Below are 56,300 nucleotides of genomic sequence, written 5' to 3'. Positions count from 1 at the left end.
CCCGGCGCCGGCCACAACGTCATGTTCGACAACCCCGACGCCTTCGCGGCGGCTGTCGTGGGACAGACATGATCGCCGCTGCTCCTCCCGCCGCGGGCGTCGTCGAGCGGTCCCGAGCCGTCACGCCGCCCGTTCCCGTACGGCCAGCGCCAGGAAGCGGTCGTCCTCGTCGACGTACGACGTCATGCGCCACCCGGAACCGGCCAGCAGCGGGCGAAGGTTGGGCTCGGCACGCAGGTCCTCGGGCGTGATCTGCCGCCCCTGGCGTGCCGCGAGCGCCGCCCTGCCGATCGGGTGGAAGAGCGCGAGCGTGCCGCCGGGACGCACGACGCGGGCCAGTTCGCGCAGGTTCTCGGCAGGGCTCGGCAGATGCGCGATGAGGCCGGCCGCGAACACGGCGTCGAGTGACTCCGACCGGACCGGCAGGGCGGATACGTCGGCGAGCAGCAACTGTCCGTCCACCCCGCGACCGGCCCGTACGGCGGCTTCCAGCATGGCCGGTGTCAGATCGGCCCCAAGGACCACTCCCGAGGGCCCCACGGCGTCCCGCAGCGGCGGCAGGGCGCGCCCGGTGCCGCAGCCCGCGTCGAGCACGCGGGCTCCCTCGCGCAGCCTCAGCTCGGCGACCGCGGCCGCGTAGGCGGGCCCGTCGTCGGGGAACCGGCTGTCCCAGTCGGCGGCGCGGGCGGAGAAGAACTCCTGCACATGTGTGTGGTCGTCGCTCATGCTCCGCATGATCCCTCACCGGCACGGATGACGCTGCTGTGCACACGTTCGAGCGTGACGCGGTCGTTCCGTTGCATCTCCACGTCATATTCCAACAGCTTTCGAAATGCGCCCCCTTCGTGCGCCCTTGCTCCGGCTAGCGTCCCGGGGCCATGGGACACCTGGACCATGCCGCCCTCGGCTGGCTGACCCCCGCGCTGTCGTACGTGATGGCCTGCGCCGGTGCCGCGCTCGGGCTGCGCTGCACCGTCCGCGCGCTGGGCGCCTCCGGCCGCTCGCGCCGCAACTGGCTCGTCACCGCCGCGTCGGCGATCGGCACCGGCATCTGGACCATGCACTTCGTGGCCATGCTGGGCTTCAGCGTCAGCGGCACCGACATCCGCTACGACGTGCCACTCACCGTCCTGAGCCTGCTCGTCGCCATGCTCGTCGTCTGCGTCGGCGTGTTCGCCGTCGGGTACAGCCGCGACCGCACCCGCGCGCTCTTCCTGGGCGGGCTCACCACCGGCCTCGGCGTCGCGAGCATGCACTACCTGGGCATGGCGGCCGTACGACTCCACGGCGAAGTCCGTTACGACCCGCTGCTCGTCGGGCTCTCCGTGCTGATCGCCGTGGTGGCGGCGACGGCGGCTCTGTGGGCCGCGCTCAACATCAAGTCGCCCGTCGCCGTCACCATCGCCTCGTTGATCATGGGCGCCGCGGTCAGCAGCATGCACTACACCGGCATGTTCGCGGTCGGCGTCGACGTCACACCGTCCGACGAGGTCCTGCCCGGGGCCACGGCGATGCAGTTCATCTTCCCCCTCGCCGTCGGCCTCGGGTCCTACCTCTTCCTGACGTCCGCCTTCGTCGCGCTCTCACCCGCGGCAGGGGAGCGCGAGGCGTCCGCGGCGGCGGAGCGGCCGGCCGAGAGCGTCGTGGGTTGACGCCGGATCCACACCGGCGAGGGCCCGGGAAGCACGCCCCCGATCCACTCCAGAGCGAGGAGGCCATGCGCACACCCCGTAGGACCACCGCAGCCGGCGCCGAGACGCCGTCCACGCCGCCCGTGCGCGGCCGCCGCGCCCACGCAGGTCCGCCGGCCGACGAAGGGCCGGAACAGGCCCCGGGCGGACCGCAGGACGAACCGTCCGAGGCCTCCCCGCGCCCCCAGGGCTGGCGAATAAGGCCGCGCACCGTCCGAGCCAAGATCATCTGCCTGCTGATGGTGCCCGTCGTCTCGTTGCTGGCCCTGTGGGCCTACGCCACCGTCACCACCGCGCAGGACGTGGCCAGGCTGCGCCAGTTGCAGCTGGTCGACTCCGAGATCAGGGCGCCCGTCACCACCGCCGTGACCGCCCTCCAGGCCGAACGCGCGGCCGCCGTGCGCTACGCGACCGACCCGTCCGCCGGACGCGGCGAAGAGCTGAAGAAGCGCGCGCAGGACACGGACAAGGCCGTGACTCGGCTCAGGCTCGGCGACCGCGACACCGTCGCCGACAGTGGGGAGTTCCCCGCCGGAGTGGCCGCGAGACTCGAGGTCTTCGTCGGCGGCGCGGAGCAGCTGAACGCCGTCCGGAGCGCCGCACTCGACCGCCGCGCGGGCTGGTACGAGGTCTACGGGCGGTACACCGGCACCATCGCGGCCGCGTTCTCGGTGGACGGCGCGCTCAGCGGAATCCAGGACGCCGAGCTCGGCTCGGACGCGCGCGTGCTGCTCGAATTCGCCCGCGCGGGAGAAGCCTTGGCCCGCGAGGACGTGGTGCTGGACAGCGCCCGCCTCGCCGGACGCCTCGACGGAGAGCGGCTGAGGCTGTTCACCGGCGCCGTCGACACCCGCCGTACCCTCACCGAGTCCGCCGTCGCCGATCTGCGTGGCCCCGAGAGCGCCGCCTGGCAGAGCCTGGCCGCCGGCGAGGACTACGCGGCTCTCGTGGCCGTCGAGGACGGGGTCCTCGCGGCGGGACCGGGCACGGGCGCGGTCGACGCGACGACGGACGCCGCCTGGAACAAGGCACACGCACGCGTGCAGGGCGCGATGCGCACCATCGAGCAGGACGCCGGACGCGATGTCGCCGAACGTGCCGACCCGTTCGCCCGCGGCCTGCTCACCCCGGCCGGGGCCGCCGTCCTGCTCGGTCTGGCCGCCGTCGCCGCCTCGCTCGTGATCTCCGTACGCATCGGCCGCGGCCTCGTCGTCGAGCTGGTGAGCCTGCGCAACAGTGCCCTGGAGATCGCCCGGCGCAAACTCCCCGACGCCATGCGCAAACTGCGCGCCGGCGAGGAGATCGACATCCGCGCCGAGGCACCGCCCGGGCGGCCCGCCGAGGACGAGGCCGGCCAGGTCGGCGAGGCCCTCGCCACCGTCCACCGAGCCGCCCTCAGAGCCGCCGTGGAGCGCGCCGAGCTCGCCAGCGGCATCTCCGGCGTCTTCGTCAACCTCGCCCGCCGCAGCCAGGTGCTCGTGCACCGTCAACTCAGCCTGCTGGACAGCATGGAACGCCGCTCCGACGACCCGAACGAACTGAGCGACCTGTTCCGCCTGGACCACCTCACCACCCGTATGCGGCGGCATGCCGAGAGCCTGATCATCCTCTCCGGGGCGGCACCCGGGCGGGCCTGGCGGATGCCGGTCTCGCTGACGGACGTGGTGCGTGCGGCCGTGTCCGAGGTCGAGGACTACGCGCGCGTGGAGGTACGTCAGCTCCCCGAGGCGTCCGTGGTCGGCACCGCCGTCGCCGACGTCACCCATCTGCTCGCCGAACTCGTCGAGAACGCCGCCCAGTTCTCGCCTCCCCACACGCGCGTGCGCATCATCGGTGAGCCCGTGGGCAACGGATACGCCGTCGAGGTCGAGGACCGCGGGCTCGGCATGGGCAAGGAGACCCTGGCGCAGGCCAACCGGCGCATCGAACAGTCCGAGGCCCTCGACCTGTTCGACAGCGACCGTCTCGGCCTGTTCGTGGTGAGCAGGCTCGCGGCCCGGCACGGCATCAAGGTGCACCTGCGGACCTCGCCCTACGGCGGAACGACGGCCGTGGTCCTGCTGCCCACCGTGCTGCTGCACCACGCATCGGCGGAACGTTCCCCCAGCGCGGCGGTGGAGGCGCAGCGGCCGATGGAACCCGAGCACGCGCGCGTGCCCGCACGCGAACGCCACCAGGAACCCGTCCACGCGGTCGCCGACCGGCCGGCGCTTGCGGCGTCCACGACGTCGGAGCCACCCGCGAAGGTCACGCCGGTTTCGACGGAGACCGGGAATCACACCGCATCCCCCGGAGTCACCACCTTGAGACTGCACCGGCCGCCCCACGACTCCGAAGCCTCCGGCGACCTCCCGCGCCGCGTACGCCAGGCCAGCCTCGCACCCCAACTGCGCGAGGGGCGCTCCGGGGAGCAGCCCGCAGCGACCGCCGTCGACGACGACCGGCGCACCCCCGAACTCGTCAGGGACCGCATGGTGGCCTACCGCGACGGCTGGGCACGCGGCGGCGGCAGACAGCCCGGTCGCGGCGGCGCACCCGATTCCGTACCGCGCGGCGACAGCAGCAGTGAAGGAGACCCCGCATGACCCAGGATCCGAGCATGAGAGCCGCCGTGGGGGTCTCCCCGCCCGAGCGAAGCCGAGAGTGGGGCAGGACCGGTGAACTCGACTGGCTGCTGGACGACTTGGTGCTGCGCGTGGGCGAGGTGCGGCACGCCGTGGTGCTGTCCAACGACGGGCTCGCCGTGGGTGCGTCCACCGATCTGCGCCGCGAGGACGCCGAGCACCTCGCCGCCGTCGCGTCCGGCTTCCACAGTCTGGCCAAGGGCGCGGGCCGGCACTTCGGCGCCGGCGGGGTCCGCCAGACCATGGTGGAGATGGACGACGCCTTCCTGTTCGTCGCCGCCGCGGGCGACGGGTCCTGCATCGCCGTGCTCAGCGCCGTGACCGCCGACATCGGACTGGTGGCGTACGAGATGGCACGCCTCGTCAAGCGGGTCGGAGAGCACCTCTACACGCCTACGCGGGCCTCCGCGCGACCGCCCGCCGCGCGATGAGCGGCAAGGGCGGTCCGGCGCGGATGACCGACGACACGACCGGCGGCCGGCACGAACAGGGCAGCCAGTGGTACGACGGCGAGGCCGGGCCACTGGTCCGCCCGTACGCGATGACGGGCGGGCGCACCAAACCGGGCCCCACAGGGGTGCGTTTCGACCTGATCGCCCTGGTCGCACTGGCCGCCGACGCGCGCGGCCCCGACGACGACGCCACGCTCGGCCCCGAGCACCGGGCGCTCGTCGAGCTGTGCCGACCGGAGACGCAGTCCGTCGCCGAACTCGCCGCGGGCGCCGATCTCCCTGTGGGCGTCGTCAGGGTGCTCCTCGGCGACCTGATCGAGCGGGGCCGCGTCACCGTCAGCCGTCCGGTACCGCCCGCGCAGCTGCCCGACGAGCGGATCCTGCGCGAGGTGATCGAAGGATTGCGAGCGCTGTAGACGAGATGGCCGGGCCCGATGACGGAGATATCCGAACGAGTCGTTCCCGTGTGACGTCACTCGTGCACCCGTACGGGCATCGAACGGGAAGCAGGCGGTCACATCGGGGAAAAAGCGGTCCAATCCTGCGAGAGGCGGGCCCAGTTGTCATGCTGCTGGCTTCGCACAGCGACACATCGACTCCGCACAGCCACGCCGACCCATGCCGGTACTCCCGAGAGAAGTGATCGATGGTCTCCGAGCACTCCGAGCACTACGCGCACTCCGACGCCTCCGACGGCGACTCGGCAGCCCTGGCGCTCAAGATACTCGTCGCCGGTGGATTCGGCGTGGGCAAGACCACCCTGGTGGGCGCGGTCAGCGAGATCAAGCCCCTGCGCACCGAGGAGATGCTCAGCGAGGCCGGCCAGCTGGTGGACGACACGGGCGGCGTGGACCGGAAGGTCACCACGACCGTCGCCATGGACTTCGGGCGCATCACCATTCGCTCGGGCCTGTCGCTGTACCTCTTCGGCACACCGGGGCAGGACCGCTTCTGGTTCCTGTGGGACGAGTTGGCGCAGGGAGCGCTGGGCGCGGTGGTCCTCGCGGACACCCGGCGCCTGGAGGACTGCTTCCCCGCCGTGGACTTCTTCGAGCACCGGCACATCCCGTTCGTGGTCGCCGTCAACTGCTTCACGGGCGCCAGGACGTACGGCGCGCACGACGTCTCACGCGCCCTCGATCTGGACCGGGGCACTCCGGTCGTGCTCTGCGACGCCCGGGACCGTGACTCGGGGAAGGAGGTGCTGATCCGACTCGTCGAGTACGCCGGGCGGATGCACACCGCCCGGCTGCTCAACTCCGTCAGCTGACCCGGCCGGATACGACCGTTCCCGCGGCGGGACCGACCGGTCCGCGGGCCGTGTTCAGTCGGCGACGTCCCGATCCGCCAGCACCTTGTCGATCGTGACGCGGACGAGGAGTTCCCCCGGAACGCCGTTGCGGGCCCCGAACTCCTCGGCGCGTTCCTCACCCATGTAGCGCGCCCCGATGCGGCTCGCCCAGAGCTTCAGCTCCTCGAGGTCCTCCGATACCCGGGCGCGGCCCTGGATCACCACGAAGGCAAACGGCGGCCGGTCGTCGTCCACGCACAGCGCCACCCGGCCGTCCCGGACCAGATTGCGGCCCTTCACACTCGAACCGCTGGTGTTGAACACCAGCTCGTCGCCGTCGAGCACGAACCAGATCGGGGTCACATGCGGACTCCCGTCGGCTCGCACGGTCGACAGTTTCGCGGTGCGTGTGCCGTGCGAGACGAACGTCCGCCATTCCTCATCGGTCATCTTCTTCGCCATGCCCCCATCCTCCTTGCCCGAGGGCCGGATCGTCGGGAAGGGTGGCGAAGAGATCCTCCGGTGCAGGGGGAGACATCTACACGGGGAGACCGGATCATGGCGCAGAACCAGGGCCTGGACTGGCTGCTGGACGACCTGACGAAACGTGTCGACCATGTGCGACACGCGCTGGTGCTCTCGAACGACGGTCTGGTGACCGGTGCGAGCACGGGCCTGCGACGCGAGGACGCCGAGCACCTCGCCGCCGTCTCGTCCGGGCTGCACAGCCTCGCCAAGGGGTCGGGACGGCACTTCGGCGCGGGCAGAGTGCGGCAGACGATGGTCGAGTTCGACGACGCGGTGCTGTTCGTGACCGCGGCGGGCACGGGCAGCTGCCTGTGCGTGCTCAGCGGTGCGGAGGCCGACATCGGCCAGATCGCCTACGAGATGACCCTGCTCGTCAACCGGGTCGGCGAGCACCTCGACGTCGAATCCCGCCAGCCCGAACGGGCGCCGCTGACAGACCTCTGACCTGCTGATTCGCCGACCTCCGTGGAGTTATCCACAGGCCCGCCACGAGATTCGGCGGACCCGCTACGGTTTTTGTCACGGCGAGCGCACGGAGCGTGAGCCACTGACTCCACGGGGGAGATCGACCATGTCGGGGAACACCGTCACGGACTTGCACCGCACCACGAACCCGCACCGCCCGGCCTGCACACCGAGTCGTGCTGCCCGGGACCTGGGTCTGAAGCGAGGGGAGTTGGAGCTCGCCGTGCAGCTCGGGCTCATCAGGACTGTGCCCGACGAGGGAGGCGGAGGCCGGCGCGTCCCACGGTCCGAGCTCGACCGGGTGAGTTCGGGGGAGGGCTTCCCCGATTCCCTGCTGGACCGTGTGAAGGTCATCGGCACGACGGAGGGCGCGGGAGTCATGGGCGTGTCTCCCGGCAGGTTCACGCGTCTCGCCCGTCTGGGACTGGTGGTCCCGGTGAAGTGGTATCTCAACCGGTACCGGGCCGTGGTCTGGCTCTATCTGGCCGAGGAGCTGCGGCGGTTCGCCGAGGACGAGAAGAACGCCTCACTGCTCAACGACCGGCGGATGCCCGAAGCGCTGCGCGGCATGCTCGACGCGGGCGTGGACCTGCGTCCGCGCAACTGGCGAGGACGACACCGCGGCTTCCTGCTGCGTCAGGCCGCCGACCCGTGGGAGAGCGCCGGTGCGCTGGCCGCCTTCCTCGATCCCGTCCAGATCGCGGAGGTCGTCCCGGACCCCTATGAACGCTCCCATGTGCACCGCTTCCGCCCGGGCCCACCGGCATCCGGCACCCCGGGCTCGCCGTCCTTCCTCATCGCCGAGCGGATCATGACCGCCGACGACCCGGACGAGATCGGCCTGCTGCGCGCCGACCTGACGGAGGTTCTGGCGCACGCACGGGCCATGCGGCCGGCACCTCGTCCCACGACCGAGCGGGCCTCGGCGCCGGCACATCCGGGACACATCGGGGCGCCGCGCCGGACCGAGAGGCCGGAGCCGTCACGCGGCCTGCTGAGCTGGCTCCGGCGCAGAACTCCTCGGACTACAACGCCCTGAACAGCCCTTCCTGGACGACGGACACCAACAGGCGGCCCTCCAGGTCGTAGATCCGCCCACGGGCGAGACCCCGGCCACCCGTCGCGATCGGCGACTCCTGGTCGTACAGGAACCACTCGTCCGCGCGGAAGGGCCGGTGGAACCACATGGCGTGGTCCAGCGACGCGATGTCGAAGCTCCGCGGGCCCCACAGAGGCTCGACGGGGATCCGGACGGCGTCCAGGAGGGTCATGTCACTGGCGTAGGTCAGCGCGCAGGTGTGCACGACCGGGTCGTCTCCCAGCGGCCCCACGGCACGCATCCACACCGCACTGCGCGGCTCGGCGTCCTTGACCTCCTCCGCGGTCCAGCGGAGCCGGTCGACATAGCGGATGTCGAAGGGCTGACGCCGGGCCATCCGCTCCAACTGCTCCGGCAGCGTGCCCAGATGCTGCCGGATCTCGTCGGTGACCGTCGGCAGCGACTCCGGGTCCGGGACCTTGCGGGCCGGCGGCAACTGGTGCTCGAAGCTCCCCTGCTCAGGCTTGTGGAAGGAGGCGGTGAGATTGAAGATCGTGCGGCCCTGCTGCACGGCGGTGACCCGGCGGGTCGTGAACGACCTGCCGTCCCGTACCCGTTCGACCTGGTACACGATCGGCACGCCCGGCCGCCCCGGCCGCAGGAAGTACGCGTGCAGCGAGTGCACGGGCCGGTCGCCCTCGGTCGTGCGTGCGGCGGCGACCAGCGCCTGGCCGGCCACCTGGCCGCCGAAGACGCGCTGCAGGGACTCCTGCGGGCTGCGGCCCCGGAATATGTTGACCTCGATCTGCTCCAGGTCGAGCAGGTCGACGAGCCTCTCGGCCGGGTTGGTCGTCATGTGTGCGATTCTCCGATGCTCACAGCTGGCCGACGTCGGTGACGCGGACCACGGCACGGCCCTCCGCGTCGGAGGCGGTGAGGTCGATCTCCGCGCTGATGCCCCAGTCGTGGTCGCCGTTGGGGTCGTCGAAGATCTGCCGGACCCGCCACAGGCGGTTCGCCGGCTCCTCCTCGATCACCAGGAGCTTCGGGCCGCGGGCGTCGGGACCGGTGCCGAGGTCCTCGTACTCGTCCCAGTACTTGTCCATCGCCTCGCCCCAGGCGTCGGCGTCCCAGCCGGCGTCGGCGTCCATCTCGCCCAGCTCCTCGACTTGGTCGAGAGCGGCGAGTTCGACGCGGCGGAACAGGGCGTTGCGGACGAGGACGCGGAAGGCGCGCGCGTTGGTCGTGACCGGCTTGACCTCGTCGGCCTTCTCCTGGGCCTCCTCGGCGGTCATCTCCTCCGGGTTGGCGAGCTGTTCCCACTCGTCCAGCAGGCTGGAGTCGACCTGGCGCACCATCTCGCCGAGCCACTCGATCAGGTCCTGGAGGTCCTCGGACTTCAGGTCGTCCGGGATGTTGTGGTCGAGGGTCTTGTAGGCGCTGGCGAGGTAACGCAGCACGATGCCCTCGGTGCGGGCCAGCTCGTAGACGGACACCAGTTCCGTGAAGGACAGCGCCCGCTCGTACATGTCCCGGATGACAGACTTGGGCGACAGCGGGTGGTCGCCGACCCAGGGGTGGCTCTTGCGGTACGTGTTGTACGCGTGGAAGAGCAGCTCCTCCAGGGGCTTCGGGTAGCTGATGTCCTGGAGGCGCTCCATGCGCTCCTCGTACTCGACGCCGTCCGCCTTCATCGCGGCGACGGCCTCGCCCTTCGCCTTGTTCAGCTGGGCGACGAGGATCTGCCGCGGGTCGTCCAGCGTGGACTCGACGACGGACACCATGTCGAGGGCGTACGACGGCGACTCCGGGTCCAGCAGCTCGAACGCGGCCAGCGCGAAGGTGGAGAGCGGCTGGTTGAGCGCGAAGTCCTGCTGGAGGTCGACGGTGAGACGGGCGATGCGGCCGGTGGCGTCGGGCTCGTCGAGCTTCTCGACGATCCCGCCGTCCAGGAGCGAGCGGTAGATCGCGATCGCGCGCCGGATGTGCCGCAGCTGCTGCTTGCGCGGCTCGTGGTTGTCCTCCAGCAGATGCCGCATCGCCTCGAACGCGTTGCCCGGCCGCGCGATCACCGACAGCAGCATCGTGTGCGTGACCCGGAAACGGGACGTCAGCGGTTCCGGCTCGGAGGCGATGAGCTTCTCGAAGGTGTTCTCCGTCCAGGCGACGAAACCCTCGGGTGCCTTCTTGCGGACGACCTTGCGGCGCTTCTTCGGGTCGTCGCCGGCCTTGGCGAGCGCCTTCTCGTTCTCGATGACGTGCTCGGGGGCCTGCGCCACCACGAAGCCCGCCGTGTCGAAGCCCGCCCGCCCAGCGCGGCCCGCGATCTGGTGGAACTCACGGGCGCGCAGGGTGCGGACGCGGTTGCCGTCGTACTTCGTCAGGGCCGTGAACAGCACCGTGCGGATGGGGACGTTGACACCCACCCCGAGGGTGTCCGTACCGCAGATCACCTTCAGCAGACCGGCCTGAGCGAGCTTCTCCACCAGTCGCCGGTACTTCGGCAGCATGCCGGCGTGATGCACTCCGATGCCGTGCCGGACGTAACGGGACAGGTTGCGGCCGAATTTGGTGGTGAAGCGGAAGTTGCCGATCAGCTCGGCGATCTGCTCCTTCTCCTCACGCGAGCACATGTTGATGCTCATCAGCGCCTGCGCCCGCTCCACGGCCTGCGCCTGCGTGAAGTGCACGATGTAGACCGGCGCCTGCTTGGTGTCCAGCAGCTCCGTCAGCGTCTCGGTGAGCGGGGTGAACCGGTACTCGTAGGAGAGCGGCACGGGACGGGTCGCCGAGCGGACCACCGACGTCGGGCGGCCTGTGCGGCGCGTGAGGTCCTGCTCGAACATCGAGACGTCGCCGAGCGTGGCCGACATCAGGATGAACTGCGCCTGCGGCAGCTCCAGGATCGGGATCTGCCAGGCCCAGCCCCGGTCGCCCTCGGCGTAGAAGTGGAACTCGTCCATGACGACCTGGCCGACGTCCGCCTGCTTGCCGTCGCGCAGCGCGATCGACGCGAGCACCTCGGCGGTGCAGCAGATGACCGGGGCGTCGGCGTTGACGGACGCGTCGCCGGTGAGCATGCCGACGTTCTCGGTGCCGAAGATCTTGCACAGCTCGAAGAACTTCTCCGACACCAGCGCCTTGATCGGAGCGGTGTAGAAGGTGACCTCGTCCCGGGCCAGCGCGGCGAAGTGAGCGCCCGCCGCGATCATGCTCTTGCCGGAGCCCGTGGGAGTCGAAACGATCACGTTCGCACCGGAAACCACCTCGATCAGCGCCTCCTCCTGGTGGGGATAGAGGGTGAGCCCGCGCTCCCCGGCCCACGACTCGAAGGCTTCGTAGAGGGCGTCGGGGTCGGCGGTCTGCGGCAGCTGATCGATGAGGGTCACCCACCCATCTTGCCTGCCCTCCTGCCTCATCGGGGAATCGGCTGCGAGGTTGAAGATCGCGAACGCTACGCTGTGTCGCCGACGACACGTCAGCGATCCCGGTCAACTGGACAGCGGCACACGAGGAATGGGGCGGGCAACGGCCATGATGGGACCAGCACACTCACTGTCGGGCGCTGCCGCCTGGCTCGGGGTCGGAGCGGCCGCCACCGCGGCCGGGCACGGAATGCCCTGGCCCGTGCTGCTCTCCGGCGCGCTGATCTGCGCCGGAGCCGCGCTCGCCCCGGACCTCGACCACAAGGCGGCCACGATCTCGCGGTCCTTCGGTCCGGTGTCACGCTGGCTGTGCGAGATCGTCGACAAACTCTCCTACGCCGTCTACAAGGCGACGAAGAAGCAGGGCGACCCGCGTCGCTCCGGTGGACATCGCACGCTCACCCACACCTGGCTGTGGGCGGTCATGATCGGCGGCGGCACCTCGGTCCTCGCGATCACCGGTGGCCGCTGGGCGGTGCTGGCGATCCTCTTCGTGCACATGGTGCTGGCCATCGAGGGTCTGCTGTGGCGGGCGGCCCGGGGCTCCAGCAGCGACGTCCTGGTGTGGCTGCTGGCGGCGACCAGCGCGTGGATCCTCGCGGGCGTCCTGGACAAGCCGGGCAACGGTTCGGACTGGCTGTTCACGGCGCCGGGCCAGGAGTATCTCTGGCTGGGGCTGCCCATCGTGCTGGGCGCCCTGGTGCACGACATCGGGGACGCGCTGACGGTGTCCGGCTGCCCGATCCTCTGGCCCATCCCGGTGGGCCGCAAGCGCTGGTACCCGCTGGGGCCGCCCAAGCCCATGCGGTTCCGGGCCGGCAGCTGGGTCGAGCTCAAGGTGCTGATGCCGGTGTTCATGCTGCTCGGCGGCGTGGGCTGCGCGGCCGCGCTCAACGTGATCTGAGAGGCCGGGGGAGCGGGCGGCACCATCGCGGGGTCGCGCCCGCCGGGCCCGGCGGCCGTACGCCGGTGACCTCGGGTGGGCTCACCCGCCTGAAAGCCGGATCAGCCGGCTTCTCCCGTGCCGCCGCCGTAGCGCCGTTCGAAGGCGGCGACGCGGCCCTCGGAGTCCACCGTTCTGGCCTTGCCGGTGTAGAAGGGGTGGCTCTCCGAGGAGATCTCCACGTCCACGACCGGGTAGGTCTCGCCGTCGTCCCAGTCGATGGTCTGGTCGCTGGTCGCGGTGGATCGGGTCAGGAAGGCGTAGCCGGCGGCGCGGTCACGGAAGACGACCTCGTGGTAGTCGGGGTGCTTGTCCTGCTGCATGCGAACTCCTCAGGTGGCGGCATCGGCGGGGCCGACGGCTCGGGGGCGGCGGATGAAGCCGGTGGCGTGGCCGCGGTGGTCGCGGGGATCGCGGGACAGAGCGAGCGGCGGACGTCGCGGGCACCGGCGCTACGGGTGCCCGGCTCGTCAGCCGGACAGGGAGTCCTCGTCGACGATGTGCATGGCGGCCTCCTCGGCGGACGCCGCCGCGCCGTCGATGCCCACGTCCGTCGCGACGAGCGCGCTCTCCTCGTCCTCGTGGACGCCCTCGTCGGGGGCCACGAGGCGGCCCGAGCGCAGGGCGCCGACCTCGTCGTCGAGGAGTTCCCCGTCGGTTCCGTCGGCGTCGCCCAGGCCGTCGCCGTCGGGCGTGACGAGGTCGGGCGTCTCCTCGGCCAGACGCTGGTCGAGGGTCTCGCCCTGGCGGCGCTCGGCGGCCGTGACACCGGAGTGCTCCACGGCCCATGGTCGGTCCGGAGGGGACCAGCCCCGGTCCAGGGGGTCGTCGACCCCGTCGTTCTCCAGGGTGTCCTCGCCGTCCAGCAGCCCCGTGTCCTCACGCTGATCGGAAGCGTCGGGCTGGTAGACGTCGTCACCCCATCCCTCGGCGCTGTTCACGGGTACCTCCAGGTGGTGCGGACGGGCCTGAACCCACCGCGGCGAGCGACGGGCCGTCGCGGCGCGGGGCACAAGCCGCACCCGGCGCGAACCGCTAGGTTCCCGGGTGCTCCCCGAACCGGTGCCGCTATCCAGCCTTCCACCCCTTTTCGCCCCGGCGCAACGGCACGGACGAGGGCGAGCGCTCCGGATGCATCCGGGCCGGTTCCCTGGGGTCACGCCGGGCGCAAGCAGCGCGGCCTGGTTCGGCCTGCCGGACACGGCCGCCCCGGCCTGGCCATGGCGGACGCCCGCCCCGGCCCCGTCGTCCGCCAGGACCCCGCCCCCGCCCCTGCCCGTGGTCTGCCAGGACCCCGCCCCGGCCCCGTCGTCTGCCAGGACCTCGTACCGGCCCGGTCGTCTGCCAGGACCCCACACCGGCCCGGTCGTCCGCCAGGACCCCGCCCCGGCGGTCACCCCCTCACCCGTGCCACGACCGCCAGAGCGCCGCGTACGCGCCGTCCGCCGCGACCAGTTCCTCGTGGCTGCCGAGTTCGCTGATCCGGCCGTTCTCCACGACGGCGATGACGTCCGCGTCGTGGGCCGTGTGGAGGCGGTGGGCGATGGCGACGACGGTGCGGCCGTCGAGGACGCGGGCCAGGGAGCGTTCCAGGTGGCGGGCGGCCCGTGGGTCGAGCAGGGACGTCGCCTCGTCCAGGACCAGTGTGTGCGGGTCGGCCAGTACCAGGCGGGCCAGGGCGATCTGCTGGGCCTGGGCAGGGGTGAGCGCGAAGCCGCCCGAGCCGGCCTCCGTGTCGAGCCCGTCGTCCAGCGCACGCGCCCACGCGTCGGCGTCGACCGCGCCCAGTGCCGCCCACAGCTCGGCGTCGGCGGCGTCGGTGCGGGCAAGGAGCAGGTTGTCGCGCAGGGAGCCCACGAACACGTGGTGCTCCTGGTTGACCAGGGCGACATGGGAGCGGACGCGCTCGGCGGTCATCCGGGACAGTTCGGCCCCGCCGAGGGTGATCCGGCCGTCGCGGGGCGCGTAGATGCCGGCGAGCAGCCTGCCCAGCGTGGACTTGCCGGCGCCCGAGGGGCCGACCAGGGCCAGTCGGGTGCCGGGCGCGACCTCCAGGGAGACCTTGCGCAGCACGTCCACGCCCTCCAGGTAGCCGAAGTGCACCCGGTCGGCGTGCACGTCCCGGCCGTCGGGCGCGAGCTCGGTGTCCCCGGCGTCCGGCTCGATGTCCCGGACACCGACCAGCCGGGCCAGCGACACCTGGGCGACCTGGAGCTCGTCGTACCAGCGCAGGATCAGGCCCACCGGGTCGACCAGCATCTGCGCGATCAGCGCACCGGTCGTCAGCTGACCGACGCCGATCCAGCCCTGGAGGACGAAGACGCCGCCGATCATGAGGACGGACGCGAGGACGGTCACATGGGTGACGTTGATGATGGGGAAGAGCACCGACCGCAGCCAGAGCGTGTACCGCTCCCACGCCGTCCACTGCTTGACCCGCAGGTCCGACAGTTCGACGCGGCGGGCGCCGAGGCGGTGGGCCTCGACGGTGTGCCCGGCGTCCACGGTCTCCGCGAGAGCGGCGGCCACGGCGGCGTACCCGGCGGCCTCCGAGCGGTAGGCGGCGGGCGCCCGCTTGAAGTACCAGCGGCAGCCGATCACCAGCAGCGGCACGGCGAGCAGCACGGCGGCCGCGAGCGGCGGCGCGGTGATGATCAGCCCGCCCAGCAGCAGGGCCGCCCACACGACACCGATCGCGAGCTGCGGCACGGCCTCGCGCATGGCGTTGGCCAGCCGGTCGATGTCCGTCGTGATCCGGGACAGCAGGTCGCCCGTCCCGGCGCGCTCCAGGACGCCGGGCGGCAGCCCGACCGACCGCACGAGGAAGTCCTCGCGCAGATCGGCCAGCATCCGCTCGCCGAGCATCGCCCCGCGCAGCCGCACCTGCCGTACGAACACGGCCTGCACGACGAGCGCGGCCACGAACAGGCCGACGGTGAGCTCCAGATGGAGCTCACGCTCGGTGGCTCCGTCCGAGACGCGCTCCACCAGCCCGCCCAGCAGCCAGGGTCCGGCCATCGAGGCGAGCACGGCGACCGTGTTGACGGTGACGAGCAGCAGGAAGGCACGGCGGTGCCGTTGGAACAGCTCCGCCACGTAGGCGCGTACCGTCGTGGGGGCGCCGACCGGCAGGGTGTTCGCCGTCGTCGGGGCCGCCGGGTCGTACTCCGGGGGCGCAACGCCGATCATGCCGACTCCTCGATCTCTTCCAGTTCCTTGAGTACTTCGTGGAGCGAGGGCGCCTTGACCGGTTGGTCCGCGCCCGGTCCGTCGCCACGGGCGGCCGGCTGCCCGGCCGGCTCCGACTCCGCCGCCTCTTCCTCCGTCTCCCGGGTCACCACGGCCCGGTACCGGGGATCGGCGTGCACCAGCTCGCGGTGGACGCCGACCGCCGCGACCTCGCCGTCGTGGACGAGAACCACCCGGTCGGCACAGTCCAGGAGCAGGGGAGAGGAGGTGAACACCACCGTCGTGCGCCCGGCCCGCAGGTTCCGCACGCCCTGCGCGATGCGGGCCTCCGTGTGCGAGTCGACGGCCGAGGTCGGTTCGTCCAGGACGAGCACACCCGGGTCGGTGATCAGCGACCGGGCGAGCGCGAGGCGCTGGCGCTGGCCGCCGGAGAGCGACCGGCCGCGCTCGGTGATCCGGGCGTCCATCGGGTTCTCGGCGTCGAGCGACCCCTGGACGAGCGCGGCCAGAACGTCCTCGCACTGCGCGGCCGCCAGCGCGTCCTCGGGGCGGACGTCGCCCGACCTGGGCACGTCGAGAAGTTCGCGCAGCGTGCCGGAGAGCAGTACCGGATCCTTGTCCTGCACGAGGACCGCGGTACGGGCGCTGTCGAGCGGCAACTCGTCCAGCGGGACGCCGCCGAGCAGGACCGGGGTGCTCTCCTCGGAGGGGTGTCCGCCCAGCCGTTCGGCGAGGCGTCCCGCCGCGTCCGGGTCGCCGCACACCACAGCGGTGAACCGGCCGGCGGGCGCGAGAAGTCCCGTGGCCGGGTCGTACAGATCCCCGGCCGGCACCTGCGTCCCGTCGCGCGAGCCGCCGGTGTCGGTGGCCCGTTCCAGCGACAGCACGCGTGCGGCGCGCCGGGCCGAGGGGCGCGAGAAGGAGTACGCCATGGCGATCTCCTCGAAGTGCCGCAGCGGATAGGTGAGGATCATGATCGAGCTGTAGACGGTGACCAGTTCGCCGATGCTGACCTGGCCCCGGCGGGCCAGGTGGACGCCGTACCAGACCACCGCGATCAGCAGCAGGCCCGGCAGCAGCACCTGGATCGCGGAGATCAGGGACCACATGCGGGCGCTGCGCACGGCCGCGTGGCGTACCTCCTGGGAGGCGCTGCGGTAGCGGTCGAGGAAGAGCTCCTCGCCGCCGATGCCGCGCAGGACGCGCAGACCGGCGACGGTGTCGGAGGCGAGTTCGGTGGCGCGGCCCGCCTTCTCGCGCTGGAGGTCGGCCCGCCGGGTCGCGCGCGGCAGCAGCGGCAGCACGGCGATCGCCAGTACGGGCAGGCCCACCGCGACGATCGTGCCGAGGGCGGGCTGGTAGACGACGAGGCCGACACAGACCAGCACGATGGTGACGGCCGCGGCGGTAAACCGTGACCAGGCCTCGACGAACCAGCCGATCTTCTCGACGTCACCCGTGGAGACGGCCACGACCTCACCGGCCGCGACGCGTCGGGTGAGGGCCGAGCCGAGTTGCGCGGTCTTGCGGGCCAGCACCTGCTGGACGCGCGCGGCGGCCGTGATCCAGTTGGTGACGGCGGTGCGGTGCAGGAAGGTCTCGCCGATCGCGTTGCCGGCACAGCACAGGGCCAGAAGGCCGCCCGCGAGGGCGAGCCGGGTTCCCGACCGGTCGACGACGGCCTGCACGGCGACACCGACGCAGAAGGGCAGCGCGGAGACGGACAGGAAGTGGAGCAGCCCCCAGGCCAGGGCCTTGAGCTGGCCGTCCAGCTGGTTCCTGAAGAGCCACCACAGGAATCGGGGACCTGAGCGGGCGTCCGGCACACCCGGATCGGGGTACGGAAGGTCTTGAATCTGCATGACGTCCCAGTGGCTCGTGTCAGCGGAGGGATGGATGGGGGGCGAATGACGGCCGAGGCGCGGAACGGGCAGCGCTCGGCGGCAGCAAACCGTGACAGGTTCGCGTCGCGGCGTGGGCGGACGCAAACGGTTTTCCGACCGGCCGTTCAGTTCCGGCCCCCGTGCCGGACGCGGTGCGACCATGGACCGATGCGTATCGGCGGAGCATGGCGTGCGGCGGTGGTGACGGCGGCCCTCGGTTCCCTGCTGGCGACCGCGACCCTGACGGCGTGCGGCGGCGCGCGGGACGGGGCGCGCGACAGCGCCGGCGCGGGCGTCGGGAAGCCGGCGCCCGGACGCTCGGCCGCCACCGATCCGACGCGTGTCCCGGGCGTCGGCGACCACTGGCAACGGCGCATCCCCGCCGGCTCACGCCAGGTCGTGGCGGTCTACGGCGAGGCGGCGGACTCCGCGGACTCGACCGTCGTGCTCTACACGAAGCACGGCAGGAACTGGGAGCGCGTCCGCGCATGGCCCGCGCACAACGGCAAGAAGGGCTGGACCACCGACCACCACGAGGGCGACAACCGCAGCCCCGTCGGCGTGTTCACGCTCAGCGACGCGGGCGGCGTCCTCAAGGATCCGGGGACCCGGCTGCCGTACACCAGATCGGCCGCCTTCGCGGCGCCGCACTGGTGGGCGAAGTCGTACTGGCACGACTTCGACTACGTCATCGCCATCGACTACAACCGCGTCAAGGGAACCCCGCCCAACGACCCCGCCCGCCCGCAGGGTGACGAGCGGGGCGGAAGCATCTGGCTGCACATGGACCACGGCAGTGGCACCTCGGCCTGTGTGAGTCTGTCCGAATCGGGGATGGAGCTTCTGCTGCGCACGCTCGATCCGGAACTGCGCCCCGTGGTGGTGATGGGGGACAAGGCCCGTCTGAAGGCCGCGCGTTGACGGACGAGGCGTCATTGCGGCGGGTGCCGACCTCCGCGTAGAACACCGCCCATGAAGAGACGGATCGTCATGTCCATGCTCGCGGGGGTCACCCTCCTGGCGAGCACCCTCCTCGGAGCGACCCCGGCCCCGGCAACCGAATCCCGTGAACCCGCGGCCGCAGCCACCTCGACGGGCCGACTCTCGGCCGTGTCCGCCGGGCTGCCCCGACCCGCAGACGTCCCCGCCGAGTTCGGCACCGACTGGCACGACCCCATCACCGCCGCACCGCCCGTCGCCAAGCCCTTCGGCAGGTCGTGCCAAGTCACCGTCGCCGAGGCACAGTTCCGCGACTTCACCCCGTACCGGGGCACCTACGCGCCGCCCGAGGGCTGCGGCGACCGCTGGAGCAAGGTCGTGCTGCGGATGGACGGCAAGGTGAAGGGCCGCCAGTACGACCGGCTCGGCCATCTGCGGATCGGCGGGGTCGAGATCTTCCGTACGTCGACTCCGGAGCCGTCACCCGACGGCATCGCGTGGTCCGTGGAGAAGGACGTCACGCGCTACAGCGACACCTTCCGCGGCGGCCAGGACGTCGAGATGCTCATCGGGAACGTCGTCGACGACACCTACACCGGCGTCATCGACGTCAAGGTCACGCTGACCTTCTACGCCGGCCGCCCGGCCGCGCACCCCGACCGTGTCCTCACCCTCCGGGACGGCACGCTGACCACCCCGCGCAACAGCGAACGCATCGTCGCCGAGGTGTACGCCACCGGCTCCGGCGGAGGTTGCGAGGAGTTCTGGTACCTGGCCGCTCCCGACCCGGCGCCCTACTCCTGCAAGGCCGCCGGGGGCCCGTACCGCGAGGTGCAGATCAAGGTGGACGGCCGACTCGCCGGCATCGCGGCCCCGTTCCCGCACGTGTGGACGGGCGGCTGGTCCAACCCCTTCCTCTGGTACGTGATTCCGGGACCGCGCGCCTTCGACGTCAAGCCGATCGAGTACGACCTCACGCCCTTCGCCGGCCTGCTCAACGACGGCCGAGCGCACCGCGTCGAGGTCTCCGTCGTCGGTGTGCCCGAGGGGCAGAGCGGTTGGAGCGCGCCCGTGAACGTCCTGGTCTGGCAGGACGCCGAACGTGCCCATGTGACCGGCAGGCTCACCGTGCACCGCTCCGGTGACCTCGCCGACTCCGCGACGTACACGCCCGGTTCGGAGCACCGCGTGGACACCGAGGGCGGACATCGGCTGACCGTCGCCGGATACGTCGACACCTCGCACGGCCGGGTGACGACCACCGTGCGCCGCGCCCTCACCAACGACTCCGTCCACCGCTGGACCGACGGCGAGAACCTGGACGCTCTCGACGCCACCTGGACGGACTCCCAGACGGTCACGGTCGACGGCCACGGTCCGGCCCGCACGACCCGTACCCACCGGACGTACACGATGGACGGCTCGATCAGCATCGGCGCGGGCGACCGGCTGCGGACCGTGCTGACCCTCGGCGACCGCGCCTCCGCCGTGACGACGGAGGGCGGACGGCGGACCGCGTGGTCGCGGCTCGACGACACCTACTCGGGCGACGCCGCCTGGACGTTGAACGTGCCGCGCGACCAGCGGCAGGCGGTCGGCACGACGAGCGAGCGCTATCGGGTGTACGGCTCGGACGGCTGCCACGACCGTTCGCTGACGAGCGTTCAGGGGGTGCTCACCGAGGACAGAAGCCGCTGCTGAGCCGGGGTGCGTGCGACGCGTCACGCGGGCCGTGATTTACGCGGATGCAACACGGCGGTCTTGTGCGGGACCAACATCACCCGCAGAGTGATCCGGACGGAATGCGCTTTCCGTATCGCAGAAGTCCCCGCCGTTCCAGGGGACTTCTGTGTGCCGCCGTCCCCAAGGAGTGCCCGTGCCGCCGTCCGTACCGTCCCTGCCGCGACGCGTCGCACGCATACTGCGTACCTCACTCTTCGCGCAGGTCGCCTGCGCGCTGGTGCTCGGCATCGCCGTCGGGAAGCTGTGGCCGGGCTTCGGCGCGGATCTCCAGCCGCTCGGCGACGGTTTCATCCGGCTCATCAAGACGATCATCTCGCCGCTGGTGTTCTGCGTGGTCGTCGTCGGCATCGCCAGGGCCGGTGACCTGAAGGCGTTCGGCCGGATCGGTCTGAAAGCCCTGATCTGGTTCGAGGTCGCGAGCACGCTCGCGCTGGTCATCGGCCTGCTCGCCGCCAACGTGGTCCAGCCGGGGGCGGGGATGAACGTCGACCCCGCCACGCTGGACACCTCGGCGGTCGACGCGAAGACGGGCGGCGGTCATCTGCCGTCGACGACGGAGTTCGTACTGGAGGCGATCCCCACCTCCTTCATCGGTGCCTTCGCCGAGAACTCCCTTCTCCAAGTCCTCGTCCTGGCCTGCCTGGTGGGCGCCGCGCTGTTGCATCTCGGCCACACCAAGGTGCCGCAGGTGCTGCCCGCCGTCGAACAGGCCCAGGAGATCATCTTCGCGATCGTCGGCTTCGTGATGCGGCTCGCCCCGATCGCGGTGTTCGGTGCGATGGCCGTCCTGATCGGCAACTACGGGCTCGGCGTCATCGAGACCTACGGCAAGCTGATCGTCCTGTGCTACGTCGCCGCCGCGCTGTTCGTCGCACTCCTCGCCCTCGCGCTGAAGGCGGTCACCGGCCTCAGCCTGTGGAAGTTCCTGCGCTACATCCGTGAGGAGATGCTGCTAGCCCTCGGCACCGCGTCCACCGAGTCGGTCCTGCCGCGGGTGATGCAGAAGCTGCGCAAGGCCGGCGCCCGCGACGACGCCGTGGGTCTGGTGCTCCCGACGGGCTACTCCTTCAACCTCGACGGCGCCTCGCTCTATCTGTCCATCGGCACCCTGTTCATCGCCCAGGCCGTCGGCGTGGACCTGAGCCTCGGTCAGCAGATCACCGTGGTCCTGGTGCTGATGCTGACCAGCAAGGGCATGGCGGGCATCCCCGGCTCGGCGTTCCTCGCCCTGTCCGCGACCGCCTCCTCGCTGGGCGCGATCCCGGCCGGCGCCGTCGCCCTGCTGCTCGGCGTGGACCGCGTCATGGACTCGATGCGCGTCGTCACCAACCTGCTCGGCAACTGCGTCGCCGTCTTCGCGGTCGCCCGGTGGGAGGGGGCGCTGGACAGGGAGCGGGCCAGGAAGGTCCTCGACGGCGAGATCGTGGTCGGCCTGGAGGACGAGGAGCCGGCCGAGGGCGGGGGCGGGCGGCCGGCGAAGGCGGAGCTGGAGAAGGAGAAGGAGCCGGCCGCCGAGACCGGCTGACGCCCTGCGGCCGGCCGCAGGAACAGCGACAGCGGCGGCCCCCTCCCGCAGCGCGGAGGGGGCCGCCGTTCTGCCGTGCGTGCTCAGCAGTGCTGCTTGCCGCCGTCGATCAACGTGTCCAGCAGCTCGCCCAGCACCGACCGCTGTTCCTCCGACAACGGTGCCAGGATCTCCTCCGCCGCCGACCGGCGCGCACCGTGCAGTTCGCGCAGGGCCTTGCGGCCGTCCTCGGTGAGTTCGATGCGGATCACCCGCCGGTTCGTCGGATCCGGCGCCCGGCGTACCTTTCCGCTCGCCTCCAGCCCGTCGACCAGCGTCGTCACCGCGCGCGGGACCACTTCCAGGCGCTCGGCGAGATCGGCCATCCGGGGCGGCGAGTCGTAGTGCGCGAGGGTGCGCAGCAGGCGGGACTGAGCCGGGGTGACGCCCAGGCCGCACTCGTGGAGGTGCCGTTTCTGGATCCGGTGCACCCGGCGGGTGAAACGCAGCAGCTGCTCGGCGAGCGGGCCGTCGGGATCGGAGGTGGTCATGCGGGAACAATATCAGGACCACGTTCATTGTGAGTATAGGTAACAATGAGCTAAGCTCCGTCAGCGGCCCACGCGGCCGTCCGTCCGTATCGTCACCCCTCCGTAGGAGCCCATGCATCCCGACAACGAACCCACCTGGAAACCACCCGCCGCGGAGCAGGAGCAGCCGCGGCAGGTGCGTCGCATCCTGAGACTCTTCCGTCCGTACCGCGGCCGCCTCGCGGTCGTCGGTCTGCTCGTCGGCGCCTCGTCGCTGGTCGGCGTGGCCACGCCGTTCCTGCTGAAGGCGATCCTCGACGTCGCGATCCCCGAAGGCCGCACCGGCCTGCTCAGCCTGCTCGCCCTCGGCATGATCCTCAGTGCCGTCCTGACCAGCGTCTTCGGTGTCCTGCAGACCCTGATCTCCACCACGGTCGGCCAGCGCGTCATGCACGACCTGCGCACCGCGGTCTACGGCCGCCTCCAGCGCATGTCGCTCGCCTTCTTCACCCGCACCCGCACCGGCGAGGTCCAGTCCCGCATCGCCAACGACATCGGCGGCATGCAGGCGACCGTGACCTCCACGGCGACGTCCCTGGTCTCCAACCTGACCAGCGTGGTCGCCACGATCGTCGCGATGATCGCCCTGGACTGGCGGCTGACCGTCGTCTCGCTGCTCCTGCTGCCGGTCTTCGTCTGGATCAGCCGCCGGGTCGGCAACGAACGCAAGAAGATCACCACCCAGCGCCAGAAGCAGATGGCCGCGATGGCCGCGACCGTCACCGAGTCGCTCTCCGTCAGCGGCATCCTGCTCGGCCGCACCATGGGCCGCTCCGACTCGTTGACCAAGGCCTTCGCCGACGAGTCCGAGCAGCTCGTCGACCTCGAGGTGCGGTCGAACATGGCCGGCCGCTGGCGCATGGCCGTCATCACCATGGTCATGGCCGCCATGCCCGCCTTCATCTACTGGACCGCCGGCATGGTCCTCCAGGTCGGCGGCCCGCAGGTCTCCATCGGCACGATCGTCGCCTTCGTCTCCCTCCAGCAGGGCCTGTTCCGCCCGGCGGTCAGCCTGCTGTCCACCGGCGTCCAGATCCAGACCTCGCTCGCGCTCTTCCAGCGCATCTTCGAGTACCTCGACCTGCCCATCGACATCACCGAGCGCGAGGACCCCGTCCATCTCGACCGCGTCAAGGGCGAGGTCCGCTTCGAGGACGTCGCGTTCGGCTACGACGGCAAGAGCGGCCCGATCCTCGACGGCATCGACGTCACCGTCCCCGCCGGCGGCAGTCTCGCGGTCGTCGGCCCGACCGGCGCCGGGAAGTCGACGCTCGGCCATCTCGTGCCACGCCTGTACGACGTGACGGGCGGCCGGGTCACCCTCGACGGCGTCGACGTGCGCGACCTCGACTTCGACACCCTGGCCCGCGCGGTCGGCGTCGTCTCGCAGGAGACGTACCTCTTCCACGCCACGGTCGCCGACAACCTGCGCTTCGCCAAGCCGGACGCGACCGACGAGGAGCTGTACGCGGCGGCGCGGGCGGCCCAGATCCACGACCACATCGCGTCCCTGCCCGACGGCTACGACACCGTCGTCGGCGAGCGCGGCCACCGCTTCTCCGGCGGTGAGAAGCAGCGCCTGGCCATCGCCCGCACCATCCTGCGCGATCCGCCGGTGCTCATCCTCGACGAGGCCACCAGCGCCCTGGACACCCGCACCGAGCGCGCCGTCCAGGACGCCATCGACGCCCTGTCCGCCAACCGCACCACGCTCACCATCGCGCACCGGCTGTCGACCATCCGGGGTGCCGACCAGATCGTGGTCCTCGACGCGGGGCAGGTGGCGGAACGCGGTACGCACGAGGAGCTGCTGGAGCGGGACGGGCGCTATGCGGCGCTGGTCAGGCGGGACGCCCAACTGGAGCCCACAGGGTGACGTTATGCCGGGTTTGTGACCATGTGCGGGATACCGTGCCCGCATGTACCTGAACACTCCGCCACGGAGCACGATTCGACTGACGCGCCGGGGACGTATGGCTCTCATCGCCGCCGGCGCCGTCGTGGCCGGCACCGCCGTGGCGGTGCCGCTGTTGGTCATGGGCGAGGAGGGGGCGGCCCGGCCCACCTCGCTGGTGATCCCGGAGGGCTGGCGTGCCGGCCAGGTCTATACCGCCGTCGACAAGGCCCTCGCCCTGCCGCCCGGCACCACGAGGAAGTCACTCGGCAAACTCGACCTGAAGCTCCCCAACGACGCCGAGGGCAACCCCGAGGGCTACCTGTTCCCGGCGACGTACCCGCTGGAGAAGAACGGGAAGAAGGCGACGCCGGACTCCCTGCTGTCCGCCATGGTGGACACCGCCAACCAGAAGTTCAGCGGCGCCCCCATCGCCGCCGGCGCGCAGCGCAACGCCATGAACGTCTATCAGGCGGTCACGATCGCGAGCATCGTCCAGGCCGAGGCCGCCACCAAGGCCGACATGGGGAAGGTGGCGCGAGTCATCTTCAACCGGCTCGAACGCGGGATGCCGTTGCAGATGGACTCCACCATCAACTACGCCCTGAAGCGCTCCACGCTCAGGACGACCGAGGCCGACACCCGGATCGAGAGCCCCTACAACTCGTACCAGCGCATGGGCCTGCCGCCCACGCCCATCAGCAGCCCGGGCGACGAGGCGATGCGCGCCGCCATCAACCCGGCCGCCGGCGACTGGCTGTACTTCGTCACGGTCAAGCCGGGCGACACCCGCTTCACCGCCGACTACACGGAACACCAGCGCAACGTCGCCGAGTTCAACGCCCAGCAGAAGCAGCAGAAGAAGGCGAGCGCGAAGCCGACCGGGTGACCCGGCGGGACGTCACACGGATCCCGGCCGGCCGCTGCCTCACGCGGCCACCGGCTCCTCGGCCAGCAGCCGCCGGATGTCCCGTACGGCCGCACGACCCGCCCGGTTGGCGCCGATCGTGCTGGCGGAGGGGCCGTAGCCGACCAGGTGGACACGAGGGTCGGCGACCGCGCGCGTCCCCTCCACCCGGATGCCGCCGCCCGGCTCGCGCAGGTGCAGCGGGGCGAGATGGTCGATGGCCGCGCGGAAGCCGGTCGCCCACAGGATGACGTCGGCCTCCACGTGCCGTCCGTCGCTCCACTCCACCCCGTCCGGGGTGATCCGGTCGAACATCGGACGGCGGTCCAGGACCCCGTCCGCCAGACCCTGCCGGACGGCGTCGTTCAGCGGCAGGCCCGTGACCGAGACCACGCTCTTCGGCGGCAGCCCCTGCCGGACCCGTTCCTCCACGAGCGCGACCGCGGCCCGCCCCACGTCCTCGGTGAAAGGACCCTCGCGGAACACGGGCGGACGCCGGGTGACCCAGGTCGTGGCCGCCGCGTACGGCGCGATCTCCAGCAGGTGCTGGGTGCCGGAGGCGCCGCCGCCCACGACCACGACCCGCTGCCCCGCGAACGCCTGAGGCCCCGGGTACCGCGCGGTGTGCAACTGCTGACCCCGGAAGCTCTCCTGCCCCGGGTAGCGCGGCAGGAAGGGCCGGTCCCAGGTGCCGGTCGCGTTGATCAGGGCCCGCGTCGCCCAGGTGCCCGCCGAGGTCTCCACCAGCAGCCGTCCGTCCGGGCCCTCGCGCACGGCACGTACGTCGACGGGCCGCCGCACCCGCAGGCCGAAGGTCCGCTCGTAGGTGTCGAAGTACTCCGCGATGACCTCGGAGGACGGCCGCCCGGGTTCGGCACCGGTCAGTTCCATGCCCGGGAGCGAGTGCATCCCGTGCACCTTGCCGTACGTCAGGGACGGCCACCGGAACTGCCAGGCGCCGCCCGGCCCGGGGGAGTGGTCGAGGACGACGAAGTCACGGCCCGGCTCGAAACCGGTGCGCCGCAGGTGGTAGGCGCTGGAGAGCCCCGCCTGACCAGCGCCGATGACGACCACGTCGACCGCTTCGACCGCCTCAGTGTTGTTCACGCTTCTACCAACCACCTCGGCGGCGCGGATCTTCCCCCGGCGGGCCCAGCCGCGGGCCCGCGAGGTCGACGGCGGCAGGTCGCCGTTGTACCGCGTGTCGGCGAAGGCGCCGAAGTCCACCGTGTCCGGGATCAGCTTCAGTTCGGTGGAGGTGTCGGCGATCTCCTGCTCGGAGGCGATGAGCGGCTTGTCCACAGCGACCGGTATCCGGGTGGCGTTGGTGCGCTTCACCGAGGCCGGCGCCACGTCGTGGCGCAGCCCCGTGTCCTTCGCCCGCACCTCGGCCCACTCCTCCTGGTGGTCGTGCGCCCACACCGTGGCACGCCGCAGCCGCTGCGACACGATGAGAGCCACGAACTCGCCTGGTCCCACGTCGAGTTGGAGCCGGTCGATGACGAGCCCCCACCGCCCGAGGGGCTCCCCGGCCTGGATCAACTGGGCTTCCACGCCCCGGATACCGGCATAGACGTTGAGGCAGAGCGGGAAGGTGACGCCGAGGGTGATGATGGCGACCTTGGGTGCCTCGCCGATGCCGAACCAGATGATGAACAGCGGGATCAGCCCGACGAAGGGCACGGTCCGCAGCATCTGTACGGGCGCGTCCACGAGGTCTTCGCCGATCCGGAACAGCCGCGAGACCAGGGCAAGTCCGGTTCGTATCACGCTCCGGCCGTCTCCTGGCGTGTGGAATCCGCGGCATGGGTGAGGATGGAAGACATGTCAGACGCCTTCACCACCCGAGTTCTGAACGTCGCCTCCGGCTCCTCGGAGCAGGTCGTGGATCTCACCCGCGACTGCGAGGCCTTTCTGCGGGAGGCGGCGGCGGGCCGCGACGGTCTGCTCAACGTCTTCGTGCCGCACGCGACGGCCGGTGTCGCGCTCATCGAGACGGGCGCCGGCAGCGACGACGACCTCCTGGCCGCCCTGCACGTCCTCCTGCCCGCCGACGACCGCTGGCAGCACCGCCACGGCAGCCCCGGCCACGGCCGCGACCACGTCCTGCCGGCCATCGTCCCGCCGCACGCGACGCTGCCCGTGGTGGACGGGCGGCTGGAGCTCGGCACCTGGCAGTCGGTGTGCCTCGTGGACACCAACAAGGACAACGCCCACCGCCAGGTCCGGCTGAGCTTCCTGGGCTGAGGAGCGGGGATCGCGCCGGACGGCGTCCTCGCCCGCGCTCAACCCCCGCCTGGGCCGACGCCGTTGCGCTGTGCGCGCGGCCCCGTCACGGTCGTGCGTGATCCCCCACCGCGCACTGACGCACCAGCGGGGTGTCCTCGACCGGCCGCTCGGCCGGAGTCGTATGGTCATGGGTCGCGGGCGCGCAGTGCCCTTGGAGGCGGGAGAGTTCCCCCGCGCAGCGCTGCAGGGCCACCTCCAGGACTTCCGGCATGTTGAGGGTGCCGGTGCCGTCCGGTGGGACGAGCCAGCGCAGGGCACCCCAGCGGCAGTGCGGGGCGGGAGCGGCGATCCACGTCCCGGCGCCCAGCAGGCGCACCCCGGTGCCGATCCACACCGTCTGCGGCTCCGGAGGCAGCAGGAAGCCCACATGGCGGCGCCGGGCGTCCAGCAGACAGGGCCCGGGTTCGAGCAGCGGCAGCTCCTCCAGCAGATCGGCCACCCGCAGCCCCAGCTGCTCCGGCACGACCAGCACGTCCCAGAACCGTCCGGCCTCCAGCAGCGCGACCCCGGTGCTGCCGTTCTGCCACTCCTGCTTGCAGGCACCCGGGTCCTCCGACGCCGCCGCCAGCCATTCCATCGAATTTGTCCACTGCCTGAGTGCCATGAGGAGCCTCTCTGTGGTGCGCCGACGCCCGGTTGATGCCCTAGTGCACCGGGTGGCGGGTGTCGCGGCCATACGGCGGGAGCTCAATTCCCCGTATGGGGCGAGCGCCCGCGCGCCAAACAGGCAGGTAGCAGGGCGTGCGCCCCCATGCCGTCGGTGTACGCCGGAGCCGGTCCAGCGCGCCGGGACCGCCCGGCGCCGCCCACTGCCACCGGGTCACCGCCCGTACGCTGTCCGTGCTCGCGTCCCGTGCGGCGAACGCCGCGCGGCACATGCCGGGGACCGGGCGGCCTGTGCGTTGCCAGTGAATGTTTGTCACCGTTTTAGGGTGTTTGGTGTGGTGCGCTGGTTCCAGTCGTTTCATAGACCGCCGAGGTTGGGGCCCGCCGCGTCCGGCGGCGTACCCGAGCAGGGTCTCGTCGTGCCGTCCCGGCTCGCCGCGCTGCGCACCGCGCTGGCCCGGATCGGCACCACCCTGGACGAGGGCGTGACCTGTGCGGAGCTGACCCGGGAGGCGGTCCGGCAGGCCGGCGGCGCGGCGGCCGTGCTGCGGGTCGGCGGAGAGGCCGTGGCGCGGTACGAGGGCGTCGCGGGCGACCCGTCGCTGCTGCCCGGCATCCCGTGGGCGCTGGCCGCGGCGCGCCAGACGAGTGCCCTGGAGGAGGCCGCGTCCCCCATCCCGTACGCCTCGGTGGGCCGAGCCCGAACGGCGCTCTGCGTTCCCCTGACGACCGACGGGCACCCCTACGGCGGGCTGGTCTGCGCCCGTGAGCGGGCACCGTACACCCCGGCGGAGGCCGAGCTCCTCGGCCTCCTCGCCGAACGCGCCGCCTCCCACATCCGGCACGCCCGTGAGCACGAGCGGGTCAGCGGCATCGTCGGCAACCTCCAGCGCGCCCTGCTCGCCGAGCCCGGCCGGCCGCACCCGAACCTCGACGTCGCCATCCGCTACATGCCCGTCGGACAGAGCGCGCTGGTCGGCGGCGACTGGTGCGAGACCGTCCGGCTGCACTTCGGGCGGACGCTGCTCGTCGTCGGCGACGTCATGGGACACGGCCTGGAGGCCGCCGTGGACATGACCGCGTACCGCTCCTCACTGCGCTACATCGCCTCCGCCGACCTGCCCCCGCACCGGGTGCTGCGCCAGCTCGACGACAGCGCCTCCGCCGAGCCCGACCGCCGGCCGGCCACGTGTCTGATCGCCCGCGTCGACCCCAACCGGGGCCAGGTCACCCTCGCCAGCGCCGGTCACCTGCCCCCGGCCGTGATCGACGGGAAGGGTCGCACGTCACTGCTGCCGGTGCCGGTGGGCCCGCCCCTGGGCACGGGCCTCGGCGGCTACGAGCCGGCCACCTACCAGCTCGACCCGACCCAGACGCTGGTGCTCTTCACCGACGGCCTCGTCGAGCACCGGGGCGAGGACATCGACCACTCCCTGGAACGGCTGGCCGGCGTCGCCTTCGAGGCCACCGCCGGCGTCGAGGCCGTCATCGACACGGTGCTCGCCCGCCTCGACGTCCGTAACGCCGAAGACGACGTGGCCGTACTCGCCGCCCAGCTGCACGAGCGTGTCCTGCGCGGTGACGGCGGGGGCACCTGAGAGGCACCGGCTCCGGCGCCGGCCCTCACCACTCGCCCCGCTCGAACTGCGCGCCCGAGACATACGGGTCGTGCCGCCGCCCCGGCGACTTGGACTCAGGTCCCGTCGGTGGCAGGCTCGCCTCCCGCAAGGCGTCGCACCACGGGCAGTCGACGGTGTCCTCGCTGTCGTTCCGCTCCAAGCCGGTCGCTCCTGTCGTGTTCGAAGGCGGGCGCTGGTCCTCGGGCACGGATGACTCCATCCGGGTCATGTCCTCACTCGACTGGGTGGTGGCGAAGGCGTACGGCGTACCACCGGCGCACGCCTCGGCGTTGCTCCGGCATGGACAGCACTGATTCGGCGCGGCGCGTCCTCGGCGGCGACGGCGCACCCATGTCGTACGCCGTGCCCGCCACCGGCGTCCGGGGCCAGCCGTCGATCTACGCGGCCCTGGTCGCGGAGTGGCGCGCCAAGGGCCGCACGGTTCCCGGGCGCCGAGACATGTCGTGGGAGCTTCTGGTGGCCGCGGCGGGCCGGGGACAGACCGGCACCTTCTGGGCCGTCGGCCCGTGCGCCGGCCTGTCCCCGACCCTGCCCGTCGGCCCGGCCGTGGCCGTCGTCCCGCGCGCGGGACTGCCCCCGACCCTGCCCGTCGGCCCGGCCGTGGCCGTCGTCCCGCGCACGGGACTGCCCCCCACTGTCGCCGTCGGCCCGGCCGTCGACCGGCCGGGCCGCGTGCCGGACGGTCCGGCCCGGGCGGACGGGCGCGACCTGGGGACGGACAAGCGCCACCTCGGGACGGACGAGCCGGCCGCCGTCGCCCCCGAGCGGGGAGCAGGCCAGGTCGAGCCGGGCGTCGGCGCGGTCGTGCGGAGCTCCGGTCCGGTCGCGCGGGACGCCGGTCCGGTCGGGCGGGACGCCGGTCCGGTCGGGCGGGACCGTGATGCGATCGGGGCGAGCGTCGGCGCGGTCGTGCAGGACTGCGATCCGGTCGGGCGGGACAGCGCACCGGTCGTGCAGGACAGCGGCGCGGTCGTCCAGGACAGCGGTACGGCAGAGTCGGACGCCCTCGCCGGCGAGCGTGAGGGGCCGGGGCCCGAGTGTGTCCCGGCGATCGTCGTTCCCCGCGGGCTGCCCGGGCCGTTGTTCGTGTGGGAGAGCAGGGGTGGCGCCGGGCGCGTGGGCGTGGCCGATCCGCTCACCGGCGACTGACGCCCGCCCGTGGGGCGAGCGCGCCACCGGCCTCGCGCAGCGCCAGCCGCACGACGTCCGGGTCGTACAGGGCACCGGTCCCGTCGGGCGGCAGCACCCACTCCATCCGCCAGCCGCCCGAGTGGTCGGGCGGCGGTACGGCGACCCACGAGCCCCGGCCGGCGTGGCGGAACCCGGACCCCGCCCACCCGGCGACGCCGGCGGGCGGGACGAAGAAGCCGACCCTGCGCGCCCCGCAGTTCATCAGGACCGGGCCGTCCGCCCGTGGCCGCATGCCGCGCAGGAGATCCAGGGCGCCCAGGCCGAGGCGTTCGGGGACGCTGAGCACGTCCCAGACCCGGCCGGCCTCCAGCAGCACCGCGTCCGCGCCCTGGTCCCACTGCCGCCTGCACGACCGAGGATCCGTCGCCGCCGCCGCGAGCCATTCGACGGCCCGATTCCCCATGGCGCGTTGCATGTCCCACTCCCCGTGCTCTCGGCTCCGCCGTCCTGGTCAGGGCCCCTCATGCTGGTGGATATCTCCATGCGCCGGAAGGGGTGGCGTGGCCTGGCGTTTGCAGGTGATCCGTGCGGACGTCGCAGGGCTGTTCGGCTGCGTTGCGTCATGCAACCGGTCCGGCGGGCGCGCGCGGCACACCGGCCGAGCGCGGTGTGCGGCAGCCGCCGCGATGGCCTACGGCGCCTGCGGGGCGGTGTGCGGCAGCCGCCGCGACGGCCTCCGGCGGCACGGGCCGGACGCGGTCGGTGAACCGGCTCGGCGAGCCCTCGATCCCGCGACCTCCGGCGTCTGCGTGTAGCTGACGGGCCAACCGATTCCGGCGTTTTACGGTTCTTTGATGCGACTTGTGCCTAGATGGACCTTGCTCTCGTCGGCATGCGCGCCGGTCGTACTGATCTGTGGGTGGCTGATCGCGGCGCGCCTGGAAGGCCCTGCCTACGACCCCGTCACCCAGACGATCAGCGTCCTCGCGGCCTACGGCGCTGCCGGATTCTGGGTGATGACCACAGCGCTGGCCGCCCTGGGCGCCTGCCACCTGATCACCGCCCTGGGGCTGCGGGCCGCCGCGCTCCCGGGACGGGTGGCCCTGGGTGCCGGGGGAGTGACGGCGTTCGTGGTGGCCGCGCTCCCGCCGCCGACCAGCGGAGGGTCCCTGCGCCACGGAGCGGTCGCCGGCGTCGGCTTCGCCTTCCTCGCCGTGTGGCCGGTCCTGGCCGCCGACCGCCGGGGCGCCGGACCCTGGGGGCTCAGGCTCGTGCCCTCCCTCGCGGCGACCCTGCTGATGCTCGTCAGCGCCGTCTGGTTCCTGGTCGAGATGAACAACGACGGTGCCGCCGGTGTCGCCGAACGCCTGGTGACCTCCCTCCAGTCGCTGTGGCCCTTCGTGGTCGTCGCCTCCTGCCTCCGGCACCGCTACGGCGACACCCGCCCGCGGTGACCGAGAAGGCGGACAAGGTCCGGGAACTCCCCGTCCCCCGGCCCCGACTCCTGTAGCGGTACGCACATCAGGAGGCCGGTGATGGAACAACCCCAGCAGTCCGCTCGCGGGGCGGGCGCGGTGCTGCGCGCCCTCGCGCCGCCGCCCGCCCTCTGCGGGTTTCTGCTGCTGCTCGCCCTGATCTTCACGACGTCGTACGCCGTGGGATCCGCCGCCGGGCCCGTCGCGCCCGGCATGCACGGACCCGGCACGAACGGCGGCGGCGACGGCCGGAACCCGGACGACGGCGGCGACATGGGAGACACGGGGAACATGGGCGACGCGGACATGCGGCACGGGAGCGGCAGCTGATGGCCACCGAACCGGCACCGCCGATGACCACCACGGACCTCACCGTCGGCGGCATGACCTGCGCGGCCTGCGTGCGGCGGGTGGAGAAGAAGCTCGCCAAGCTGGAAGGCGTGACGGCGACGGTCAATCTGGCGACCGGGCGGGCAAGGGTGAGCCATCCTCCGGAAGTCCGCCCGGAGGAACTGGTGGCGACCGTCGAACAGGCCGGTTACACGGCCGCCCTGCCCGAGCCGCCGAAGCCCCGTCGCCGCCCGGGCGAAGAAGTCCCGGGGCCCTCTTCCCCCGGGAAACAAGGCCCGGGGGAACGAGGCCCTGGGGACGAAGCGGCGGGCGGGCGCGACTCCGACGACGTCCGGTCGGAGCGGGACCGGCTGCTCATCACCGCGTTGCTCGCCGTTCCGGTGCTCGTGCTGTCGATGGTGCCCGCGTGGCAGTTCCGCAACTGGCAGTGGCTCTGCTTCGTCCTGGCCGCCCCCGTCGCGTTCTGGAGCGCCTGGCCCTTCCACACGCGGGCGCTGCGCGGACTGCGCCACTCGACCGCGACGATGGACACCCTGGTCTCCCTGGGCGTGGTGGCGTCCTTCTCCTGGTCGGCGTACGCCCTGTTCCTCGGCGGTGCGGGCGCGCCGGGGATGCGGATGCCGTTCAGCCTGCTGCCCTCCGCCTCCGACGGCGTCGCGCACGTCTACCTCGAAGCGGCGGTCGGGGTCCCCCTGTTCGTGCTGGCCGGCCGGTTCCTGGAGGCGCGGGCCCGTCACGGCACCGGGGCGGCGCTGCGGTCACTCGCCCGCCTCGCCGCCAAGGAGGTGTCGGTCCGGGAGAACGGCACCGAACGCCTCGTTCGCATCGAGGAGTTGTCGGTCGGGCAGATCTTCGTCGTACGCCCCGGTGAGCGCGTCGCGACGGACGGCGAGGTGGCCGAGGGCAACTCCGCCGTCGACCTGTCGCTCGTGACCGGGGAGAGCGACCCCGTCGAGGTCGGGCCCGGCTCGCCGGTGGTGGGCGGCGCCGTCAACGCGGGCGGGATGCTGCTCGTGCGTGCCACGGCCGTCGGCGCGGACACCCAACTGGCCCGTATCACCCGTCTGGTGACGGACGCCCAGGCCGGCAAGGCACGGGCACAGCGGCTCGCCGACGCCGTCGCCGGGGTGTTCGTGCCCGCGGTGCTGGCGCTCGCCGTCACGGTGCTCGGGTTCTGGCTCGGGGCGGGGGCGAAGCCGCAGGCGGCGATCACCGCGTGCGTGGCCGTGCTGGTCGTGGCGTGCCCCTGCGCGCTGGGCCTGGCGACCCCGACCGCGCTGATGGCCGCCACCGGACGCGGCGCGCAGCTCGGCGTCCTGATCCGCGGCCCACAGGCGCTGGAGGGGCTCCAGCACATCGACACCGTCGTCCTCGACAAGACCGGCACCCTCACTTCCGGGCACATGACCGTCGCCCGCGTCACGGCCCTGACCGGCGGACTCGGCAAGGACGCCGTGCTGCGGCTGGCCGGTGCCGTGGAGCAGGGCTCGGAACATCCCCTGGGCCGTGCCGTCGTCGCCTGTGCCCGCAGGGCACTGCCCGAAGGGCAGGCGTTGCCCGAGGTGCGGGACTTCCGCGCCGAGGCCGGCCGGGGCGTGCGCGGACGGGTCGAGGGACGTTCGGTCGAGGTGCGCGCCCCGGACGAGGAACTGCCCGCCGCCCTGGCGGACGCCCTGCCGGTGGCGGAGGACGCCGCGCACACGCCCGTCGTCGTCCTCGTCGACGGGACGGCCGAGGCGCTGATCGAGATCGGGGACGTCGTACGACCCGGCAGCTACCGGGCCGTGGACCGGCTCCGGCGCCTCGGCGTGCACCCCGTGCTCGCCACCGGCGACCGTGAGGCACCGGCCCGCGCCGTCGCCTCCGCCCTCGGCATCGAGGAGGTGCACGCGCGCTGCACCCCCGAGGACAAGGCCGACCTCGTACGGCAACTGCGACGCGAGGGCCGCCGGGTCGCGGTCGTCGGCGACGGAGTCAACGACGCGGCGGCGCTGGCCGGCGCCGACCTCGGCATCGCCATGGGCACCGGCACGGACGTGGCGATCGGAGCCGCCGACGTGACCCTGGTGCGCGGTGACATCGAGGCCCTCGGCGACGCGGTCCGGCTCGCCCGGCGCACGCTGCGCACGATTCGCGCCAATCTGCTGTGGGCCTTCGGCTACAACCTGGTGACCGTGCCGCTCGCCATGGTCGGCCTGCTCAACCCCATGGTCGCCGCCGTGGCCATGTCCGCGAGTTCCCTGCTCGTGGTGGGCAACAGCCTGCGCCTGAGGGCCTGGCAGCCGGCAGCGGGCCGCCGTCGCGAGCGGGCCGGAGTTGAGGGCCGCGGGCCCGTCGTCACTGGAGGACGTACCCGATGACCGTGTCCACGGCCGCACGGCCGGCCGACTCCCGGGCCTGGCGCCCGACCCGCCGCCGCGTCACCGACGGCCTGCTCGCCGCGCTCGCCCCGATCGCCGCGTGCGGCGTCGCCCTGGGCGGTCTGACCACCTGGGTCGGCACCGGCAACGCGGGCAGTCCCGCACGGATCACGGTGACCGACGGGCGGGTGTTCCTGCCCTACGGCGACGTCCAGGACACCGCGGCGTTCTTCCGCGTCTCCAACTCCGGCGGCTCGGACGACCGGCTGCTGAAGGTGACGTCGACCGCGGTCCGCGGTGAGGCGACGCTCAGCCGTCACCGGATGGCCGGCGGCAACGCCGCGTCCGCGCAGACGGTGGCATCGGCCCGGATTCCGGCCGGCGGCAGCCTCGCCATGTCCCCCTTCGGACTGGACGTCACACTGCGGGCCGAGCCGGAGTGGGTCGCGGGCACATATGTGCCGTTCACCCTGCACTTCGAGCAGGGCGGACGGATCGAGGTACAGGCCAGGGTGGTCCGCCCCGGCGAGGGTGCGTGAAGGCAGACCCACACCTCTATGTGTCGGCCGGTGTGCGTGCCCAGTTCCCTCTTGCCGATGTGTCCTGTATCACTCAACTGGGCTTGAGTGCGGGACGGGTGTGTTGTGCGTACCTACCCGTGACGAGTGGGCCCAGGATGCGAGGATGAGGGCCGTCATGACTGCTGGGTGGGGTGTGCGCACGATACGGGCCGCGGTGTTCGCGTCCGTCTGCGTGCTGCTCGCCGCCCTCGGCCACGTCCTCATGTCGGGCCGATCCGTCCCCTGGTGGACGCTGGCCGCCGGTGTCGTCCTGACAGCCGGCGCGGGCTGGTGCCTCGCGGGCCGTGAGCGCGGGCTCCCGCTGGTCGTGTCCGTCGTGGTCGCGGCCCAGGGCGGGCTGCACACGGCCTTCGAGTTCGCGCAGTCCTCCACGTCCGCCCCCACCGCGCACGACATGGGTTCCACGTCCGCGCACGGCGGTTCCATGGATCCCATGTCCATGGACGCCATGAGTTCCATCGGGTCCATGGGGTCCTCGGGATCCATGTCCATGGGACACATGGGGATGCAACACATGGACATGGGCCACGACATGGGCGCCACATCCTCCCTCGGTATGTTCGCCGCCCACACCCTCGCCGCGCTGCTGTGCGGCCTGTGGCTCGGCCACGGTGAGCGCGCCGCGTTCCGCATCCTGCGGGTCGTCGCCGGATGGCTGGCCGCCCCCCTGCGGCTGTCGCTCGCGCTGCCCGCACCAGCGCACCGCCCACGTCTGCGTCCGCGCCGTGGGCGCTCGGACCGGGCGCCGCGCCTGCTTCCGCTCGTCCACACGATCACCTCCCGGGGTCCGCCGGCGGGGATCGCTGTCATCTGAGACAGCCGGTTCCCCGAGACGCGCGACCGCGTCCCGGGCCCCGGCCGTACCTGCCGTACGGCCGTGTCCCTTGCTTCCCCGGACCCATCCGGCGCGGTGTACCCGTACGCCGCACGCCGCCGTGCCCAGGTGCCCGGCGGTGACGCCGTCGTACCCGCCTTCGTGCCGGAGTCCGGACTACCGAGAAGGACCCAGGTGATCACTCCTGCCCTGCCCGCCGCACGCACCAACCGCGTCCGGCACACGAAGGCGGACAGCACCTCCGAGACGGTCTCCCGCGACGAGTCGACGACCGCGTGGGCGCTGGCCGCCGGCGGCGGTGACGCGGACGCCACCGACCGTTTCGTCCGCTCGCTGCACCGTGACGTGGTGCGCTACGTGGCGCATCTGTCCGCCGATCCGCAAGCCGCCGACGACCTGGCCCAGGACACGTTCCTGCGGGCGCTCGGCAGCCTGCACCGGTTCGAGGGCCGTTCCTCGGCGCGGGCCTGGCTGCTGTCCATCGCGCGGCGCGCGGTGATCGACAGCCACCGGTACGCGGCAGCCCGGCCCCGGCTGTGCGACACCGACGACTGGACGCTGGTCGCGGAACGCGCCCAGCCGACCGGGCTGCCCGGCTTCGACGACGGCATCGCACTGCTCGACCTGCTGGACGCGCTGCCCGACGAGCGCCGCGAGGCGTTCGTCCTGACCCAGATGGTGGGCCTGCCGTACGCGGAGGCGGCCGAGATGAGCGACTGCCCCGTCGGGACGGTCCGCTCACGCGTGGCCCGCGCCCGGGCGACCCTCGTCGAGCTGCTGGCGGAGGCCGAGACCACGGTCGCCGCCGACGCCCTGCCGCTCGCCGAACCGGTCACCGTGCCCGCCGCCGTGGCCCTCGCCGCACCGGCCGCCGTGGCGGCCTGACCCGGAATCCGGTGTCGGTTCCCCCTGCCGGGAACCGACACCGGGTTCGCCCCGACTACTGGTTCGGGCGGTACGCGACCGCCCGTGCGACCAGTGGATACAGGGGAGTTCTCGATGCGTTCTCGTGTGGGGCGGGCCATGACGGCCGCGGTGCTCGGCGGCCTGCTGGCGACAGGCTGCGGCAGCGGGAACGAGGAGACGGCGAGCCCGGCCGCCGGAAAGGGCGACGCGGACCACCCGGTCACCGTCACCGACTGCGCGGGCGCCGGGACCACCTTCGCCTCGCCCCCGCGGCGCATCGTCACCAGCAACGCCTCCAGCCTCGAACTGCTGCTCCGGCTGGGCGCCGGGGACAAGGTCGTCGGCACCGGTTTCCCGCCCGGCAAGGGCACGCTGCCCGACGCACTCGACACGCGGGCGCGGCAGGTGAAGGTGCTCAGCGACACCGTGATCCCCAAGGAGAAACTCCTCGGCTCCGGCGCCGACCTGTACATCGACACCTTCGCCTCCATGAACATGGGCGGCGGCATGGGTGACGCGCCCACAGAGGCGGAGTTCAAGGCCGCCGGCATCAAGCACATCTTTCTGAAGTCCACGGCGTGCGCCGCCATGAGCAAGGGCCCGGTCACCGACCTGTCCGCCGTCGAGGACGACATCACCTCCCTCGGCGCGGTCACCGGCACGAGCGCCAGGGCCGCGGAACTCGTCGCCGGCATGCGGAAGAAGGTCGACGCCGTGCGCACGGCGGTCGCCGCCACGCCCGAGGCCGAGCGGCCCACGTACTTCTTCTTCGACTACGACGCCGGCACCAAGCAGCCCATGGCCGTCTGCAACCGCCAGGTCGCCAACGCCGTCATCACGCTGGCCGGGGCCCGCAACGTCTTCGCCGACTGCGACGGGGACTACAAGCAGGTCGGCTGGGAGGACGTGATCGCGAAGAACCCGGACTGGATCCAGCTCGGGGTGCGCGACCGGGGCAGCGAGGCCGCGAACGACAAGGCCTACGACGAGGCCCGCACGTGGCTGGAGACGAACTCCGCGACCAAGGGCCTGAAGGCCGTCCGGAAGGGCCGCTTCCTGCGCATCGGCTCCGAGCGGACCACCATCGCCGGGGTCGCCAACGCCGACACCGTCGCGGAGATCGCGAAGACGCTCCACCCCGGCAAGGTCGGCTGACCGTGCTCGACACCCTGGCGCGGCGCAGGCCCGCGGCGGACCCGCAGGAGCGTTCACGGACGCGCGCCGTGCCCGCCGCGCCGCTGGCCCTCGCGCTCGCCCTGGCCCTGCTCGCCGCCCTCACCGCGGCCGTGTCCTGGGGCTCGACGTCCATCCCGGCCGGTGAGGTGTGGAGCGTCGTCGCACGGCGCCTGTCCGGCGAGGCGCCACGCCCCGGCACCGACGACCTGATCGTCTGGCAACTCCGCGTCCCGCGCGCCCTGCTGGCGGCGCTCGTCGGCGCGGGGCTCGGTCTCGTCGGTACGGCGATGCAGGCCCTCGTGCGCAACCCGCTGGCCGACCCGTACTTCCTGGGCATCTCCAACGGCGCCTCGCTCGGGGCCGTCGCCGCGATCGTGCTCGGCCTCGGCGTGGGCGGTACGTTCGGGCTCGGGCTGTCGGGCGCGGCGTTCGCCGGTGCCCTCGCCACGTTCGCGCTGGTGTGGGCGGTGGCCCGGCGCCGGGGCGGGTTCGCGCCGCTGCGGCTGGTGCTGGCGGGAGTGGCGATCGGGCAGTTCCTGTCCGGGTTCACCAGCTATCTGGTGCTCCGGGCGGGCGACGAGCAGCAGACCCACAGCGTGCTGTTCTGGCTCATGGGCAGCCTGAGCGGGGCGAGTTGGCCGCTGCTGGCCGCGCCCGCCGTCGCCGTGCCGGTCACCCTGGTGTGGCTCCAGGCGCGCGCCCGTGGCCTGAACGCCCTCATCATGGGAGACGAGACAGCGGCCGGACTCGGCGTCGACGCCACCCGGCTGCGCCGGGAACTGTTCACCCTCACCAGCCTGCTGACCGGCGTACTCGTCGCCGTCTCCGGTGCCATCGCCTTCGTCGCGCTCATGGTGCCGCACGCCTGCCGGCTGGTCGTCGGCGGTGACCACCGTCGTCTGCTGCCGGTCTCCGCGCTGTTCGGCGCGCTGCTCCTGGTCGTCGTCGACATCGTGTGCCGCACGGCCATGGACACCCAGGAGCTGCCGGTCGGCGTGGTCACGTCCCTGATCGGGGCACCGGCGCTGCTGTATCTGCTGGACCGGCGGCTGGGGAGCGGCAGTTGAGGATCATGGGGAGCACGACTTGAGGATCGACATCGAGGACCTGCACGTCGCCTACGACGGGCGTACGGTCGTCGCGGGTGCCCGGCTGGTCGCCGCCGAGGGCGAGATCACCGGCCTCGTCGGCCCGAACGGCAGCGGCAAGTCCACACTCCTGCGCACCGTGTACCGGCATCTGAAGCCGGCCGCCGGCCGGGTCCTGCTGTCCGGCACCGACCTGCGCCGGCTCGGCCCCGCCGAAGCGGCCCGCCATGTCGCGGCGCTCCCGCAGGAACGGGGCGGCGACTTCGAACTCACCGTCCGCGAGGTCGTCGCCATGGGCCGTACGCCCTACAAACGGGCCTTCGCCGGGGAGGACGCCACGGACCGGGACGTCGTCGCGCGTGCCCTCGCCGACGTCGGCATGGAGCGGCACACCGGGCGCCGCTTCACGGAACTGTCCGGCGGCGAGCGTCAACGCGTCCTGCTGGCCCGTGCCTTCGCCCAGCAGCCGGACGTCCTCGTCCTGGACGAGCCCACCAACCACCTCGACATCCGCCACCAGGTCGAACTGCTCGCCCTGCTCCGGGCGGGGCACCGCACGACCCTGGTCTCGCTGCACGACCTCAACGCCGCCGCCTCCGTCTGCGACCGGCTGCACGTCCTGCACGAGGGCCAGGTGGTCGCCTCCGGCGCGCCGCGCGAGGTGCTGCGGCCCGCTCTGCTGGCCGAGGTGTTCGGTGTACGCGCGAGTGTCGTGGACCATCCGCTGACCGGTGATCCGCTGATCGCGTTCGATCACCGGTCCCCGGCGGACGGCCCGGACGGCGAGGGGGTTGCCATGTCGGCCCCGAGCGGTGTCTCGGGGGCTGGTCCCGGGCGGTCACACCGGTGAGCGCCCACGATCACGAGAGGCAGTGAACCATGAGCGGCATCGAGGGAATCGACCCGGTGGCGACGTTCTGCGGCGACTGTGACTGCGGCTGTCCGCAGTTGTTCGTCGACTCCGCCGCCCCGGCCGAGCGCCGGGTGGTCCTCACGGACGACTTCGGGCAACGGGTGCAGATGAGCGCGGACCAGTTCTCGTCGCTGGTCGCGGAGGCCAAGTCCGGCAAGCTGGACGGCATCGGCGCGCACTGATCCCGAAGCGGTAGTACGCGGAGGGACTCCGCATTCTTCATATTTCCGGCCAATTCCGGGAACTGAGCCCGAAGCGCCCCCGACCTCTGGAAGTGAGGCCGCCGAACGGCGGTCGTCCAGGAGAGGGAGGGGGCGCGAGGGTGACGGACCGCCGGGTTCTCGTGGCGGCCGCGGGCGCGCTGTCGTTCGTGGCCATGCTCGACATGAACATCGTCAACGTGGCGCTGGCCGACATCTCCACGGGGCTGCACGTCTCGGCCGCGACGGCGCAGTGGGCGGCGTTGGGCTACCAACTCCCCGTCGTAGCGCTGCTGTTGCCGGTCGGCCGGCGACTGGACGGCGCCGGCACCCGCACGGCCCTGCTCGCGGCCACCGCCGCTTTCGCCACCTGTGGTGTGCTCGCCGCTCTGGCTCCCTGGGCGGCCTGGCTGATCGCGGCCCGCGTCGGGCAGGGCGTCTGCGCGGCGGTGCTGTTCGTGCTGATGCCGGTCCTGGTGATCCGAGCCGTCCGCCCCGAGGCACGTGGCCGGGCGATGAGCGTGCCCGCGACGCTCGGCCCGCTCGGCGCCATGACAGGTCCGGCGGTGGGCGGGCTGCTGCTGGACCACCTCGGCTGGCGCTGGGTCTTCCTGGTCAAGCTCCCGTTCTGCCTGCCGGCCCTGGTCCTGGCCTGGCGGGCGATGCCCGACGACGGCCCGTTGCGCGCGCCGGACCGGCGGTTCTGGGCCGACACGCTGCTCGTGGGCGGCGGTCTGGCCGCTCTGCTGCTCGCCCTCACGGTGGGAGCCGGCCGTCCCGCGTGGGCCCTGCTCGCCCTCACCTCCCTGGTGCCCCTGTGGTGGTGGCTGCGCGGACCCGGTGGCCGTCCCGTGACCGGAGTCCTGCGGGCGGCGGGCTTGTTCCGGGCGCACGGCGCGGTCCTCGCGCTGGCGACCGCGTTCGCCGCCATGCACTACGTCGTCGCCCTGCACCTCCAGCAGGACGAGGGCGTCAGCGCCACCGCGACCGGCCTGACCGTGCTGGCCTTCCCGCTCGGCATGGCGCTGGCCGGACCCCTCGGCGGCCGGCTCGCGGACCGGTACGGCCTGCGGCCCCTCGCGGTCACCGGCGCCGCCCTCACCGCCGCCGGACTCCTCCTGCTGCTCCCGCTCGGCGACGCCTGGTCCCCGCCCGACGTGGCCTGGCGGCTGGCGCTGGCCGGCCTGGGCATGGGGTTGAACGGCGGCCCCGCGCAGGCCCTCGTCATGAGCGCGGCCCCGCCGGAGCGGGCCGCCACCGTCGGCTCGACGGTGCAGGTCGCCCGCAGCCTCGGCTTCACCCTCGGCCCCGCACTGGCCACCGCGGCATGGGCTCTGGCCGCGTCCGGCGCCGGGGCGCGCGCCGGGCTGCTCCTCGCCGCCGCGGCCGCCTGTCTCGCCGTACCCCTGCTCGCGCTGCCCGGTCGGCCGGGCGCGGCCGTTCCCGAGCCGACCACCGACACCGTCCCGACCTGATCCAGGAGTTCCCATGTGCGGAATCACCGGCTGGGCGTCCTTCCACCACGACGCCCGCCATCGGGCCCCGGTCATCGAGGCCATGACCGCCGAGCTCTCCCCACGCGGCCCCGACGCCGGCGGTGTGTGGCTGGGGGAGCGGGCCGCGATCGGGCACCGCCGGCTGGCCGTGATCGACCTCGAAGGCGGCGCACAGCCGATGACCGACCGGCCGTACGCGCCCACCGTCGTGCTCAGCTACAGCGGCGAGGTCTACAACCACCACGCACTCCGGGCGGAACTGCGCGGCCGTGGCCACCGGTTCACCACCCGCAGCGACACCGAGGTGGTGCTGCGCGCCTACGAGGAGTGGGGCGAAGGGCTCGCCGACCACCTGGACGGCATGTTCGCGTTCGCCGTCTGGGACGAAGACGCCCGGCGACTCCTCCTCGTCCGCGACCGGCTCGGCGTCAAACCGCTGTTCTGGGCGGCCGTCGACGGCGGCCTGGCCTTCGCCTCCGAGCCCAAAGCCCTGTTCCGGCACCCCGAGATCCGGCCCCGGGTCGACGCGGACGGGCTCCGGGAGGCGTACGGCCTGCTGTTCAACACCGGGCCGACCGTGTGGTCCGGTGTGCGGGAGGTGGAACCCGGCGGTCTGCTCGTCCTGGACCGCGACGGCATCCGCGAACGCCGCTACTGGCAACTGGAGGCCGGCCCGCACGAGGACGACCGGGACGCCACCGTCGAGCGGATCGCCGACCTGGTCGGCACGGCCGCTCGCGGTCAGCTGGACGCCGACGTCCCGCTGTGCAGCCTGCTCTCCGGCGGCATCGACTCCACCGTCCTGACCGCCCTGCTCGCCGACGAACTCCGGCTGCGCGAGGGCCCGGACGCCCGGATCAGGTCCTACGCCGTCGACTACAGCGACCAGGCCGAGCAGTTCACCGGAGACGTCCTGCGCACCGGCCACGACACGCCGTACGCCGTCGAGGCGGGCGCGTTCATCGGCACCGACCACAGCACGGTCGTACTGGATCCGCGCGCACTCCTCGACCCCGAGCACCGCAAGGCCGTCGTCGTGGCCCGTGACTCACCCATCGGCGTCGGCGACATGGACACCTCGCTGTACCTGCTGTTCGGGCAGATACGGCGGCACTCCACCGTCGCGCTGTCCGGCGAGGCCGCCGACGAGGTCTTCGGCGGCTACCCCTGGTTCCACAACCCCCGGGCGCTCGCCGCCGGCACCTTCCCCTGGCTGCTGGTCACCGGCGACGAGGCCGCCATGCCGCTCAACCCCGAACTCGACCTGCGCATCGGCGAGTTCCGCGACGACACCTACCGCACCGCCCTGGCCGCCGTGCCCCACCTCGACGGCGAGAGCCCCGCCGAACACCGGCAGCGCGAGATGCAGCACGTCTCCCTCACCCGCTGGCTGCGCCAACTCCTGCACCGCAAGGACCGGTTGAGCATGGCACGAGGGCTGGAGGTCCGCGTCCCCTACTGCGACCACCGGCTCGTGCAGTACGCCTTCGACGTGCCCTGGGCGCTGAAGAGCTTCGACGGCCGGGAGAAGAGCCTGCTGCGCGCCGCCGGAAGGGGACTGGCACCCGACTCCGTGCTGCACCGCCCCAAGAACCACTACCCGGCCACCCACCACCCCGACTACAACCGCGGACTGCAGGACCTCGCCCGTGACGCCCTGTCCGTCGAGCGGGTCCGGGCGCTGGCCGACGAGGCGCGCATCAAGCCGTGCCTCGACACCCCGCCCGAACACCTGGAGTGGGGCCACCGTCTGCGCCTCGAACGCGTCGTCGATCTCGCCCTGTGGCTGGACCACCACCAGCCCGAACTCGCCCTCTGAGGAGCACCAGCACCCATGACCGTCCAGGAGCCGCAGCCGCTCACCGACCCCGTCCCGCTGATGGGCTGCCCCTACAAGGCCGACCCCTATCCGCTGTACCAGCGCATGCGCGACGCCGGGCCGGTCCACCGGGTCCTCTTCCCCAGCGGGGTACGGGCCTGGCTGGTGACCGGCTACGACGCCGCGCACGCCGCGCTGAACGACGACCGGCTCGGCAAGAACCACGACCGGGGCAACGACCGCTGGCGCGAGCGCGCCTCGATCATGCCCGAGCCACAGCACTCCCAGCTGCAGGGCCACCTTCTGCACCAGGACCCGCCGAAGCACACGCACATGCGGCGCTTCGTCACGGACGCGTTCACACCGCGCCGCGTCGAGGCGCTGACCCCGCGCTTCCAGGAGCTGGCCGACGCCCTCGTCGACGCCCTCCCGGAGCGCGGGCCCGCCGACCTCGTCGCCGGATTCGCCGCACACTTCCCCTTCCGGGTCCTCGCCGAAGTCATCGGTCTGCCCGAGGAGTTGGCGACGCGTTTCGACCGCGACTGGGGCAAGGTCGTCCAGCCGGTCGGACCGACGGACCCCGGGCGGCCGCGGTACGAAGCCCGGCTGCACGGCCTTCAGAGTTACATCGCCGAGGTCGTCGCCCACAAACGGGAGCACGGGGACGGCGATCTGCTCGGCCGGCTCGTCGCGGCCCGCGATCAGGGCCGGCTGTCCCAGGAGGAGCTCGACTCGATGATCTTCCAGCTGCTGGTAGCGGGCCAGGAGCCGGTCACCAACCAGATCACGACGGCCCTGATCGCCCTGTTCCGCCATCCCGACCAGCTCGCCCGGCTGCGCGACGACCCCGGCCTGATGCCCCGCGCGGTGGAGGAACTCCTGCGCCACGACAGCGCCTTCGAGCTCACCACCTGGCGCTTCTTCGACCAGGACAGCGACCTGCACGGCACCGAGGTCCCCGCCGGGGACTCCGTGATCGTCTCCCTGTGCGCGGCCAACCGCGACCCGCGCCGCTTCCCCGACCCCGACAGCCTCGATCTCGACCGCAGCCCCAACCCGCACCTCGCCTTCGGGCACGGCAGCCACTTCTGCCCCGGCGCCGCCCTCGCCCGCGCCGAACTCCGCGTCGCCCTGGGCACGTTGCTGACCCGGCTGCCCGGTCTGCGCCTCGCCGTCAGGGACGAGGACCTCGAGTGGAACCCGGCCGTCCTGGGCCGCGGCACGCACCACCTGCCCGTCGGCTACGACCGCCGCCTGTGAGCCCCGCCCCCTGACCCGCCCCGACCGGCCGCGCCCGGCCCGCCGAGGCGCCGCCCCGCCATGCCCGCACCCGTGGAGGAACGACATGCCGCTGACGACCGCACCGGACACCCTCCCCCGAACGACCGGCGCGAGGATCCTGGACCTGCTCCTCGCCCACCACCGCACGACGGACCCGGACCGGGCGACGGCCGGCGCGTTCCCCCATCAACTGCGCCGGATCACCGACTTCGTCCGCGAGGACGCCCCCGTCGTGCTCACCCTGCCCGGCTTCCCCTGCAAGTCGCCCAACCCGGCCAAGACCCTGGGCCACCTCCCGGACATGGGCGAACGTCTCTCCCTGGCCTTCCTCGACACCCTGTGCGCCGACATCGAGGCGATCCACCCACCCGGCGCGCACGTCGTCATCTGCTCCGACGGCCACGTCTTCGGCGACCTGATCCGCGTACCCGACGAGCACATCGACGCCTACGCGGACGAACTGCGCGCCCTGATCGAGGAGTCGGACCTGCGCCGGCTCTCCGTCTTCGACCTGCGCGACGTCCTCGGCGACCTCCCGCACGACACCAAACGCGCCCACGTCCACGACCGCTACGCCCCCACCCCGGACGCGCTGCGCGCCGAGGTCCGCACCGACGCGCAGACCCGCGCCCTGTACCGGGGCATCACCCGCTTCCTCGTCGAGGACACCACCGGGTTCACCGGCACCCGCTCCGCCCTCCAACGCGAGTGCCGCAGGCGGGCGTACGGCGTCATCCAGCGCAGCCGTGCCTGGGGCCGGCTCATCGCCGACCATCATCCGCGCGCCGTGCGCCTGTCGATCCATCCCCAGCCGGTGGGGGCCGCCAAGTTCGGCATCCGGCTGCTCGACGCGCCCGACGTGTGGACGACGCCGTGGCACTCGGTCGCCCTGCGCGAGGCCGACGGCGGCTGGACCCTCATGCCCCACGCCAGGGCGCGACGCCTCGGCCGGCTGGTCCACCGCGACGGCAGACCCAGCCACTTCGAACGGGTGTGACGGCTCAGCTCCGCCCGGCCACCGAGCGCAGATACGTGCCGAGCCGGGCGATGGCCGACGGGTTGCGGGGGCTCTCGACCAGGTCGACGTAGTCCAGGACGAAGATGCGCTGGTGCCTGACGGCCGAGACGTTGCGCAGCGGACCGTAGGACAGCAGGAACTCCCTCTTCCGCTCGGCGCTCACATCGCCGTAGTCGCAGATCACGATGACGTCCGGGTCCCGCTCCACCACGGTCTCCCAGCCCACCGTGGTCCACGAGTCCGCGACGTCGTGCGTGACGTTCGTGCCGCCGGCCTCGCTGATGATCTGCTCCGGAGCGGCGAAGCGGCCCGAGGTGAAGGGCTGGTCCTGCCCGCTGTCGTACAGGAACACCTTCGGCCGCTCGGCACCCTTCGGCGCCTTCGCCCGTACCTGGGCGACCTGCTTCTTGAAGTCGGCGATCAGCGCGGCGGCCCGCTGCTCGACGCCGAACAGCTTCCCGAGGTTGGTGAGATCGGCGTACAGGGCGTCCAGCGGCGGCATGATGCCGCGCGAGCTGTCGGTGCGGCCGTTGCGGCAGGACTCGGTGAGGACGTACGAGGGGATGCCGAGCTTCCTCAACGCCTCGGGCGTGAAGCCGCCGTCCTCACGGAAGCCGTAGTTCCAGCCGGCGAAGACGAGATCGGCGCGGGCGTCGAGGACGTTCTCCTTGGTGAGCTGGTCCTTCGACAGCCACTTCACCTTCTCGTAGCCGTCCTTCCACGGCACGCCCGCCAGATCGCCCTTGTCGTCGGGCATGGCGAACCCGGCCATGCGGTCCTCCAGACCGAGCGCGAACATCAGCTCGGTGATCCCGACGTCGTTGGTGACCACCCGCTCGGGCACCTTGTCGTACGTCACCTCCCGGCCGCAGTTGGTGAGGGTGACCGCGGACGACTTCGCGTCCGCCGGCTTCTCGACCGTGGCCCCGCACCCGGTCGCGGTGACCGTCGCGGCGAGGCAGAGGGCGGTGGCTAGGAACGTGCGCATGTGGGTCCTTGGGGGAGGAGGTCGAACAGGAGCTGGACCGAACCGGTCTCGGGATGCCGTACCGGATGGGCGCGGACTCCGAAGACGTCGGCGAGCAGGTCGGGCCGCAGGACGTCGTGCGGCGGTCCGGAGGCGACGATCCGGCCGTCGGCGACGACGTACAGGACATCGCAGTGCGCGGCGGCCAGGTTCAGGTCGTGCAGCGCGGCCAGCACGGTCAGGCCGCTGGAGCGCACCAGGGACAGCACGTCCAACTGGTGGGCGATGTCCAGGTGGTTGGTGGGCTCGTCCAGGACGAGCACCTTCGGCTGCTGGGCGAGCGCCCGCGCGATGAGCACGCGCTGCTTCTCGCCGCCGGACAGGGCGAGGAACCCGCGCCCGGCGAGGTGGTCGACGCCCGTGCGTTCCATGGCGGCGGCGCAGATCTCCCGGTCGGAGGCGGCCGTACGGCCCGGGTGCGGCAGCCGCCCCATGGCCACGACCTCGGCGACGGTGAAGTCGAACTCGGCCGACGACTCCTGCGGCAGCGCGGCCAGCACCCGTGCGGTGTCCCGGGGCGCCATGGCGTGCACGTCGTCCCCGTCGAGCCGCACCGAGCCCGCGGCCGGACGCAGCGCCCGGTACACGCAGCGCAGCAGCGTGGACTTGCCGCTGCCGTTCGGGCCGACGAGCCCGACGAACGCCCCGCTGTCCACGGCGAGTCGGATGTCGTCGACCAGTCGCGCCCCGGCCGCCTCGACCGTGACGCCCTCGATGTCGAGCCGCACGGTCACCGGCCTCCGAACGCGTCGCCGCCGCGCCGCATCAGCAGCACGAACGCGGGCACCCCCACGACAGCCGTGATCACACCCACCGGCAGCTCGGCGGGCGCGAGGAGGAGCCGGGACAGCAGATCCGCCCACACCAGCAGTACGGCCCCCGCGAGCGGCGCCACGGCCAGCACCCGCCGGTGGTCGGCTCCCACCAGCATCCGGACGACGTGCGGCACCATCAGCCCGACGAACCCGATGGCCCCGCTGACCGCGACCACGGTGCCCGTCACGGCTGCGGTCACCAGGAACAACTCCCGGCGCAACCGTGCCGGTTGGACGCCCAGCGCCGCGGAGGTCTCGTCCCCCATGGCGAGGGCGTTGAGCGACTCGGCCCGCAGCCTCAGCCACGCCCACCCGGCCGCCACGGTCACCGCCGCGAGCGGCACCTGGGCCCAGGTCGCGCCGCCCAGGCTCCCGAGCAGCCACAGGATCGCGGACCGGGCGGCCTCACCGCGGGCCGCGCCGAACACCATGACGGTGGTGACGGCCTCGAAGCCGTACGCCAGCGCCGTCCCGGTCAGGATCAGCCGCAGCGGGGTGAGCCCGTGCGGCGACCGTGCCATGGCGTACACCAGCGCCGTCGCCCCGAGCGCCGACGCGAAGGCGGACAGGGAGAGCGCCCAGACGCCGAGCCCCGCGAACACCCCCAGCAGGATTACGGCGTTGGCGCCCACCGCGGCGCCCGAGGAGATGCCCAGCACGAACGGATCGGCGAGCGCGTTGCGCACCATGGCCTGCACAGCCACCCCGACGGCGGCGAGCCCCGCCCCGACGACCGCGCCGAGCACGACGCGCGGCAGCCGGATCTCCCAGACGATGGTGTACGCGGCGGCGTCCCCGGCGTCGAGGGTCCCGCCCGTCAGCCCGGCCCCGAGCAACCGGAAGACGTCCGTCCATCCGATCCCGGCAGCCCCCAGCCCCACGCCGCACACCAGCGACACGAGCAGCAGCAGCGTCAGCCCGAGGACGAGCGGCGCGACGGGGAGACGGGCCGTACCGGATCTCGGGGCGGTTGTCCGTGGCGGACTTCGGTGCACGGGCGGGCGGTCCTTCGCCTGGGGCCGCCTGTGAACATCGAGCAGGAGCCGGCCCGGACGACCGTGCCGGTCGCGCGGTCCCCTCTCGCAGTCCGCGGCGAGCAGTCAACGGGTCGCACCCACCACGGGCGATCGGGCTCGCGCGACGGACCACGAGGTCCACGCACACACCGTTGCGGGTCAGCGCCGGATTCTCACCGGACTTCCCCCGCGGAAGGCCCGGGGAGCGTAACAGACAGGGGTGCGGGGCCGGCGAGGCAGGGGCGGGGGAGCCGGCGTTGTCAGTGCTCCGTGTTATCCAGGTGAGGACCTGGGAGGTGCCTCGATGCTGATCGACACGACCGCCCCGCTGGCCGCTGCCGTCACGGAGGCGATCCGGACCGGGAACGCGGCGGCGCTGGCGGACCTGCTCGACGCGCATCCTGGGCTGGCCACGGCGCGGGTGGGCACCATGCGCACGGCGCGCACCCTGCTGCACATCGCCACGGACTGGCCCGGTCACCTGCCCGAGGGGCCCCGGACGGTCACCGCGCTGGTCGCCGCCGGGGCGGACGTGAACGCCCGGTTCACCGGCGCGCACCGCGAGACCCCACTGCACTGGGCGGCCAGTTGCGACGACGTGCCCGTCCTGGACGCCCTGCTGGACCTCGGCGCGGACATCGAGGCCGACGGCGGCGTCATCGGCGACGGCACGCCCCTGGCGGACGCGGTGGCCTTCGGGCAGTGGAACTGCGCGCGGCGTCTGCTGCGGCGCGGCGCCCGCACCACCCTCTGGCAGGCCGCGGCCCTCGGTGAGGCCGACCGTGTCGCCGCCCGCTTCGCCTCCGAGAGCGACCGTCCCGGCGCACGGGACGTCACCGCCGCGCTGTGGTGCGCCTGCCACGGCGGGCAGCAGGGCATCGCCGACTACCTGCTGCGCAGGGGCGGTGACGTCAACTGGATCGGCTACGACCGGCTGACCGCGCTGGACGCCGCCCGGCGCGAGGGCCACCACGCGCTGGTGACATGGCTGCGCGAACAGGGGGCGAAGTCCGCCGAGGAGTTGGTCTGACACCCGGCCTCGCCGTCGACGTGCGGCCGTCCACCGAGGGGTGAAGACTGGGACTCGGCGGGGCGGGTCCGCTCTGCCGCGTATCGACACATCGGTACATCGGAGATCGACACATCGGCACATCGGCACATCGACACGAGGTGCGAACGGATTCGCGCACCACGCCCCCGCAGCCCGCCCGGACGTAAGGCGCCGTCATCCGTCCGCGGCTCAGCGTCCTGACACAGGGAGCCGGCCATGGGCGGCATCAACGGAACAGCACTGCAAGGTCTGCGCGAGGCGCTGCGGGGACCCGTGATCACCGCGCAGGACCCGGGCTACGACGAGGCACGCGCGCTCTACAACGCCATGATCGACCGGCATCCCGCGGCCATCGCGCGGTGCGTGGACGTCGCCGACGTGCGGACCGTGATCTCCGCCGCCCAGGACACCGGAGTCGAGCTGGCGGTGCGCGGCGGCGGCCACAGCGGACCCGGTCTGTGCATGGTCGACGACGCGCTGGTCCTCGACCTGTCCGCCATGCGCGGGGTGCGCGTGGACCCGGCCACCATGACCGCGCAGGTCGCCGGCGGCGCCCAGCTCGGCGACCTCGACCACGCGACCCACACCTTCGGCCTGGCCGTGCCGACCGGCATCATCTCGATGACGGGCGTGGGCGGCCTCACGCTCGGCGGCGGCCACGGACATCTGACCCGCAGGTACGGCCTGACCGTCGACAGCCTGGCGTCCGCCGACGTCGTCCTCGCCGACGGCACCTTCGTCACCGCCTCCGAGGACGAGCACCCCGACCTGTTGTGGGCACTGCGGGGCGGCGGCGGGAACTTCGGCGTCGTCACGTCGTTCACCTTCCGCCTGCACCCCGTGGACACCGTCGGCGTCGCGGTCACGGTGTGGCCGGTGGACCGCACGCCCGAAGTACTGCGCTGGTACCGCGAGTTCCTGCCCGCCGCACCGCAGGACATCAACGGCTTCTTCACCCTGTTCACGATCCCGCCCGGACCGCCGTTCCCCGAGCCGATCCACGGGCGGAAGATGTGCGGGGTCGTGTGGTGCTACACCGGCGACCTCGCGGGCGACAGCCTGGAGCAGGCGCTCGCCCCGGTGAACGAACCGGCGCCGCCCGCCTTCCACTTCACCACGCCCATGCCCTACCCGGCCCTCCAGGGCATGTTCGACGAGCTGATCCCGAAGGGCTACCAGTGGTACTGGCGCGGCGACTTCTTCGACACGGTCTCCGACGCCTCGATCGACGTCCACCACAAGTACGGCGAGAACCTCCCCTCCGACCTGTCCCTGATGCACCTGTATCCCGTGGACGCCGCGGCCCACCAGGTCGGCACCGACGACACGGCCTGGGCCTACCGGGACGCCGTGTGGTCCGCGGTGATCGCCGGCGTCGACCCGGATCCCGCCAACGCCGAGGCGATCAAGCGGTGGAGCGTCGACTACTGGACCGAACTGCATCCGCACTCCATGGGCGGCTCCTACATCAACTTCATCGGCGAGGGGGAGAGCGGCGACCGCGTCCGCGCGACCTACCGCGGGCACTACGACCGGCTGGCCGCGACCAAGCACACCTACGACCCGGACAACTTCTTCCACGCCAACCAGAACATCCCGCCGGCCACCGGCTGACGTCCTCCGCCCCGTCGTTCACCCGGCAACTCCCCCTGGGGTAGGGTCCCCACGGGTGTTCGGCTACTCACTGGTAGGGCGCCAGTGCGGGGAGTGTCGGAGGGCGGCAGGGCGATGGAATCGCAGTGGGGCGAGGGCGCATCCGTGGGCGTCGACAGCACGCGCCTGGAGGAGTTGACCCCCGAACCACTGCTGACCCGCGACTACGAGACACGCCCCTCCCTGGTGTACGAGCGGCTTCGGCAGCAGCACGGTCCCGTCGCGCCGGTCGACCTGCTCGGCGTCCCCGCATGGCTCGTCCTCGGCTACCGCGAGGCCCTCCAGATCCTCCAGGACGACAGGGGCTGGCCGAAGGGACTGGAGAACTGGCGGGCCCGCACCGACGGCGACGTGCCCGCCGACTGGCCGCTCGGACCGTCCCTCGAGGTCAACCACGTCCTGATCCAGGGCGGCCCCGGATACCCCTCGCTGCGCACGGCGTGGGACGCGGCGCTCAAGCCGTTCCAGGACCCCGGCCACCCCCAGGCCAAGCGGCTGAAGGCGGCCGTCACCGCCTACGCCGACGAACTGATCACCCTCGTCGGACAGGGCGGCGGCACGGGCGTCGCGGACCTGTCCGCGCAGTACTCCCGGCCGCTGCCCCTGATGGTGGCCAGCCACCTGCTGGGCTTCCCCGGATCGCAGGGCGACGACGCCCTGATGGACATGTGGCGGGTCCTGGACGCGGGACCGGACGCCGAGCCCGCCCTGGAGCGGCTGCTGGCGACCCTCGCCGAACTGGCGGCCGGGAAGCTGGCGCAGCCGGGCGACGACTTCCCCTCCCACCTGCTGGCCGCGCACCCCGGACTGTCGCTCGACGAGCTGGCCCGCGAGCTGTTCATGCTGCTCGGCATGGTCTCCGACCACGTCGGCATCCTCATGTCCAGCACCGTCGTCGAGGTCATCTCCGGCGATGGTGACGGCGTCCGGGCGAGCCTGTCGGCCGGCATGATCCGGGAGACCATGAACCGGGTGGTCATGCGCAAGCCGCCGCTGGTGAACTTCGTCCCGCGCTTCGCCGCCGCGGACACCCCGCTCGGCAACTACACGATCAGGGCGGGCGATCCGGTGTGGGTGTCCCCCGCCGCCGCGCACGCCGACCCGCTGTTCGCCGACCATGTCGCGCCGAGCAGCACGATCAGCACGCGGGCGCACCTGTCCTGGGGCGCGGGTCCCCGCCAGTGCCCGGCGAGGGAACTCGCGTCGACGGTGGCGGCGGTCGGCGTGGGCCGCCTGTTCGAGCGGTTCTCCCATCTGGAGCTCGCGCTGCCCGCCGACCAACTCCCCTGGCGCTCCTCGCCGTTCATGCGCGGCCTGCGCTCCCTGCCCGTACGGTACGAACTCGCGCCCGGAACCGAGCGGCTCGCGGCACCCCGGCCGGCCCCGGCCCTGCCCGCGGCGCCGGAGCCCGAGGGCACCGGACCCGCCCTGCCGGACCAGTTGGCCCGGCAGCGCTCGTCGCTGTGGCGCTACCTCACGGGGCTGATCCGCGGGGGCCGCTGACCACCCCGGACAGCGCCGGGAGCCTGGGCGGCATTGATCGACTGGAGGCCCGCCGGGCACCGGCGTACGGTCGAATGGTGGCGGGATCCGACCACCGAACCCACGGCCACGGTGTGATGCGATGAGCAACCCTGAACCGACCCCCGAAGCGCGGCCCACCTCGCAGAAGACGGAGCGGAGTGACGGCCGCGGCAAGGGTATGGCGCTGCTGGTCATCGCCTCCTGCCAGCTGATGGTGGTGCTCGACATCACCATCGTGAACATCGCCCTGCCGGACATCCAGCGCTCACTCGACTTCTCGACGACCAGCCTGTCCTGGGTGGTGAACGCCTACACGCTCACCTTCGGCGGACTGCTGCTCCTCGGCGGCAGGATGGGCGACATCCTCGGCAGACGACGGGTGTTCGTCTTCGGCGTGCTGCTGTTCGTCCTCGCCTCGCTGCTCGGCGGACTCTCCCAGAACTCCTGGGAACTCCTCGCCGCCCGCTCCCTCCAGGGAGTCGGCGGCGCCATCGCGTCCCCGACCTCCCTCGCCCTGATCAGCACGACCTTCCGCGAAGGGCCCGAGCGCAACCGGGCGTTCGGCGTGTTCGCCGCGGTCTCCGCCGGCGGCGGCGCGATCGGGCTGCTGATGGGCGGCATCCTGGTCGAGTGGCTGAACTGGCGCTGGGTGCTGTTCGTCAACGTGCCCATAGGGCTGCTCATCGTGCTCGCCACCCCGCGCTACATCCGGGAGTCCGAGCGACACCCCGGGCACTTCGACATAGCGGGCGCGCTGACCTCCACCATCGGCATGGTGCTGCTGGTGTACGGGTTCATCCGGGCCGCACAGGACGGCTGGCGGGACCCGCTCACCCTGGGCTCGTTCGGGGCGGCCGTGGTCTTCCTGATCCTGTTCGTGCTGGTCGAGCAGCGCTCCAGACAGCCGATCACGCCCCTGCACATGTTCGCCGACCGCAACCGTGCGGGCACGTACGGCATCATGCTGAGCCTGGCCGCCGCGATCTTCGGCATGTTCTTCTTCCTCACGCTCTTCGTGCAGGACGTGCTGGACTTCAGCCCACTCCAGGCCGGCCTCGCCTTCCTGCCGGTGAGCGCGGTGATCGCGGTGGGCGCGGGGATCGCCTCCCAACTCCTGCCGAAGTACGGGCCCAAACCGTTCATGGTGACGGGCGCGATCCTGGCCGCCGCCGGCCTGTCCTGGCTGACGCTGACCGACGTCGACTCCACCTACCTCGGCAGCATCCTCGGGCCGATGCTCGTCTTCAGCCTCGGCATGGGCATGGAGTTCGTGTCCCTGACCCTGATGGCGCTCTCCAACGTGACCGTCCAGGAGACCGGTGCCGCCTCCGGGCTGCTCAACGCCACGCAGCAGGTGGGCGGTTCACTCGGCCTGTCCATCCTGGTCACGACGTTCGGCACGGCCAGCAACAACGAGGCCGACAAACAGATCCCCGCCTTCCTGTCCCAGGCGACCCCGCTGGAACGGCTGCGCTTCGAACGCACCGGACAGCTCCCGTCGCAGTACGCCGACCAGATCCTCACCTCGGGCGTCTCCGCCGCCTTCATCGCGGCCGCGATCTTCACCGGGGTCGCCGCGGTGATCGCCCTGCTCGTCATCCAGGTCCGCCCGTCCGACCTGGAGCGGCTCCAGGGCGGCGGGATGCCGACGCCCTGAGACCCGGGCTCGACGTCTGTCGTTGGCACACCCGTCACCCGGTGCTCTTACTGTGCGCGCCATGAGAAGAATTTCGATCATGGTCAGTGCCGCGGTACTGACCGCCGGCCTCGCGGCCCCCGCGATGGCCCACCCGGGCGCGCCCGCCTTCGGCCGGGCCACGCTGACCGGCTTCGCCTCGCTGCCCGCCGAGACGTTCGTGCCGGGCAGCGAGCCCTCCGGCGCCGCCATCGGCGCGGGCCCCTTCAACGGCATCGCGGCGCCCTTCGCGCACCAGCCGGTGCAGGGCTTCAGCGGTGTCGTGAACCGGCGCGACGGCACCTTCGACGTGCTGTCGGACAACGGCTACGGCAACAAGGCCAACAGCGCCGACTTCCTGCTGCGCGTCCACCGCATCAAGCCCGACCTGCGCGGCGGCACGGTCAAGGTGCTCGGCGGATTCAACCTGAGCGACCCCGACCGTCATGTGCCGTTCCCGCTGACGCGGGCCGACCGCGTGCTCACCGGCGCCGACTTCGACGTCGAGTCGATCCAGCGGATGCCCGACGGCACGTACTGGATCGGTGACGAGTTCGGTCCCTGGCTGCTGCACTTCTCCGCCAAGGGGCGCCTCCTCGAGGCCCCGGTCGCGCTCGACGGCGTACGGGCGCCGGAGAACCCGTACCTGAACGGTGCGCAGCCGAACATAGCGAGCAGCAAGGGCTTCGAGGGCCTCGTCCGCTCCGTGGACGGCCGGCACCTCTACCCGCTCCTGGAGGGCACGGTCACCGGAGACACCCCCGGAGACCTGCGGTTCAGCGAGTTCGATCTGCGCCGGGGCACGTACACCGGCAAGCGGTTCGTCTACCGCCTGGAGTCGACCGCGAACGCCATCGGCGACGCCATCGCCGTCGACCGGCACCGGTTCCTGGTCATCGAGCGCGACGGCGGGCAGGGCGACACGGCCCAGTTCAAGCGCATCTACCTGGCCGACACCCGGGACCGCGACGGCGACGGCCTGATGGACAAGACCCTGGTCGCCGACCTGCTGGACATCGCCAACCCCAAGGGCCTCGGCGGCTTCGGGGAGACGTTCCGCTTCCCGTTCCAGACCATCGAGGACGTCAACCTCGTCGACGACCGCACGCTCGCGGTCCTCAACGACAACAACTTCCCGTTCTCCTCGGGCCGTACGGCCGGCAAGGCCGACAACAACGAGTTCATCACCATCCGGCTCTCGGCGCCGCTGCACGCGGACAAGCGCGCGTTCCGCTGACGGCCGCGGGTGGGGGGGGCGGCGGGGCGG

General features: G+C 72.3%; 52 protein-coding genes and 1 riboswitch (1 of these 53 running past the window's edge). Of the genes, 36 read left to right on the top strand and 16 right to left on the bottom strand.

Going from position 1 to position 56,300, the window contains the following annotated elements:
• Positions 1-72 carry the 3' portion of an alpha/beta fold hydrolase gene (locus ACGFW6_RS23250; protein ID WP_393512948.1) on the top strand. The gene continues 738 nt to the left of window position 1, outside the view, so the window shows 72 of its 810 coding nt (coding positions 739-810); its start codon lies off the left edge, out of view; it ends in the stop codon at positions 70-72.
• A gap of 48 nt (positions 73-120) precedes the next feature.
• Here the strand turns inward: ACGFW6_RS23250 and ACGFW6_RS23245 are convergent, their stop codons facing one another.
• The gene (locus ACGFW6_RS23245) at positions 121-735 is read right to left on the bottom strand and encodes a class I SAM-dependent methyltransferase (RefSeq protein WP_393512945.1); all 615 of its coding nucleotides are present in this window, start codon (positions 733-735) and stop codon (positions 121-123) included.
• A 143-nt stretch (positions 736-878) separates the two neighbouring features.
• Here ACGFW6_RS23245 and ACGFW6_RS23240 point away from each other — a divergent pair, with 143 nt between their 5' ends.
• The 5 genes from ACGFW6_RS23240 (at position 879) to ACGFW6_RS23220 (ending at position 6,037) form a co-directional block, all read left to right on the top strand.
• The gene (locus ACGFW6_RS23240) at positions 879-1,652 is read left to right on the top strand and encodes an MHYT domain-containing protein (RefSeq protein WP_393512942.1); all 774 of its coding nucleotides are present in this window, start codon (positions 879-881) and stop codon (positions 1,650-1,652) included.
• A gap of 65 nt (positions 1,653-1,717) precedes the next feature.
• The gene (locus ACGFW6_RS23235; protein WP_393512939.1) at positions 1,718-4,276 is read left to right on the top strand and encodes a nitrate- and nitrite sensing domain-containing protein; all 2,559 of its coding nucleotides are present in this window, start codon (positions 1,718-1,720) and stop codon (positions 4,274-4,276) included.
• The gene (locus ACGFW6_RS23230) at positions 4,273-4,746 is read left to right on the top strand and encodes a roadblock/LC7 domain-containing protein (protein ID WP_393512936.1); all 474 of its coding nucleotides are present in this window, start codon (positions 4,273-4,275) and stop codon (positions 4,744-4,746) included. The genes ACGFW6_RS23235 and ACGFW6_RS23230 overlap by 4 nt, the downstream gene beginning before the upstream one ends.
• A 23-nt stretch (positions 4,747-4,769) precedes the next feature.
• A complete protein-coding gene (locus ACGFW6_RS23225; RefSeq protein WP_393512933.1) occupies positions 4,770-5,183 on the top strand; it encodes a DUF742 domain-containing protein in 414 nt (137 codons plus the stop codon).
• A 230-nt stretch (positions 5,184-5,413) separates the two neighbouring features.
• On the top strand, positions 5,414-6,037 hold the full coding sequence (locus ACGFW6_RS23220; protein ID WP_393512931.1) for an ATP/GTP-binding protein: 624 nt from the start codon (positions 5,414-5,416) through the stop codon (positions 6,035-6,037).
• A gap of 54 nt (positions 6,038-6,091) precedes the next feature.
• Here the strand turns inward: ACGFW6_RS23220 and ACGFW6_RS23215 are convergent, their stop codons facing one another.
• A complete protein-coding gene (locus ACGFW6_RS23215) occupies positions 6,092-6,520 on the bottom strand; it encodes a PPOX class F420-dependent oxidoreductase (protein WP_393512928.1) in 429 nt (142 codons plus the stop codon).
• A gap of 96 nt (positions 6,521-6,616) precedes the next feature.
• Between ACGFW6_RS23215 and ACGFW6_RS23210 the strand changes: the two genes are divergently transcribed.
• Both ACGFW6_RS23210 and ACGFW6_RS23205 read left to right on the top strand, forming a co-directional pair.
• A complete protein-coding gene (locus tag ACGFW6_RS23210) occupies positions 6,617-7,030 on the top strand; it encodes a roadblock/LC7 domain-containing protein (RefSeq protein WP_393512925.1) in 414 nt (137 codons plus the stop codon).
• A gap of 127 nt (positions 7,031-7,157) precedes the next feature.
• Positions 7,158-8,090, top strand: coding sequence for a DUF6397 family protein (locus ACGFW6_RS23205; protein WP_393512923.1), 933 nt, complete (start codon positions 7,158-7,160; stop codon positions 8,088-8,090).
• Here ACGFW6_RS23205 and ACGFW6_RS23200 read toward each other — a convergent pair.
• The gene (locus ACGFW6_RS23200; protein ID WP_393512920.1) at positions 8,077-8,946 is read right to left on the bottom strand and encodes an acyl-CoA thioesterase; all 870 of its coding nucleotides are present in this window, start codon (positions 8,944-8,946) and stop codon (positions 8,077-8,079) included. The two genes, ACGFW6_RS23205 and ACGFW6_RS23200, sit on opposite strands and share 14 nt — an antisense overlap.
• Before the next feature lie 19 nt (positions 8,947-8,965).
• Positions 8,966-11,479: a DEAD/DEAH box helicase gene (locus tag ACGFW6_RS23195; protein ID WP_393512917.1), complete on the bottom strand. Its 2,514-nt coding sequence runs from the start codon at positions 11,477-11,479 to the stop codon at positions 8,966-8,968.
• A gap of 145 nt (positions 11,480-11,624) precedes the next feature.
• Here ACGFW6_RS23195 and ACGFW6_RS23190 point away from each other — a divergent pair, with 145 nt between their 5' ends.
• A complete protein-coding gene (locus tag ACGFW6_RS23190) occupies positions 11,625-12,419 on the top strand; it encodes a metal-dependent hydrolase (protein ID WP_393512914.1) in 795 nt (264 codons plus the stop codon).
• A gap of 101 nt (positions 12,420-12,520) precedes the next feature.
• Here ACGFW6_RS23190 and ACGFW6_RS23185 read toward each other — a convergent pair whose 3' ends face one another.
• From ACGFW6_RS23185 to ACGFW6_RS23170, 4 genes are all read right to left on the bottom strand, one after another.
• Entirely contained in the window at positions 12,521-12,781 is a 261-nt protein-coding gene (locus tag ACGFW6_RS23185; protein ID WP_393512911.1) for a type B 50S ribosomal protein L31, read from the bottom strand.
• A 147-nt stretch (positions 12,782-12,928) separates the two neighbouring features.
• Positions 12,929-13,399: a DUF5709 domain-containing protein gene (locus tag ACGFW6_RS23180; protein ID WP_393512908.1), complete on the bottom strand. Its 471-nt coding sequence runs from the start codon at positions 13,397-13,399 to the stop codon at positions 12,929-12,931.
• A 460-nt stretch (positions 13,400-13,859) separates the two neighbouring features.
• Positions 13,860-15,647 carry an ABC transporter ATP-binding protein gene (locus ACGFW6_RS23175; protein ID WP_393512905.1) on the bottom strand — a complete coding sequence of 596 codons (1,788 nt, stop codon included), beginning with the start codon at positions 15,645-15,647 and terminating at the stop codon, positions 13,860-13,862.
• Entirely contained in the window at positions 15,644-17,509 is a 1,866-nt protein-coding gene (locus tag ACGFW6_RS23170; RefSeq protein ID WP_393512902.1) for an ABC transporter ATP-binding protein, read from the bottom strand. Before ACGFW6_RS23170 ends, ACGFW6_RS23175 begins: the two co-directional genes overlap by 4 nt.
• A 189-nt stretch (positions 17,510-17,698) precedes the next feature.
• Here ACGFW6_RS23170 and ACGFW6_RS23165 point away from each other — a divergent pair, with 189 nt between their 5' ends.
• The 3 genes from ACGFW6_RS23165 (at position 17,699) to ACGFW6_RS23155 (ending at position 21,737) form a co-directional block, all read left to right on the top strand.
• Positions 17,699-18,451, top strand: coding sequence for a hypothetical protein (locus ACGFW6_RS23165; protein ID WP_393512899.1), 753 nt, complete (start codon positions 17,699-17,701; stop codon positions 18,449-18,451).
• A 51-nt stretch (positions 18,452-18,502) separates the two neighbouring features.
• Positions 18,503-20,170: a peptide-N4-asparagine amidase gene (locus ACGFW6_RS23160; protein WP_393512896.1), complete on the top strand. Its 1,668-nt coding sequence runs from the start codon at positions 18,503-18,505 to the stop codon at positions 20,168-20,170.
• A gap of 175 nt (positions 20,171-20,345) precedes the next feature.
• Positions 20,346-21,737: a cation:dicarboxylate symporter family transporter gene (locus ACGFW6_RS23155; protein WP_393512893.1), complete on the top strand. Its 1,392-nt coding sequence runs from the start codon at positions 20,346-20,348 to the stop codon at positions 21,735-21,737.
• An 83-nt stretch (positions 21,738-21,820) separates the two neighbouring features.
• On the opposite strand, the gene ACGFW6_RS23150 is transcribed toward ACGFW6_RS23155, so the two are convergent.
• A complete protein-coding gene (locus tag ACGFW6_RS23150; protein WP_393512890.1) occupies positions 21,821-22,267 on the bottom strand; it encodes a MarR family winged helix-turn-helix transcriptional regulator in 447 nt (148 codons plus the stop codon).
• A 112-nt stretch (positions 22,268-22,379) separates the two neighbouring features.
• Here ACGFW6_RS23150 and ACGFW6_RS23145 point away from each other — a divergent pair, with 112 nt between their 5' ends.
• Entirely contained in the window at positions 22,380-24,182 is a 1,803-nt protein-coding gene (locus ACGFW6_RS23145) for an ABC transporter ATP-binding protein (protein WP_393512887.1), read from the top strand.
• 43 nt (positions 24,183-24,225) lie between these two features.
• On the top strand, positions 24,226-25,089 hold the full coding sequence (gene mltG / locus ACGFW6_RS23140) for an endolytic transglycosylase MltG (RefSeq protein WP_393512884.1): 864 nt from the start codon (positions 24,226-24,228) through the stop codon (positions 25,087-25,089).
• A gap of 39 nt (positions 25,090-25,128) precedes the next feature.
• On the opposite strand, the gene ACGFW6_RS23135 is transcribed toward mltG, so the two are convergent.
• A complete protein-coding gene (locus ACGFW6_RS23135) occupies positions 25,129-26,214 on the bottom strand; it encodes an NAD(P)-binding domain-containing protein (protein WP_393513604.1) in 1,086 nt (361 codons plus the stop codon).
• Between the two features lie 717 nt (positions 26,215-26,931).
• Here ACGFW6_RS23135 and ACGFW6_RS23130 point away from each other — a divergent pair.
• Positions 26,932-27,354 carry a secondary thiamine-phosphate synthase enzyme YjbQ gene (locus tag ACGFW6_RS23130; RefSeq protein ID WP_393512881.1) on the top strand — a complete coding sequence of 141 codons (423 nt, stop codon included), beginning with the start codon at positions 26,932-26,934 and terminating at the stop codon, positions 27,352-27,354.
• 85 nt (positions 27,355-27,439) lie between these two features.
• Here the strand turns inward: ACGFW6_RS23130 and ACGFW6_RS23125 are convergent, their stop codons facing one another.
• Complete coding sequence (locus ACGFW6_RS23125; RefSeq protein WP_393512878.1) at positions 27,440-28,000, bottom strand: hypothetical protein; 561 nt, start codon at positions 27,998-28,000, stop codon at positions 27,440-27,442.
• Positions 28,001-28,376: 376 nt separating this feature from the next.
• Here ACGFW6_RS23125 and ACGFW6_RS23120 point away from each other — a divergent pair, with 376 nt between their 5' ends.
• Positions 28,377-29,600 carry a PP2C family protein-serine/threonine phosphatase gene (locus ACGFW6_RS23120; RefSeq protein ID WP_393512875.1) on the top strand — a complete coding sequence of 408 codons (1,224 nt, stop codon included), beginning with the start codon at positions 28,377-28,379 and terminating at the stop codon, positions 29,598-29,600.
• A gap of 25 nt (positions 29,601-29,625) precedes the next feature.
• On the opposite strand, the gene ACGFW6_RS23115 is transcribed toward ACGFW6_RS23120, so the two are convergent.
• Entirely contained in the window at positions 29,626-29,781 is a 156-nt protein-coding gene (locus ACGFW6_RS23115) for a hypothetical protein (protein WP_393512873.1), read from the bottom strand.
• A gap of 140 nt (positions 29,782-29,921) precedes the next feature.
• Between ACGFW6_RS23115 and ACGFW6_RS23110 the strand changes: the two genes are divergently transcribed.
• On the top strand, positions 29,922-30,791 hold the full coding sequence (locus ACGFW6_RS23110; RefSeq protein WP_393512870.1) for a hypothetical protein: 870 nt from the start codon (positions 29,922-29,924) through the stop codon (positions 30,789-30,791).
• Here ACGFW6_RS23110 and ACGFW6_RS23105 read toward each other — a convergent pair.
• The gene (locus ACGFW6_RS23105; RefSeq protein WP_393512868.1) at positions 30,778-31,248 is read right to left on the bottom strand and encodes a bifunctional DNA primase/polymerase; all 471 of its coding nucleotides are present in this window, start codon (positions 31,246-31,248) and stop codon (positions 30,778-30,780) included. The two genes, ACGFW6_RS23110 and ACGFW6_RS23105, sit on opposite strands and share 14 nt — an antisense overlap.
• 379 nt (positions 31,249-31,627) lie before the next feature.
• On the opposite strand from ACGFW6_RS23105, the gene ACGFW6_RS23100 reads away from it, so the two are divergent.
• The 14 genes from ACGFW6_RS23100 to ACGFW6_RS23035 all read left to right on the top strand — a co-directional run bounded on the left by ACGFW6_RS23100 (position 31,628) and on the right by ACGFW6_RS23035 (position 46,251).
• Entirely contained in the window at positions 31,628-32,227 is a 600-nt protein-coding gene (locus ACGFW6_RS23100; protein WP_393512865.1) for a DUF998 domain-containing protein, read from the top strand.
• A gap of 81 nt (positions 32,228-32,308) precedes the next feature.
• A complete protein-coding gene (locus tag ACGFW6_RS23095) occupies positions 32,309-32,578 on the top strand; it encodes a hypothetical protein (RefSeq protein ID WP_393512862.1) in 270 nt (89 codons plus the stop codon).
• Positions 32,578-34,959 carry a heavy metal translocating P-type ATPase gene (locus ACGFW6_RS23090; RefSeq protein WP_393512859.1) on the top strand — a complete coding sequence of 794 codons (2,382 nt, stop codon included), beginning with the start codon at positions 32,578-32,580 and terminating at the stop codon, positions 34,957-34,959. Before ACGFW6_RS23095 ends, ACGFW6_RS23090 begins: the two co-directional genes overlap by 1 nt.
• The gene (locus ACGFW6_RS23085) at positions 34,956-35,498 is read left to right on the top strand and encodes a copper chaperone PCu(A)C (protein WP_393512857.1); all 543 of its coding nucleotides are present in this window, start codon (positions 34,956-34,958) and stop codon (positions 35,496-35,498) included. The genes ACGFW6_RS23090 and ACGFW6_RS23085 overlap by 4 nt, the downstream gene beginning before the upstream one ends.
• A gap of 157 nt (positions 35,499-35,655) precedes the next feature.
• The gene (locus ACGFW6_RS23080) at positions 35,656-36,354 is read left to right on the top strand and encodes a hypothetical protein (RefSeq protein WP_393512854.1); all 699 of its coding nucleotides are present in this window, start codon (positions 35,656-35,658) and stop codon (positions 36,352-36,354) included.
• A gap of 195 nt (positions 36,355-36,549) precedes the next feature.
• Entirely contained in the window at positions 36,550-37,260 is a 711-nt protein-coding gene (locus tag ACGFW6_RS23075) for a sigma-70 family RNA polymerase sigma factor (RefSeq protein ID WP_393513601.1), read from the top strand.
• A gap of 114 nt (positions 37,261-37,374) precedes the next feature.
• Positions 37,375-38,436 carry an ABC transporter substrate-binding protein gene (locus ACGFW6_RS23070; RefSeq protein ID WP_393512851.1) on the top strand — a complete coding sequence of 354 codons (1,062 nt, stop codon included), beginning with the start codon at positions 37,375-37,377 and terminating at the stop codon, positions 38,434-38,436.
• 2 nt (positions 38,437-38,438) lie between these two features.
• Complete coding sequence (locus ACGFW6_RS23065) at positions 38,439-39,524, top strand: FecCD family ABC transporter permease (RefSeq protein WP_393512848.1); 1,086 nt, start codon at positions 38,439-38,441, stop codon at positions 39,522-39,524.
• Between the two features lie 19 nt (positions 39,525-39,543).
• A complete protein-coding gene (locus ACGFW6_RS23060) occupies positions 39,544-40,395 on the top strand; it encodes an ABC transporter ATP-binding protein (RefSeq protein WP_393512845.1) in 852 nt (283 codons plus the stop codon).
• A 29-nt stretch (positions 40,396-40,424) separates the two neighbouring features.
• Positions 40,425-40,640, top strand: a complete 216-nt coding sequence (locus ACGFW6_RS23055) for a hypothetical protein (protein ID WP_393512842.1) — start codon at positions 40,425-40,427, stop codon at positions 40,638-40,640.
• A gap of 140 nt (positions 40,641-40,780) precedes the next feature.
• A complete protein-coding gene (locus ACGFW6_RS23050; protein WP_393512839.1) occupies positions 40,781-42,133 on the top strand; it encodes an MFS transporter in 1,353 nt (450 codons plus the stop codon).
• A gap of 13 nt (positions 42,134-42,146) precedes the next feature.
• Complete coding sequence (asnB, locus tag ACGFW6_RS23045) at positions 42,147-43,973, top strand: asparagine synthase (glutamine-hydrolyzing) (RefSeq protein WP_393512836.1); 1,827 nt, start codon at positions 42,147-42,149, stop codon at positions 43,971-43,973.
• 15 nt (positions 43,974-43,988) lie between these two features.
• On the top strand, positions 43,989-45,233 hold the full coding sequence (locus tag ACGFW6_RS23040; RefSeq protein WP_393512834.1) for a cytochrome P450: 1,245 nt from the start codon (positions 43,989-43,991) through the stop codon (positions 45,231-45,233).
• A gap of 85 nt (positions 45,234-45,318) precedes the next feature.
• Entirely contained in the window at positions 45,319-46,251 is a 933-nt protein-coding gene (locus tag ACGFW6_RS23035) for an L-tyrosine/L-tryptophan isonitrile synthase family protein (RefSeq protein WP_393512831.1), read from the top strand.
• Between the two features lie 4 nt (positions 46,252-46,255).
• On the opposite strand, the gene ACGFW6_RS23030 is transcribed toward ACGFW6_RS23035, so the two are convergent.
• From ACGFW6_RS23030 to ACGFW6_RS23020, 3 genes are read right to left on the bottom strand one after another with little or no spacing between them, the layout of a single operon-like run.
• On the bottom strand, positions 46,256-47,260 hold the full coding sequence (locus ACGFW6_RS23030) for an ABC transporter substrate-binding protein (RefSeq protein ID WP_393512829.1): 1,005 nt from the start codon (positions 47,258-47,260) through the stop codon (positions 46,256-46,258).
• Positions 47,245-48,027, bottom strand: coding sequence for an ABC transporter ATP-binding protein (locus ACGFW6_RS23025; protein ID WP_393513598.1), 783 nt, complete (start codon positions 48,025-48,027; stop codon positions 47,245-47,247). The genes ACGFW6_RS23030 and ACGFW6_RS23025 overlap by 16 nt, the downstream gene beginning before the upstream one ends.
• Before the next feature lie 2 nt (positions 48,028-48,029).
• Positions 48,030-49,109, bottom strand: a complete 1,080-nt coding sequence (locus ACGFW6_RS23020) for a FecCD family ABC transporter permease (protein WP_393512826.1) — start codon at positions 49,107-49,109, stop codon at positions 48,030-48,032.
• 126 nt (positions 49,110-49,235) lie between these two features.
• Positions 49,236-49,318: riboswitch (cobalamin riboswitch) on the bottom strand.
• 116 nt (positions 49,319-49,434) lie between these two features.
• On the opposite strand from ACGFW6_RS23020, the gene ACGFW6_RS23015 reads away from it, so the two are divergent.
• The 5 genes from ACGFW6_RS23015 to ACGFW6_RS22995 all read left to right on the top strand — a co-directional run bounded on the left by ACGFW6_RS23015 (position 49,435) and on the right by ACGFW6_RS22995 (position 56,270).
• Positions 49,435-50,160: an ankyrin repeat domain-containing protein gene (locus tag ACGFW6_RS23015; protein WP_393512825.1), complete on the top strand. Its 726-nt coding sequence runs from the start codon at positions 49,435-49,437 to the stop codon at positions 50,158-50,160.
• A 237-nt stretch (positions 50,161-50,397) separates the two neighbouring features.
• On the top strand, positions 50,398-51,795 hold the full coding sequence (locus ACGFW6_RS23010; protein WP_393512823.1) for an FAD-binding oxidoreductase: 1,398 nt from the start codon (positions 50,398-50,400) through the stop codon (positions 51,793-51,795).
• Between the two features lie 114 nt (positions 51,796-51,909).
• Positions 51,910-53,337, top strand: a complete 1,428-nt coding sequence (locus ACGFW6_RS23005; RefSeq protein ID WP_393512821.1) for a cytochrome P450 — start codon at positions 51,910-51,912, stop codon at positions 53,335-53,337.
• Positions 53,338-53,536: 199 nt separating this feature from the next.
• Positions 53,537-55,015, top strand: a complete 1,479-nt coding sequence (locus ACGFW6_RS23000; protein ID WP_393513595.1) for an MFS transporter — start codon at positions 53,537-53,539, stop codon at positions 55,013-55,015.
• Between the two features lie 61 nt (positions 55,016-55,076).
• A complete protein-coding gene (locus ACGFW6_RS22995; protein WP_393512818.1) occupies positions 55,077-56,270 on the top strand; it encodes an esterase-like activity of phytase family protein in 1,194 nt (397 codons plus the stop codon).
• Positions 56,271-56,300: the final 30 nt, after the last annotated feature.

The sequence above is a fragment of the Streptomyces sp. Y7 genome, from assembly GCF_043195415.1.
Lineage (GTDB): Bacteria > Actinomycetota > Actinomycetes > Streptomycetales > Streptomycetaceae > Streptomyces.
Note: the sequence above shows the minus strand (reverse complement) of the source record. Positions and strands in the feature narration are given on the sequence as shown.

Excerpts from the sequence above, each read along its gene's own strand:
- ACGFW6_RS23245 (WP_393512945.1), bottom strand. The coding sequence starts at position 735 with ATGCGGAGCATGAGCGACGACCACACACATGTGCAGGAGTTCTTCTCC.
- ACGFW6_RS23240 (WP_393512942.1), top strand. The coding sequence starts at position 879 with ATGGGACACCTGGACCATGCCGCCCTCGGCTGGCTGACCCCCGCGCTG.
- ACGFW6_RS23235 (WP_393512939.1), top strand. The coding sequence starts at position 1,718 with ATGCGCACACCCCGTAGGACCACCGCAGCCGGCGCCGAGACGCCGTCC.
- ACGFW6_RS23230 (WP_393512936.1), top strand. The coding sequence starts at position 4,273 with ATGACCCAGGATCCGAGCATGAGAGCCGCCGTGGGGGTCTCCCCGCCC.
- ACGFW6_RS23225 (WP_393512933.1), top strand. The coding sequence starts at position 4,770 with ATGACCGACGACACGACCGGCGGCCGGCACGAACAGGGCAGCCAGTGG.
- ACGFW6_RS23220 (WP_393512931.1), top strand. The coding sequence starts at position 5,414 with ATGGTCTCCGAGCACTCCGAGCACTACGCGCACTCCGACGCCTCCGAC.
- ACGFW6_RS23215 (WP_393512928.1), bottom strand. The coding sequence starts at position 6,520 with ATGGCGAAGAAGATGACCGATGAGGAATGGCGGACGTTCGTCTCGCAC.
- ACGFW6_RS23210 (WP_393512925.1), top strand. The coding sequence starts at position 6,617 with ATGGCGCAGAACCAGGGCCTGGACTGGCTGCTGGACGACCTGACGAAA.
- ACGFW6_RS23205 (WP_393512923.1), top strand. The coding sequence starts at position 7,158 with ATGTCGGGGAACACCGTCACGGACTTGCACCGCACCACGAACCCGCAC.
- ACGFW6_RS23200 (WP_393512920.1), bottom strand. The coding sequence starts at position 8,946 with ATGACGACCAACCCGGCCGAGAGGCTCGTCGACCTGCTCGACCTGGAG.
- ACGFW6_RS23190 (WP_393512914.1), top strand. The coding sequence starts at position 11,625 with ATGATGGGACCAGCACACTCACTGTCGGGCGCTGCCGCCTGGCTCGGG.
- ACGFW6_RS23185 (WP_393512911.1), bottom strand. The coding sequence starts at position 12,781 with ATGCAGCAGGACAAGCACCCCGACTACCACGAGGTCGTCTTCCGTGAC.
- ACGFW6_RS23175 (WP_393512905.1), bottom strand. The coding sequence starts at position 15,647 with ATGATCGGCGTTGCGCCCCCGGAGTACGACCCGGCGGCCCCGACGACG.
- ACGFW6_RS23170 (WP_393512902.1), bottom strand. The coding sequence starts at position 17,509 with ATGCAGATTCAAGACCTTCCGTACCCCGATCCGGGTGTGCCGGACGCC.
- ACGFW6_RS23165 (WP_393512899.1), top strand. The coding sequence starts at position 17,699 with ATGCGTATCGGCGGAGCATGGCGTGCGGCGGTGGTGACGGCGGCCCTC.
- ACGFW6_RS23160 (WP_393512896.1), top strand. The coding sequence starts at position 18,503 with ATGAAGAGACGGATCGTCATGTCCATGCTCGCGGGGGTCACCCTCCTG.
- ACGFW6_RS23150 (WP_393512890.1), bottom strand. The coding sequence starts at position 22,267 with ATGACCACCTCCGATCCCGACGGCCCGCTCGCCGAGCAGCTGCTGCGT.
- ACGFW6_RS23145 (WP_393512887.1), top strand. The coding sequence starts at position 22,380 with ATGCATCCCGACAACGAACCCACCTGGAAACCACCCGCCGCGGAGCAG.
- mltG (WP_393512884.1), top strand. The coding sequence starts at position 24,226 with ATGTACCTGAACACTCCGCCACGGAGCACGATTCGACTGACGCGCCGG.
- ACGFW6_RS23130 (WP_393512881.1), top strand. The coding sequence starts at position 26,932 with ATGTCAGACGCCTTCACCACCCGAGTTCTGAACGTCGCCTCCGGCTCC.
- ACGFW6_RS23125 (WP_393512878.1), bottom strand. The coding sequence starts at position 28,000 with ATGGCACTCAGGCAGTGGACAAATTCGATGGAATGGCTGGCGGCGGCG.
- ACGFW6_RS23110 (WP_393512870.1), top strand. The coding sequence starts at position 29,922 with ATGGACAGCACTGATTCGGCGCGGCGCGTCCTCGGCGGCGACGGCGCA.
- ACGFW6_RS23105 (WP_393512868.1), bottom strand. The coding sequence starts at position 31,248 with ATGCAACGCGCCATGGGGAATCGGGCCGTCGAATGGCTCGCGGCGGCG.
- ACGFW6_RS23100 (WP_393512865.1), top strand. The coding sequence starts at position 31,628 with ATGCGACTTGTGCCTAGATGGACCTTGCTCTCGTCGGCATGCGCGCCG.
- ACGFW6_RS23095 (WP_393512862.1), top strand. The coding sequence starts at position 32,309 with ATGGAACAACCCCAGCAGTCCGCTCGCGGGGCGGGCGCGGTGCTGCGC.
- ACGFW6_RS23090 (WP_393512859.1), top strand. The coding sequence starts at position 32,578 with ATGGCCACCGAACCGGCACCGCCGATGACCACCACGGACCTCACCGTC.
- ACGFW6_RS23085 (WP_393512857.1), top strand. The coding sequence starts at position 34,956 with ATGACCGTGTCCACGGCCGCACGGCCGGCCGACTCCCGGGCCTGGCGC.
- ACGFW6_RS23080 (WP_393512854.1), top strand. The coding sequence starts at position 35,656 with ATGACTGCTGGGTGGGGTGTGCGCACGATACGGGCCGCGGTGTTCGCG.
- ACGFW6_RS23070 (WP_393512851.1), top strand. The coding sequence starts at position 37,375 with ATGCGTTCTCGTGTGGGGCGGGCCATGACGGCCGCGGTGCTCGGCGGC.
- ACGFW6_RS23055 (WP_393512842.1), top strand. The coding sequence starts at position 40,425 with ATGAGCGGCATCGAGGGAATCGACCCGGTGGCGACGTTCTGCGGCGAC.
- asnB (WP_393512836.1), top strand. The coding sequence starts at position 42,147 with ATGTGCGGAATCACCGGCTGGGCGTCCTTCCACCACGACGCCCGCCAT.
- ACGFW6_RS23040 (WP_393512834.1), top strand. The coding sequence starts at position 43,989 with ATGACCGTCCAGGAGCCGCAGCCGCTCACCGACCCCGTCCCGCTGATG.
- ACGFW6_RS23035 (WP_393512831.1), top strand. The coding sequence starts at position 45,319 with ATGCCGCTGACGACCGCACCGGACACCCTCCCCCGAACGACCGGCGCG.
- ACGFW6_RS23030 (WP_393512829.1), bottom strand. The coding sequence starts at position 47,260 with ATGCGCACGTTCCTAGCCACCGCCCTCTGCCTCGCCGCGACGGTCACC.
- ACGFW6_RS23015 (WP_393512825.1), top strand. The coding sequence starts at position 49,435 with ATGCTGATCGACACGACCGCCCCGCTGGCCGCTGCCGTCACGGAGGCG.
- ACGFW6_RS23010 (WP_393512823.1), top strand. The coding sequence starts at position 50,398 with ATGGGCGGCATCAACGGAACAGCACTGCAAGGTCTGCGCGAGGCGCTG.
- ACGFW6_RS23005 (WP_393512821.1), top strand. The coding sequence starts at position 51,910 with ATGGAATCGCAGTGGGGCGAGGGCGCATCCGTGGGCGTCGACAGCACG.
- ACGFW6_RS23000 (WP_393513595.1), top strand. The coding sequence starts at position 53,537 with ATGGCGCTGCTGGTCATCGCCTCCTGCCAGCTGATGGTGGTGCTCGAC.
- ACGFW6_RS22995 (WP_393512818.1), top strand. The coding sequence starts at position 55,077 with ATGAGAAGAATTTCGATCATGGTCAGTGCCGCGGTACTGACCGCCGGC.